52 protein-coding genes (1 of these 52 running past the window's edge) are annotated in these 57,671 nt (G+C 41.1%); 6 read left to right on the top strand and 46 right to left on the bottom strand.

Annotated features, from left to right (window positions below; all coding sequences use genetic code 11):
• From DBR02_RS23805 to trhI, 22 genes are all read right to left on the bottom strand, one after another.
• Positions 1-714: the 5' portion of a DNA replication terminus site-binding protein gene (locus DBR02_RS23805; RefSeq protein WP_000119428.1), read on the bottom strand. It extends 249 nt beyond the left edge of the window; the window shows 714 of its 963 coding nt (coding positions 1-714); it begins with the start codon at positions 712-714; the stop codon falls past the left edge of the window.
• A 90-nt stretch (positions 715-804) separates the two neighbouring features.
• A complete protein-coding gene (locus DBR02_RS23800) occupies positions 805-1,251 on the bottom strand; it encodes a hypothetical protein (RefSeq protein ID WP_000549069.1) in 447 nt (148 codons plus the stop codon).
• A gap of 16 nt (positions 1,252-1,267) precedes the next feature.
• Positions 1,268-1,804, bottom strand: a complete 537-nt coding sequence (locus DBR02_RS23795; RefSeq protein WP_000107167.1) for a hypothetical protein — start codon at positions 1,802-1,804, stop codon at positions 1,268-1,270.
• 73 nt (positions 1,805-1,877) lie between these two features.
• Complete coding sequence (locus DBR02_RS23790) at positions 1,878-2,135, bottom strand: hypothetical protein (protein ID WP_001371933.1); 258 nt, start codon at positions 2,133-2,135, stop codon at positions 1,878-1,880.
• A 7-nt stretch (positions 2,136-2,142) separates the two neighbouring features.
• The gene (locus DBR02_RS23785) at positions 2,143-2,733 is read right to left on the bottom strand and encodes a hypothetical protein (RefSeq protein WP_000578891.1); all 591 of its coding nucleotides are present in this window, start codon (positions 2,731-2,733) and stop codon (positions 2,143-2,145) included.
• A gap of 44 nt (positions 2,734-2,777) precedes the next feature.
• On the bottom strand, positions 2,778-3,053 hold the full coding sequence (locus DBR02_RS23780) for a hypothetical protein (protein ID WP_001004200.1): 276 nt from the start codon (positions 3,051-3,053) through the stop codon (positions 2,778-2,780).
• 263 nt (positions 3,054-3,316) lie between these two features.
• A complete protein-coding gene (locus DBR02_RS23775) occupies positions 3,317-4,273 on the bottom strand; it encodes a hypothetical protein (RefSeq protein ID WP_000149830.1) in 957 nt (318 codons plus the stop codon).
• Between the two features lie 171 nt (positions 4,274-4,444).
• Positions 4,445-5,383, bottom strand: coding sequence for a hypothetical protein (locus DBR02_RS23770; RefSeq protein ID WP_000472041.1), 939 nt, complete (start codon positions 5,381-5,383; stop codon positions 4,445-4,447).
• 66 nt (positions 5,384-5,449) lie between these two features.
• A complete protein-coding gene (locus DBR02_RS23765; protein ID WP_044704555.1) occupies positions 5,450-6,370 on the bottom strand; it encodes a hypothetical protein in 921 nt (306 codons plus the stop codon).
• Between the two features lie 68 nt (positions 6,371-6,438).
• Positions 6,439-7,374: a hypothetical protein gene (locus tag DBR02_RS23760; protein WP_000691119.1), complete on the bottom strand. Its 936-nt coding sequence runs from the start codon at positions 7,372-7,374 to the stop codon at positions 6,439-6,441.
• A 69-nt stretch (positions 7,375-7,443) separates the two neighbouring features.
• Positions 7,444-8,322 carry a hypothetical protein gene (locus DBR02_RS23755; RefSeq protein ID WP_000762003.1) on the bottom strand — a complete coding sequence of 293 codons (879 nt, stop codon included), beginning with the start codon at positions 8,320-8,322 and terminating at the stop codon, positions 7,444-7,446.
• A gap of 78 nt (positions 8,323-8,400) precedes the next feature.
• Positions 8,401-8,922: a hypothetical protein gene (locus DBR02_RS23750; RefSeq protein ID WP_001011130.1), complete on the bottom strand. Its 522-nt coding sequence runs from the start codon at positions 8,920-8,922 to the stop codon at positions 8,401-8,403.
• Between the two features lie 269 nt (positions 8,923-9,191).
• Positions 9,192-10,424, bottom strand: a complete 1,233-nt coding sequence (locus tag DBR02_RS23745) for a DUF7146 domain-containing protein (protein WP_000220379.1) — start codon at positions 10,422-10,424, stop codon at positions 9,192-9,194.
• Between the two features lie 113 nt (positions 10,425-10,537).
• Positions 10,538-10,759, bottom strand: coding sequence for a hypothetical protein (locus DBR02_RS23740; RefSeq protein ID WP_000192120.1), 222 nt, complete (start codon positions 10,757-10,759; stop codon positions 10,538-10,540).
• A gap of 72 nt (positions 10,760-10,831) precedes the next feature.
• Entirely contained in the window at positions 10,832-12,838 is a 2,007-nt protein-coding gene (locus DBR02_RS23735) for a VWA domain-containing protein (RefSeq protein WP_000762700.1), read from the bottom strand.
• Positions 12,839-12,914: 76 nt separating this feature from the next.
• Positions 12,915-14,042 (bottom strand): DUF3150 domain-containing protein, encoded by a 1,128-nt coding sequence (locus tag DBR02_RS23730; protein WP_000174396.1) that lies wholly within the window; start codon positions 14,040-14,042, stop codon positions 12,915-12,917.
• Between the two features lie 63 nt (positions 14,043-14,105).
• Positions 14,106-14,279 carry a hypothetical protein gene (locus tag DBR02_RS26810; RefSeq protein WP_001176645.1) on the bottom strand — a complete coding sequence of 58 codons (174 nt, stop codon included), beginning with the start codon at positions 14,277-14,279 and terminating at the stop codon, positions 14,106-14,108.
• Between the two features lie 131 nt (positions 14,280-14,410).
• Positions 14,411-15,469, bottom strand: a complete 1,059-nt coding sequence (locus DBR02_RS23725) for an ATP-binding protein (RefSeq protein ID WP_000063335.1) — start codon at positions 15,467-15,469, stop codon at positions 14,411-14,413.
• Between the two features lie 57 nt (positions 15,470-15,526).
• Positions 15,527-16,504 carry a hypothetical protein gene (locus DBR02_RS23720; protein WP_000810361.1) on the bottom strand — a complete coding sequence of 326 codons (978 nt, stop codon included), beginning with the start codon at positions 16,502-16,504 and terminating at the stop codon, positions 15,527-15,529.
• Between the two features lie 60 nt (positions 16,505-16,564).
• Entirely contained in the window at positions 16,565-16,942 is a 378-nt protein-coding gene (locus tag DBR02_RS23715; RefSeq protein WP_000120822.1) for a hypothetical protein, read from the bottom strand.
• A 57-nt stretch (positions 16,943-16,999) separates the two neighbouring features.
• A complete protein-coding gene (locus tag DBR02_RS23710; protein WP_000041927.1) occupies positions 17,000-17,872 on the bottom strand; it encodes a hypothetical protein in 873 nt (290 codons plus the stop codon).
• Positions 17,873-18,266: 394 nt separating this feature from the next.
• Positions 18,267-20,051, bottom strand: a complete 1,785-nt coding sequence (gene trhI, locus DBR02_RS23705) for an IncHI-type conjugal transfer helicase TrhI (protein WP_044704554.1) — start codon at positions 20,049-20,051, stop codon at positions 18,267-18,269.
• Between the two features lie 179 nt (positions 20,052-20,230).
• Here trhI and DBR02_RS23700 point away from each other — a divergent pair, with 179 nt between their 5' ends.
• A complete protein-coding gene (locus DBR02_RS23700) occupies positions 20,231-21,103 on the top strand; it encodes a hypothetical protein (protein ID WP_000771834.1) in 873 nt (290 codons plus the stop codon).
• 28 nt (positions 21,104-21,131) lie between these two features.
• Here DBR02_RS23700 and trhN read toward each other — a convergent pair whose 3' ends face one another.
• The 8 genes from trhN to hdtA all read right to left on the bottom strand — a co-directional run bounded on the left by trhN (position 21,132) and on the right by hdtA (position 33,681).
• Entirely contained in the window at positions 21,132-24,320 is a 3,189-nt protein-coding gene (gene trhN / locus DBR02_RS23695) for an IncHI-type conjugal transfer protein TrhN (RefSeq protein WP_000776701.1), read from the bottom strand.
• Positions 24,321-24,338: 18 nt separating this feature from the next.
• Complete coding sequence (trhU, locus tag DBR02_RS23690; RefSeq protein WP_181231580.1) at positions 24,339-25,394, bottom strand: IncHI-type conjugal transfer protein TrhU; 1,056 nt, start codon at positions 25,392-25,394, stop codon at positions 24,339-24,341.
• Positions 25,395-25,538: 144 nt separating this feature from the next.
• Complete coding sequence (locus DBR02_RS23685) at positions 25,539-27,050, bottom strand: TrbC family F-type conjugative pilus assembly protein (RefSeq protein WP_001256132.1); 1,512 nt, start codon at positions 27,048-27,050, stop codon at positions 25,539-25,541.
• Entirely contained in the window at positions 27,037-27,549 is a 513-nt protein-coding gene (gene trhF, locus DBR02_RS23680; RefSeq protein WP_001286760.1) for an IncHI-type conjugal transfer protein TrhF, read from the bottom strand. The genes DBR02_RS23685 and trhF overlap by 14 nt, the downstream gene beginning before the upstream one ends.
• A 277-nt stretch (positions 27,550-27,826) precedes the next feature.
• Complete coding sequence (rsp, locus tag DBR02_RS23675; protein ID WP_001232109.1) at positions 27,827-32,131, bottom strand: IncHI-type conjugal transfer protein RSP; 4,305 nt, start codon at positions 32,129-32,131, stop codon at positions 27,827-27,829.
• A 119-nt stretch (positions 32,132-32,250) separates the two neighbouring features.
• A complete protein-coding gene (locus tag DBR02_RS23670; protein WP_000235773.1) occupies positions 32,251-32,805 on the bottom strand; it encodes a plasmid transfer protein in 555 nt (184 codons plus the stop codon).
• Positions 32,806-32,813: 8 nt separating this feature from the next.
• Positions 32,814-33,239, bottom strand: a complete 426-nt coding sequence (locus DBR02_RS23665; RefSeq protein ID WP_000836981.1) for a hypothetical protein — start codon at positions 33,237-33,239, stop codon at positions 32,814-32,816.
• On the bottom strand, positions 33,229-33,681 hold the full coding sequence (hdtA, locus tag DBR02_RS23660) for a H transfer determinant A (protein ID WP_000952689.1): 453 nt from the start codon (positions 33,679-33,681) through the stop codon (positions 33,229-33,231). Before hdtA ends, DBR02_RS23665 begins: the two co-directional genes overlap by 11 nt.
• 443 nt (positions 33,682-34,124) lie before the next feature.
• On the opposite strand from hdtA, the gene DBR02_RS23650 reads away from it, so the two are divergent.
• Positions 34,125-35,093, top strand: a complete 969-nt coding sequence (locus tag DBR02_RS23650) for an IS5-like element IS903B family transposase (RefSeq protein ID WP_000654804.1) — start codon at positions 34,125-34,127, stop codon at positions 35,091-35,093.
• Between the two features lie 56 nt (positions 35,094-35,149).
• On the opposite strand, the gene DBR02_RS23645 is transcribed toward DBR02_RS23650, so the two are convergent.
• Both DBR02_RS23645 and parM read right to left on the bottom strand, forming a co-directional pair.
• Positions 35,150-35,788, bottom strand: a complete 639-nt coding sequence (locus DBR02_RS23645) for a hypothetical protein (protein WP_012695436.1) — start codon at positions 35,786-35,788, stop codon at positions 35,150-35,152.
• A gap of 11 nt (positions 35,789-35,799) precedes the next feature.
• A complete protein-coding gene (gene parM, locus DBR02_RS23640) occupies positions 35,800-36,837 on the bottom strand; it encodes a plasmid segregation protein ParM domain-containing protein (RefSeq protein WP_000818954.1) in 1,038 nt (345 codons plus the stop codon).
• A gap of 363 nt (positions 36,838-37,200) precedes the next feature.
• Between parM and DBR02_RS23635 the strand changes: the two genes are divergently transcribed.
• The 4 genes from DBR02_RS23635 to DBR02_RS23620 are packed head-to-tail and all read left to right on the top strand — an operon-like array spanning position 37,201 to position 39,881.
• Positions 37,201-38,148, top strand: a complete 948-nt coding sequence (locus DBR02_RS23635) for a metallophosphoesterase (RefSeq protein ID WP_000718595.1) — start codon at positions 37,201-37,203, stop codon at positions 38,146-38,148.
• Entirely contained in the window at positions 38,145-38,981 is an 837-nt protein-coding gene (locus tag DBR02_RS23630) for a hypothetical protein (RefSeq protein WP_000700976.1), read from the top strand. The genes DBR02_RS23635 and DBR02_RS23630 overlap by 4 nt, the downstream gene beginning before the upstream one ends.
• On the top strand, positions 38,974-39,495 hold the full coding sequence (locus DBR02_RS23625; protein WP_000598517.1) for a hypothetical protein: 522 nt from the start codon (positions 38,974-38,976) through the stop codon (positions 39,493-39,495). Before DBR02_RS23630 ends, DBR02_RS23625 begins: the two co-directional genes overlap by 8 nt.
• Complete coding sequence (locus DBR02_RS23620; RefSeq protein ID WP_000815011.1) at positions 39,492-39,881, top strand: hypothetical protein; 390 nt, start codon at positions 39,492-39,494, stop codon at positions 39,879-39,881. The genes DBR02_RS23625 and DBR02_RS23620 overlap by 4 nt, the downstream gene beginning before the upstream one ends.
• Before the next feature lie 61 nt (positions 39,882-39,942).
• On the opposite strand, the gene DBR02_RS23615 is transcribed toward DBR02_RS23620, so the two are convergent.
• The 14 genes from DBR02_RS23615 to DBR02_RS23550 all read right to left on the bottom strand — a co-directional run.
• Entirely contained in the window at positions 39,943-40,947 is a 1,005-nt protein-coding gene (locus DBR02_RS23615) for a ParB family protein (RefSeq protein ID WP_001278838.1), read from the bottom strand.
• Positions 40,944-42,197: a ParA family protein gene (locus DBR02_RS23610; protein WP_001050364.1), complete on the bottom strand. Its 1,254-nt coding sequence runs from the start codon at positions 42,195-42,197 to the stop codon at positions 40,944-40,946. The genes DBR02_RS23615 and DBR02_RS23610 overlap by 4 nt, the downstream gene beginning before the upstream one ends.
• Before the next feature lie 1,128 nt (positions 42,198-43,325).
• Positions 43,326-43,487, bottom strand: a complete 162-nt coding sequence (locus tag DBR02_RS26805) for a hypothetical protein (protein WP_001371949.1) — start codon at positions 43,485-43,487, stop codon at positions 43,326-43,328.
• A gap of 2,548 nt (positions 43,488-46,035) precedes the next feature.
• Positions 46,036-48,717, bottom strand: a complete 2,682-nt coding sequence (locus DBR02_RS23605) for a TraC family protein (protein ID WP_000387412.1) — start codon at positions 48,715-48,717, stop codon at positions 46,036-46,038.
• Between the two features lie 8 nt (positions 48,718-48,725).
• On the bottom strand, positions 48,726-49,676 hold the full coding sequence (trhV, locus tag DBR02_RS23600; protein WP_001022588.1) for an IncHI-type conjugal transfer lipoprotein TrhV: 951 nt from the start codon (positions 49,674-49,676) through the stop codon (positions 48,726-48,728).
• 9 nt (positions 49,677-49,685) lie between these two features.
• A complete protein-coding gene (htdT, locus tag DBR02_RS23595; RefSeq protein ID WP_182911723.1) occupies positions 49,686-50,438 on the bottom strand; it encodes a protein-disulfide isomerase HtdT in 753 nt (250 codons plus the stop codon).
• Positions 50,439-50,556: 118 nt separating this feature from the next.
• Complete coding sequence (locus DBR02_RS23590) at positions 50,557-51,039, bottom strand: hypothetical protein (RefSeq protein WP_000377632.1); 483 nt, start codon at positions 51,037-51,039, stop codon at positions 50,557-50,559.
• A gap of 7 nt (positions 51,040-51,046) precedes the next feature.
• Positions 51,047-52,402 (bottom strand): IncHI-type conjugal transfer protein TrhB, encoded by a 1,356-nt coding sequence (gene trhB, locus DBR02_RS23585; protein WP_000351841.1) that lies wholly within the window; start codon positions 52,400-52,402, stop codon positions 51,047-51,049.
• Positions 52,392-52,853 (bottom strand): plasmid transfer protein HtdO, encoded by a 462-nt coding sequence (gene htdO / locus DBR02_RS23580; RefSeq protein ID WP_000521242.1) that lies wholly within the window; start codon positions 52,851-52,853, stop codon positions 52,392-52,394. Before htdO ends, trhB begins: the two co-directional genes overlap by 11 nt.
• Before the next feature lies 1 nt (position 52,854).
• Positions 52,855-54,126 (bottom strand): TraK domain-containing protein, encoded by a 1,272-nt coding sequence (locus DBR02_RS23575; RefSeq protein ID WP_000592092.1) that lies wholly within the window; start codon positions 54,124-54,126, stop codon positions 52,855-52,857.
• On the bottom strand, positions 54,126-54,914 hold the full coding sequence (locus DBR02_RS23570) for a TraE/TraK family type IV conjugative transfer system protein (protein WP_000783153.1): 789 nt from the start codon (positions 54,912-54,914) through the stop codon (positions 54,126-54,128). The genes DBR02_RS23575 and DBR02_RS23570 overlap by 1 nt, the downstream gene beginning before the upstream one ends.
• Positions 54,915-54,925: 11 nt before the next feature.
• Positions 54,926-55,276, bottom strand: a complete 351-nt coding sequence (locus DBR02_RS23565) for a type IV conjugative transfer system protein TraL (RefSeq protein WP_001447770.1) — start codon at positions 55,274-55,276, stop codon at positions 54,926-54,928.
• Positions 55,277-55,293: 17 nt separating this feature from the next.
• Entirely contained in the window at positions 55,294-55,647 is a 354-nt protein-coding gene (locus DBR02_RS23560; RefSeq protein ID WP_000423602.1) for a hypothetical protein, read from the bottom strand.
• A gap of 1,148 nt (positions 55,648-56,795) precedes the next feature.
• A partial coding sequence (locus tag DBR02_RS23550; RefSeq protein WP_000594611.1) for a RepB family plasmid replication initiator protein occupies positions 56,796-57,671 on the bottom strand: 876 nt, incomplete at its 5' end.

Here is a 57,671-nt window from a genome sequence, read left to right as displayed (position 1 = left end):
AGCAATCGGAACAGGGAAAGAGTTAGTTCGACAAAGGCGATAAGATTCGCCCTGCTTCAGTGGGTGAAATTCAAGACGGTGTAAAGCCTTATCGATATTAGACACGACATTCAAATTGGTAGTTGCTACATTTTTTACTTCTGAGGCTCTCCTGCGCTCCAACAAACTCACAAGTTGCTCTGCTGTTTTAACTTCCTGGTTTCGGTTTAGCCGCCATGAAAAAGTAACTTTTTTAAGCTGGGACTTGATGAAAAGGATATTTCTTGTTGAGTGCATAGCGACAAGGCCCGGGAGCTTCTTGTGCACTTTATCAAAACGGACATTCTTTTTATTATCGATACGCCTCATTGCCGCAGCAAAATCATTTTTTGCTTCGTTTATAGAAGTGATCAAGCTTTCGAGAAGATCTGCTCTTTCGGGGACAATGATTAGACCCGGGTATTTAGTGGTTACTTTGGTGGAATCATGACTTAATGACTCTATGTCATCCACACAGATGTCAGTAAGTGCCTGAATAATTTCCTCAACCGAAGCATCGTCTTTAATACTAACCCTGATGGGTTTAACCTGCTTCAAGCGCTCTTCTGTTCTAGATACGGTGGAGACAGTCATCAGGTTTGCCATCATCGGGGGGGTGTTCGAAAGAAAACACTTGAGCGAGTCGATGCGTTCCAGAATCTGGTCACGAAAATAGGGCAAATCGTCATAACTCATACGTTTCTCCAGGCTCATGTTATTTCCAATCAATTTTGCTGCCCAGGCTGACCTTGCAGAACATAAATGTCATGTAAACCTCTAAAGAAGTCATTTTGAAACAGCTTTCACAGCATGCGATTTATGTTCGATAGGGCTCATGAACAAAGGATGATAATGGAGACGCCATGGATAGTGGATAGTCTTACCCACCTGGGTGATCCGATTGAGGCGAAAACGACCATTTATACAGTCAACTGACCAAAGCCCGGGAGAAACTAACCTCTTCCAGCGGTAAAAAGAGAAACCTGCAACACAGAGGTCATGCTCCAGGAAATGTTGAGTTTCGACGACGCGAACTTTTATCAAAAACCCCAGCATTGGCGAAAACCAGATCAACAACCATGTTGGCGGCAGGATGACTTTGTTCAGGAGATGATCTGTCATAAGCAAGGCAGATAACATCAGAAAACTGATAGTCAACCACAGGGCCATCCAACCGGCCCATACGCGGCTCTGACAGGGTTTCCATTCGAGAAGAAAAAGTTTTTTATGCATTCTGCCCCGCCTAATTTTAATGTATTGCCGAAGTATGCTGCATCATGATGGTGGTGCGGGGAAAGATTTCAAACTTCCACAATTCTGAAGCCGTGTTCCAACCATGAAAGATCCCGTCTCCACAGCGAGTGTTAAAAGCAAGAATTTCATCCCTGACCTGGTAAGCGAGCACTTCTGGCATATCAATAAACTCAGGTAAGGAAAGAAGAATTCCATGGATAACTTCTCCGGTTAACTTACTCATAACCTCTTCCTCAGACAGGGCAGCGTCCGGGAACAAACACAACGGAAGTGAAAAACAACATAGGTCAAGACCAATAGCAGCCCTTCCTGCGTCGTAGCCTTCTTCATTAACGACAAAACGAAAGAATTTTTCTGTCTCACCCCGTAATGATGACGGTCCTTCAGACGGAACTTCAATACCACTGAAGACTTTATCGGTCCAGTTGGTAAAAGGACTGGTGAAAACCCAACAAATTAAGGATAACGCCAGCTCTTCCTTAAACATACGTTCAGTGCCGGTAGTTCTGGAAAGTTGCTTTTGAGTACTCATGTTTTACCTGTTGCATGAAATTATTGATGTTATATAAACACAACCGGCATTTTATCTAATAGGTTTGAAAACACTAAAAATCGCAAATGCTGGTACCTTTCTGTTTTAAGAGATTTTCAAGGTAAAGTGAGGCTAGATCAATTGGCTGGTTCTCTTCAAGACAGGCTCGCACAAGATCTTCAATAGAGACCGAATCAACCCCCCTTCCCTGTAAAATTTCTTTAGCAGATGCCAGCGTTTTATGAACGCTTCGACTTAGTTGTAATCTGACTTGTGTGCGGGTATCAAAAAGACAATCTTCTGTGACACTTTGTGAAACGGTTCTACTCATTGAAAAATCACTCCATTTCTGGGATCGAATGAAAATTAACAGCTATAGATGTATCAGGTTTCCCATTTTCTACGATACTCAACCACGTACGCGCTGAGATTTGTTGTTCACAGACGAGTATGTAACCTGTTCCCTGTTGATGATGTAGCTCAAGAGCTTTTAGGATAGGCTCTGAATGAGGTCCGAGAGCATCACGCGTGTGAATAAGCGTTTGCTCTGGCAATACGTTGCTAAGCATAGACAGCAGAACATTACGCTCATCCTCATTATCCGACAAAACAAGAATTATACGAAAACCCGTTTTTATACGAAATCTGATTTCTGAAACTAACTTTCTTAATCTTAATTTATATATGACCAGGCGGAATCGAGTCATCAGTAAAGAGACCACTGTGAAGATAACGATTACTGCGCCATATTTTGACCTGTAGAACCACCAGTTAAGGCCTCCAGCAACTATCAGGATTAACATTAAAATTAAACTCCCATAGAAAAAAAGTGCTGGGTAGCGAGTTGTCTTTCCTTCAATTAGTGCTGAGGCAAATATCAAAATGGATATTCCGTAAATTACCCAGTCAAAAATACTTTCTCCAATCATTCTTTAGTGAACATCCTTAAAAGTGGAAATGTAGGTTTATGGGTTTATGCATTTTCCTGATGGCCTTGACAACCAAGGATTTCACAGAAATTGTCACAGTGTGAAGCTGTAACAAAGCGCTCTCCACGTTCGAATCGCTCAACCAAATCCTTTCTTACTTCACTTCCAGGTTTCTGGAAGATGTACTCAAACTGGAGATCCTCGGCCGTTGAAAGTAGTCGTTCTATGCTGAAATCAACATGGTAAAAGCAAAACTGATTATCAACCGGGGGAAAGTTGCTTTTGGTACTGTTCTCGTTTTTGGATTTTAGTTCATTCATGAGCTCTCCTTGGTTGAGAACAGTATACAAATCTCTTTAGGGATTTTTTTTCGTTAATAGCACTTTTTTGAGTTTAAAGAGTATGTTCATACCAGAGCATTAGAGGCTACGAAAAGGATAATGGAATTAGAAAGATAGATTTTAAGTGGTGATGTAAGGTGGGATAGGTAGAAGAGGAGTAGACGCTTGTAAGCGAGGCAAAAAAAAGGCACGGAAACCGTGCCATAAGAGTATGTGAGAAAAAATCAAAATCAGGGAAAGAATCAAGCAGCTTGTGAAACTGAATCTCCAACTGCAAGATTTAAATTTCTTAGGTTATCGAAAACTTCAGATACTAAGTCATTACGGTCGTGGATTTTAATCCGCCCACCGGTTAACTCTGAAACATAAACGGTATGGCAGAGGTCAGTAACCACTTCGCCGTATTCATCAACGACTTCCAAAGATGCAATCATCGGAATATAAGAAGCCGCAGCATAGCTCTCATAAATACTTATTATGGAGTCATTGTTGCGTCGAGAAATTACCCTACCAGAAGGTAAAGCCTCATCTTCCATATAGCAATCAGATAGGTCCTCACAGAAGTCATTTTCTTTAAGTGAAATATTAAGGGTCAATTCACTGTTGATAGAGCGTGAATAAGAATATTCACTCAGTTTATAGCAAGCCAAACTTATATCACTAAAAGTTTCATAAGCTTTATAGAGGCTCGATGTTATAGACTCAGATACAAATGTTATTAGTCCAATAAAATGAGTATCCCAGAACTGTTGCAAAGCAAAACGGGCAATCATAACCTGACCATCAACCTGCATCAGTCTGTTATATTCATCCCGGTCATAACCTTTCGACTGAGAAACATCATTAGACATGCTAAGAACTTCACTACAAACATCATCATATTCAAAACGGCTAGTTGCAAAGTGTTTTCCTGAAATCTCAAGGTACTGACCAGAGACTGCGTCAAACACCTCAAGAAAGTAACAGAGTCGAGATTTTAAAGATTCTCTGTTTAAAGCTTCTATTTCATTCTCAGAGATACTATCGACATATAAATCAACAGCATTCTTGAGTTCAATAGCTTTGATATTACAGGTAAAAGAAAGCTCGTCACTTTGACAATGGCAAACACTTAATACTATATCCGCCTCATCAAAATCTATGCCAAGATAGCTCAGAACTGCTCGGACATAGTTTTTATCATCAGATGAATGTGTCATATACACTACCTCAAATTTGAGAGGAAGTGCCCCAGAAGGGAAGCGACTTCCCCACTGGGTTAGATAAAAGTTTGGTTAAGCTAAAAGAAGATGCCAGCGACAGATTTTACATTGTCATAGACAAGTGTCTTCAGCCAACCAAAGTTACTTTTTTGGACTGAAGCAAAAGGATCATTGAGACGCGTTACGAAAATCGTCAAAAGCTTCAGTTATTAGTAATGTGCGATCAGTTACTCTGTATCGGTCATTACTTTCGAGAGATACGTAAGTTGAATGCGAAGAATCACAGACAACACGCCCTCTTTTATTGATCAATCTTACTTCCATCATCACCGGCACATTGATAATTGAAGCAACATCGGTATAGAGGGATATGAGGGCATCATTGTCACAATATAACGCCCCGTTCCCATCAAATGTATCGTTAAACTTAATATATATATCTGGCATATTTGCCGGATAATCATCAGTATTGAAATCAATGCATAACTTTAAGTCATCATTAATACGGCGATTAATCTTATGCTGCCCAACACGTACAAAGCCATGTTCAACAGCTTTGATAATCCTTAAAGTTTCATTAAGACAATCTGTAATTCTTTTCTCGACAAATGAGATAAAGTCACCAAAGTCGGAATGAAAAAACTGTTTAAGTGCAAATTTCGCAACTAACACTTTCCCATCCACCTTCATTTTATCGAGATAAAGATTTCTTATAGCATCAGTAGAAGAATTAGCTTTAGATAACTCTTCACAGTCATTAATAATCATTGAAACAATATCAATAACTTTAACTGGGCTTAAAGTATTACTATATCCGCGAATATCAAACGTAAAAAATCCGAAATTCTTAAATACTCCAAGAAAATAAATTATTTTTTGTTTCAAAAGAATAGAATCGGAGTAAGATGCGTTGTGCTTTATTAGTTCAGATATGTAGAGATCCAACATACAATTTAAATTATCGATATCTACATCGTAATCAAAGGTTACTTTGTCGAACGAAGTATCAGATAATTGAACGGTTATATCGTCAGCGGGAACATTAAGGCCTAAATTTTGATAAAGAAAGGCACTAACAAATTCCACGTGGTCAGATTCTTTAAACATTTACACTACCTCATGACTAAAAAGGAAGTGCTTCCCACCGGGAAGCAAGTTCCCGGATGGGTTAGATTAATTATAAAAGAGTTCTTCAGAAGGTAAATGCATTTCTGGTTTGAACTGTTTTAAGGAGTTGTTTATAGCTTTTCGATATAACCCTGAAGAGTGTGGCTTAAACATTTGATATTCCGTAACGAGCAGAGGAGACGTAAAGCATCCTAAGTTCACTAGTGAAATATTTGATGTTTCTTCACAAACATCTAATTCAGCGTATATCCGCCTCTTCATTACCCTGCCTGCTAAATAGCGACGAACATGATTTATAAACTTGTCCGCATCTGATATAGAATTAACTATATAATCAGATGTGACTATCTGATTAGATACAGTTTCAGGTATAGCTTCGGCTATTATTTTTACGTTCATTTCATAATCAACACTATGGAAGCAAGCAAGAATTTGTGGCTTCGCGCTTTCTAAAATCTTTTCAAGAACAGAAAAAATCAGAGAGAACTCGTTTAAAATTCGCTTTTGTATAAGTCCATGTAGATGTTTTATGAAAGGAGAACCGTGTTCAACAAGGCCTAGTATAAGATCCTTAGAGGCCAAATCTGAGCGGTAATAAACGTATTCTAGATTATCCCGGTTAAATCCTTTGATAAGCAAATCAGGCTGCTCTGAGACCAGTCGTAAATGAGTTGAAGCTATAGAAACTTCAAAACGAAAGTTCGCGAGATTTACAGGGCCTGCTTTTAATGTAGCCGCTTCGGAAAAATAAATGAAAAGAGGATGCAAATCATCGTTACCACAGTAAAGATGGTCTGCGCCCTTAAGATATTTCACCAAATGAGGTAGAAAAGATATTACTGGAATATCAGCCACAAATCGAATATGCCGAAATGGTTTTGAATCCAAATATATATTTTCCACTACAGCGCCAACAAAACCCATTTTAACAAGAATAGATTCAACTAACTTTTGTATCGCATTCATTTAAATACCCTCTTAATAGAGGGATTTCTCCCAAAGGGAGAAATCCCTATGGGAGAAAATAATTTTAATTAATAATTGTAGCGAAGCGCATGTTCTTTTTCACTAAGATGGTTTTCATATTCCGACTTACCAGAACTTAAACACTCTTTGAAAAAGACCTTTGAAAAATTCTTCAAGTCACTTCGGTTGTTAATTTCTTTGTCAGACATCAACTTAGCTGAGTGTGAGGTATCCACAGGCCCCAACCACCATTCATATTTAATATAAACACAATTGGTTTTTGTATGTCCATTTAGAAATCGTTTTGCATTTCTAAGTATTTTTCTACAACCGTTAAGGTCTGAAAGTAAGATATCTGGAGCAATGAGCTCTTCCAGAATATGACCAGGTAAGCCTTTCCTAAAAAGCTCAACATCGTAACTACAATACCAGTCACGATAATTAAAAGCTTTAATAAGTCTTTCAGGTGTATCCAAAGATATCTTATTCAGGATTTTTAATGCAAAGCATACAGCATCTTTTAACAACTCGTGCACCTCAACATTGATAAATGAGAAAAACGAGCTTAATTCTTTCTCTAAGGAATTATACAACTTACCGTAAATATCCTGAGAAAAAAGATACTGCAATCTTTCTTTATTATAAGTGCAATTCGAAATTGAATAGACTTCTCCTCTTTCGATTTTGCACCCTTCCCTTAAAACTATAGGAAACCTCAAATGGTTAACAATGAAAGAATGATTCTTTCTTTGCTTCAAAGCATCTAATTGAAATTTCGTAATTTCCTCCAGATTTGCATCTTCAAAACCTGGAAAGGGAATATCACAGAAACAAGAACTATATGCTTTTGCTGATTCATACATAAACTCCAGTGAAACATCAGCATCAAAAGACATACCAGAGAACATGCCCTGCCCATTGTCTAAAAATGTAATGTTTTTAACCTGTATTTTTTTATGTTGAACAACCAAAAAGGCATTAATGATTTTTTCGATAATTTTCATGTGATCCTCTCTCAATAAAAAAGGGATCACTCCCATATGGGGTGTGATCCCCACATGGGTATAATTTAATTAAAAATCTGTAAGACCTAAATCTTTATTTCTACCACAAACTGTAGAAGATATAAGACGTTTTACTCGCTTTCGAGCACTTCGGCCTGACGTATCTTTCAAGTACATCGGTAATGACAATGATGAGATTTGATTACTTCGCTTATGATGGCAGACTATATAGCCCTGCCTCCACCCCGAACGCACAAACTCACGGATGCGGTTAATATATGCCGAAGCTTGAGATTTTGTACTTATCGATTCAGAACACTTTAAGTTCTGTTCGATAGAGTAAAGCTCAGCCGCCATTAATTTCACCTCATACAGGTCATCCCCATAACTTATAGTTTTCAACAGCTCTTCCTTTTCCCGAATGAAAAATACTTGCTGCATTCCAAGGATCAGGTCATAGGCCTCTCGAAAGAGGTCGATAAGCTTATTACGAACATAAATCATAAACTCCTCAAAGTGCTGAAGCCAGAAATAAGCCGCATTACTTATTTGTGAATTGTGAGAACAAACAAGCCCTTTAGCAAGCTCGACCTCTTCCTCCCGAAAAGTAAAGTTACTTTTCTTAAACCGACTTTGTTCAAAAATGCTTTGATGCATTTCTATCCATACAGAAACAAAACCGAGGGATTCAAATTCTTCGTTTAACAAATGTAAACTTTCGAAGATTTTCTGAATTTCGATCCCGATGTCATATGACAGTGGACATTCTTTTATAGAATAAACATAACCGGGTAGGAAGTGAGATAAATGCTCAGTTCGCAAATATAAACTGAATTTAAGTTCTGTCAGTGGTTGTTTCAAAGATAATTTAGATGATTCGCTTATATTTACTGGTTCAACACCATTTCTAATCAAAATAGCTTTTACCAGGTCCGTAGCTAACTTCATACAGCCTCCAGTCGTTATTGAGGCCTCCCTGATGCAGGTTGGCCATCAGGGAAAATATGTAAATCAATTAGCAACCAATCAGACCGTTGCCATTACATTGTCAATGTATCTGACAAGGGATGGGCGGTCGTCCTGTAAGGCAAAACGGCGAAGGTCATCAAGATTATACGCAGGAAGATAATCAGCGTAACCTCGAATACGAAGGTCCTCAACCACAACTTTTATATACTCAAATCGTCCAAGATTTCCTTTTAATGGGGGTTTTCCTGGACTAGACAGCATATCGTCTGCTTGCTCCCATGTGATTTCTTTAGCTTCACCACTATGTAGATCAAGATGGACATATATGAATGACTTATAATCTCCACGGCAACGAAGATAATATTTCGGATAGAAATATTTGTCACAACGCAACAAACACGTTCCTGAAGGACGAACTACGTACAACAGGTTTCTGTCATTTTCTAATATGCCATGTTTCAAAATCGTTATATCTATCTCATTATCATGCAGCAAATAGCATGACGATGGTTCATTGACGATGCGCGATTTTATAACAGCAGCAAATTTATTAAAAACTTCGTTAGTTTGAAAATTCATTAAAATGCTCTCCGATGTAAAACGACGAGCATCACCATAACGGTAATACTCCCGTTATGGGTTTTAATAGTTTATGGAATAACCATGTCATACAACCGACCATAGCCAGTAGTACCGCACATTTATTTAACTGAGCAAGCATCTCAGCCGTGAAAAGACCTTAAAGGCAGGTAATTATCACGAAGGAAAGCGGTTATCTTATCAATACAATTTAAAAAATAATATTGATAAGATAACCCCCCCCGCAAAATGCGGGGGAGTTATCGTTGTTACAGCTGATTAAGACATTCAGGAGCCCAGTGAATCGGGAATCCATCCTGCCCTGTTAACTGGAGAACATCGTTCCAGTCGATACCCTTTTTCCCATCAGGAATATCTTGTGCTGGTTCGAAGACTTCAATTGTCAGCTTTGATGCGGGATATCGTTTAGCCAAAAACTCAACCATGCGGCTTTGAAGTCGCTGAGCAGCTTCGATACCGGCACGAGTGCCTTGTGAGTTAGCAATATCCTTATCCGCCCAGATATAAAAGTTTATATATTTTACATCCGGCGGAGGCAGTAAAAAATCAGGAACAGTAACGTTTTCAAGGCACCATGCGGAGCTGGCTGCCCAGCATGGTGTTGAAGTCGCTTCTACAACAGAAAGCGCATTCTCGATCCCTTCAGCCACTCCCAGTGTCCAGGTCGAACTACCTGAATCATAGTGAGGGTCAAACAACTGAATTGAGCCACCTGTCATATCGGCAGGAGGCTTCATCATCAGCTTTGGATTTTCTACAGGTGCCTTATCACCGTTTTTGTCTACGTATGTTCTATGGATAGTCAGAGGCCGACCTCGGGTGTCACGATAGATTGCAATCATTCCCGGATAGATAATCGATTTCTGCTTATCTTTATCCCAATAGTAGATCCGGTTATTAAAGCCTAAATCCTTTGGTAAGTGACTCAGTAAGCGGGAGATCCCACGATTACGGAGGTACAAAGCAACAGGAGTATTAGGCTTTATTTCACCGGTATAGTGATACATCACATCAAGTTTTCGCATTCGCTTTGCCACTTCCTCTCGGTCAAGAGTTTCTGTGGCACGAACTGCTGATTTATAGCGTCGTTCATTTTCAATGTCGGCGTCAGTTAACGGAGCATGCAGATCCATCCCGAAAAAATCTGAGAGAATCTTTTTGCAAGTCTGCGTTTTACTTAATTCATAATATTTCGCCAGAACATCAATTCCGTCGCAAAACTCATTTACCGGAAAGTCATTATGGATCGCACATCCGGTATAAAGGTCTTTTTGTCGGAAACGAAACTTCGATTTCCCTGCGCCAGTAAACGGGCAAGGAACCTGGCTCGGGGCTTTTGCACAAGCGTCTTTGAAAGCAGGTATTCTTTCGAATATATACTTCCAGCCAGACACTTCAGCAATTCGAGCATGAACGAGTTTAATAAAGTGTTCAGATACTTCCTGTGGTTTACGACGAAGAGCCGGGGATGCATAAGTCATGATGATCTCTCTTATCTGGCATTGTGAGTTTCTCAATGCCTTCTGCGGTGCAGAAGACAGGGAGAAACCCACAACGCAGAATTTAAGAAAGAGGGCCCGGGGGCCCTCAACATTTATGCTTCAGTCGTGAAGCCATTATTCTCAAGACGCTGTATGTAGTTATCTACAAGTAACGCAGCCTGCTGGCTATTACCCTCCGCTATAGTGACTTCGCGGAAGATTCTTTCCTGAGGGCTATCATTGCTTATAACTTCACCAACACGTCCGAAAATACGGACTTTATGCATCGCACCGACTTTTTCATGTTCTACACGGTAAGTTTTTATCTGAGTCATATTTTGCTCCTTATTCCTTCATGGAGCAAAAAGACCCACCGGGGCCTTTTTGCCCCGATTGGGTAGAGTTTATTAAGAAAGTATTTGATGAACTAGCTTACTGACTTCAATAGACAATAAAGAAGTATCATCAACTGTTACGAAAGTGTCCGTTTCAAAACCAATTATTTCATCAGTCTTAATACCAACACCAACGATTTCTATTCCATTACATTTAGCCTTTTCCATAACTTCGACGATAGTAAATTCCGATTTATTCGGATAACCATCAGTTATAAGAAAAATTATTTTCCTATCGAATTGGCTGTCAAGTAACAGATCAACAGCTGCCATTAAAGCAGATCCCGTAGGGGTATAATAACCCTTACATCCAAGAGTGAATTTCGATAGAGATTCCTCAACGCTTTGATCAAACGTTTTGATAATCTCAAATTCACTTTCCTTGAAGGGAAAAACTATATTGGAGACATGCATTTTTGACAAACTTTCAGCGGCCATCGATAAAGCAAGATCTGACTTAATGGCATGAATATATCTTTCATCATTAGCCATTGACGCTGAAATATCACGAACTAATACGAGGCCAACATGCCCTCTATTTTTAGATTCGCTTTGAGCTCTGAAGACATCACGAACTCCCATTTGTGACAGAATTAATCGATTTCCATCGAAGGTAATTCCACGCTCATGAGTTTTGTTTCGGCCACGCATTTTAACCTGCTGTAAAACAGACAAGTCGCTACCGATTGAATGACTCAGAGACAAAGCCTCATTGTAAACATTCAAATCGATAAGGAGATCAGGGATATCCCATTCAGAAGCACCGAATTCGGCTTTCACGTCATCGGATACTTTTGATGCAATACCTTCAATCTCTTTAGCCAAAGCATCGTGATAATCTTCGCTATCCTCATCACTGCTAAGAAAGGCATCCAACAAATCTGCCAGTATCTCCCATTGAGCCGATGAAAAGTTACTTTCATCTTCAACGTTAGTCGAACTGGCTTCATCTGATTCACTCTCGGAAGGGTTAATCGCATCAGTATCGTCTTCAATAATGTTATCACCCGTGGGATTGCCACCGGTGGGTTCATTATTTCCCTCGTTATCTTCAGCAAGTTCTGAAGGCTCAGAACATCCCTCTTGAGCAAGATCAGCGTTATCGGAAGTATCTGCCTGACCTTCACTATCGTCCTCAGAATCATCCTCACGACTATCAGTCGACGTAAGCGATTTATCTTCTGATTCGGTATCGGTATCGGTCTCGGATTCATCATATGCCTCCTGCTCCTCCTGCTCTGTCTGCTGCTGTTGTTCCTTTGCCTCATCCCGCAGTCTCTCTAAAAGAGCCAGGGTCTTACGAGCAAGGGATTCACAGCCCTGAGTATTTTCACAACCAAGAGCATCATGAAAAATTTCCTCAACATCAGAAATTACTGGAGAAAGTATCTTTTGGGCATAGTCAAAAAACGGATCGAGGGTTTCTTTGTGACCTACCTGCTGAAGGACTTTTACTCGCAATGAGTTAAGCAGATACCACTCAATAAATAGGACAGGATTTTCCGGACGAGAAGATATATCAGGAGTCATCCTTCCGGCTTTAACCATCAGTGCGTAAGTGGCTGCAAGCCGCCGCTTTGCATCCGGATAATCGTTACCAACCTTCTCTTCCATCTGTACATCATCGAACAGATTTATAAGCCCGGTAAGACGTTTTGCCCTGCTATAAGCTTTACGTTTCTCAGCGAGGCTCTCAAACTCTGCATTCATTCCGTCATCGAAGCGTGTAAACCCTTCAGATGACATGAGAACACTATTAAAGGCGTCACTGTAAACCTCACTGACGGTATAGCGACCATGACCAGCTTCATGACAGGTAAAACCTTCAATCAGACTGACAAAGTCATCATCGCTATAATCGCCGTTTGGTAAAACACAAACTTTATTGACAGGATCAAAATACGGTCCTTTGGTATTGTCGTCTATTACAACTCTTACATCGCCTAAGCCGCTAATGACTTTTGCTATATTCTGTAAACGCTTAATATGGCGCGGCGATGATTTAAGATCTAATTTCATAGAATACCTCTTTATAAAAAGGGGTACTCACCCAGATGGTGAAGTACCCATCTGGGGTTTTTAATAAAGCAAACAGTTACCAGCCTTTGAGCTCGATATCAAAACCATTTTCAGCATTGTCTTCCTGTTGCGAAACTGATTTCTCAGGTTCAGCTACAGAATCAGTGTTTGAAAACGTGCTGTTTTTTATATCGTTCTCTACGACAGGTTCAACCTGAAACACATTTGTTGAATCTAAAATAGCTTCAATACCTGTGTTCTGTAGCGCGTTCGGTTCTGTTTGTGAGCTTTGATTAAATGATCTGGTAATAGATTCCAACCAGTCAGTAACCTTTTGCTCTCCTGAAATAATACGCTTTAACATTGAAGCATCACTCATGAAATAAAACCACTGCTGTAACACCGCAACGTCGCGAGGTTCAGAAATGGCACCTTTAGGTAAATTATTCATTATGTGTTTTATAGCTTCTGCAAGTACTGCCGCCTCTTTATGTATAAACATGAAGCTAATGATCTTATTTTGCATTTGCTTCAGTCGGTCAATAGTACTTGAGCGCAAATTATTATTTTTACTAATTTTTTCATAAACCCTCATTGCTTCTTCTGCCAGATCTGTTATCAATTGTTCCTGATAGTAGTCCTGGGTTTCATCACCTTCAACGCTAATAGGCGTAAAAGGAATAAAGTGAGCAATATTAAATCTAAAGGATTTTATGAAATCATCTTTAGTTAATTTCAACTGATCAATCAAAGAAGACATTCTTGGGCTTCTATTTTTTTCAGCCTCAATATGCATCTCATAATTGTCTACAACGTTTTGAATACCTGCCTGAAACTCTCGTTCAATCTCTTGGGCCCCTTCCAGAAACTCTTCCATACTGGAAACTGGTAAAATCCACATATTGCTATAGCGGATGCACAAGCGTGAGCAAAGGGTTGATATTCTGCTGGTAATCGTACTTTTGAAGCTAAGGGCTTTTATGTCAATCCAACGTACTTCGCTTTTAGATACGCTTTTTTGATCCGTAATATCATCTCCATCATAAGACAAATCGATTTTATCGGTTCGACGCGATCCTTGACAGCCACTTATTTCAATTTTTGTTATAACTGCACCTTCCAGTAAATCTGGATATGATTTTGCAAAATTCTCAGAGATTTGTTTTGCAGATACTTTGTTAAGCATTGAAGTATTTAAAGTCATGGGTTTCTCCAAAAAAAAGGGGAAACCCTCCCCAACGGGAAAGATTTCCCGATAGGGTTGATATTAAAGCTTCTCTGGTGCAATTAAAAGAATACCGGGAAACTCAGCGGCAACATCATCATTGCCCATTGCTCCCTGATACATATAACCTTTTAATTCCATTTCTTTAATTAGACCTTCCATATTTATTTTACCATCATGATAAAACAATAAAGAATAGTCGTTATTCAGTTGCATAAGTCCAGTAAAATTAGTTCCGTTTTTTGCTATAGCAATGGTAGCAGCACCATCCGTACTTAAAAACGCACTAAATTCAAGATGGGATAACTCTGAGATACAAATATCAGAGGTTTCATAACAAATCCCATCTAACTCGACTTTTTTGCTGTGAAATACTCCAGCGATTTATCCTTGTCTTCGCCAAGAGAAAGATCTATAGCTTGAAGAACAAGATCGACCACATGTAAAGGTAAAGCAGAAGCAAAAGCTATTTTGAAAGTGTCAAGAAGACTAAAGGTTTTTAACGTCATCGACGTGCCAACCCAAGCTACTAATTGACGAATATCCATCACACTGTCTTCTGTACCAGAGTCATTTACTGCAATCGCTACTCTTACGAACTTCTCAATGACCTGAAAAGGCAAAGAGCTATATCGTTTAGTAAGCACATTGGTTAAAGCAACTTTGTCGGGCTTCTCCATTTCAACTATCAAGAACCGCTTTATAAAAGCTGCATCTTGACGTTGAGAAGAAACGAACCGGCGAGCGCCTCCACTCATGTTTGTGTTTGCAGTACCAATAAATCGCGTGTAGCCATTAGCAGTTATAACCTCACCACCATTAGCACTGAGTGACCAGGGCTTACGTTCAATGGGCATGTGAAGTTTTGCTGCCGTATCAGGATCGATTTTGTCCACTTCATCCAGAAGAATGAGGTGACCATTACGAAATCCCGTTACCAAATCGCTGTGTACAAAACCTGTATTACCACCATTAAGACTGCGCTCACCTTCAAGCTCATCAACTCGAATATTGCTGTTGATCTGCTTAATTGTCAGCGGCCAATTCATCATGTGGCTAATGTACATTACCATTTCAGTCTTGCCAGAACCGGACTCACCTTTAAGACACACACTTAAATCTATATCCGGACTGATAAGCAGTTTAACCACTTGTTCAAGTATTCGGGGATTTGGTATGTAGTCTTTGTTCAGCGGAGCTCGATACGAGGTTTTAGTTTTGAAAACAGGCACAGCCATCTTTGGATCCATTTCTGGAATACCAAAAAGGTCCTTTGCTAGAACTAAAAGATACTCACCTTTATCCACATAATGTTTTAACTTTATAACATCCGGGGAAAGAAGAGCTTCTAATTTTTCATAAGCATCAGAAGATGTTTCATTTAACTTCATAGCGGCATTAGACATTTTTAACTCCGGTAAAATGCAAACACCGCCCTCTGGCAGATGTTTGCCAGTGGCATTTTATTTGAGATTCATTTGGCAAATAGTTGCCATCAGTTTCCTGATTTGAGGCACATTATAACCAAGATGATTTCCCACTATTTCAAAAGCTTCAGACATGATCCATTCAAAATGATTTTCGAATATTGGATTTATTTCTAACTTGCCAAAAGCGTTTCGTTTAGTTAACAGATCACATGAAACAAGCTCGTCAAACAACTCTAATGTGGATTTAAAAGCTTTTATGTAAACATCCATAATTTCCCTGTCAGTCCATTTAACAGCCAGTTTTTTTTCTGACATTAAATAATCCTGATCAAAGAAGATGTCCCAGCCCATATCGTCATTGCAATCATGCAAAATGATTTCATCATCATTCCTGCATTCAGCTAATTTCGTGTTTTCACTAATCGAACGATGCGAATGATAATAGAGCCATGATTTTAATTCCGCTCTAAATTCACATGCATCAAGTCCATGAGATAAACAAGTGTATTCAAATGATTTTGACATATACCACCGTGTTTCAGCTTCTAAAAGTGGATTCACTGTGATATTACCATTGTCATCTTTGAAGAATAACTTTCTCCTCAACACTAGTTCTTTAATGATTTCCAAAGACTCTTCCATAGCGGATAGAAAAACAACATACACATCCTCAGGGGTCCATTCTATTACCAGACCACCCAAATCTGGGTTATATTCTTCAACCGAATATAGATAATCTGTTTCTGCTGCAAAATTAATTGTATGCAAAATCTGATTTTTAAGTAATTTGGATTTTTCATAAAGGTGATTTTCACGCCTTTCAGAATCATAATTTATCTCAGAAATGTTACTTTCATCTGATTTAAAGTTTAATCCGGACGTGTATGCATCATTTAAATGCTCTTTGGGTGAATCAACTATTTGCGTTATTTCATCTTCATCTATATCGAATATAGAAAAAAAACTAAGTTGATTACTACTTATTGCAGTAGCCCTAAATTTTTGTTTCATGGGGACTCCAAAAGGAGAAATCCCATGAAGGGATTTCTCCCCTTTAGGGTGGGTTTAATGTCAGATCTGATTAAAGCTACTTTGTCCAAAACCTTTTAGAGGTTTAGGTATGTGAGCCAACTTACTTGTTGCTACCACTCTCATGTAGTCAAGAGGATGTTCTCTCCCTTCAATCATAATAGTATCGACAACAATATAACCGGAGACCATCAACTCATCACCCTGATTTATACCAGTGAAACAGGTTGAATACATTTCAGGCGACACCTTGATTTGAACTGAAAATTCTCTCTCAGTGATTTCACCATCAACTTCTGTCTTCATCCTATTTTTGAGCTTTATTAACAAACCTATACTCTGGTCAGTCATTTTTTTCTCCACAGCACTGATAACTATCCCGGACACTTTTACTTCATTGATATATTCAAGATATGACATTTTCCGCTCCTCGATTTGTTCAAAGAGAAGCCCCGTTAGGGTTCCCCCTTAACAGGATTAAATAAATTTATTAGTTACATACATGAACGTGCAGACTACCAAACAGGCAATTCCGGCAATATGTAACCAATTTCTTGTTGGTTTAGTTGGTGCAATCGCTAAAGAGTTCTCCAACTTCTCTGTTACAAGACGTCGATTCTCTGCTTTAGCCGCATCATCTAAATATTGAGTTTCACGCTTAGCGAGAGTCTCAATTTTCGATTTTATTGCATGGTCCCATCCTTTAGTTTCAAAAACGCTTAACTCACTAAAGGTGTGCGTCATGAGATCTTCTGGGAAACCCAGTTTTTTCATTAACGGACGAATGGTATCATACATTTTTTCTACATTTTCGTAGTGGGCCTTTACTGCGACATCAAAACGCTTACGTAAAGTTAATTTTTCACGTTTGCAAATGATGTCCGAAACCCAATTTATTAACTGCTCATTTTTGAGTTCACTGGCTTTTTCAAGTGAGTAATCCAGATTATCCACGTCAAGAAATGAATTTAATCCGTATTTTTCAAACTCCTCAACAAGATATTTATCCAGTTCAGTTAAGCTTTTAAAAAGTGGTACATCTGGGGAAGCTTTAAGAAGCTTATAAGCTCCTTCGAAATCAATTTTCTTGACCACGAGCTCCACAACATCCACATGATAATAGCTTGAATAAGCAGAAAGCTTTTCGGCCAACAAAGACACAGGCTTAAGAGACTTAAGTTCAATGATATTTGGGCCGTCCTCATTCAAAATAACAATCAGTTCATTATCACGTTCTGTATATTTCATCAGAACTTCTAAGAGCTGTTTGTTTAGCGCCTTATCCATCTCTGGAATAATTTCACTAAAGGTTTGATGAAGGGCTTTACTGCGAGCTTTATTTTTAGACATTTGGGGTCACCTATATATAGTAAGAAGGAAGAAACAAATTTTTGTTTCAACACGAAGGCAAAGCCTGTCATTCATCTCCCGTAAGCTATGAACCGCCTGATTTATACTATCTGGCATTAGAAGTACGCAACAAAAATAGCCCCAGGAGGAGCTAAATTAGTTACGGTTTGGTAAATTCAGATTGCCTTTTGCAGGCATGGGAAGTGCACCAGCGACAAAGGTGACATTTTGCCGGTGGTGTCTTACAGCTTGTTTAAGCTGGCCGCTTTTCACGGCTAAATCAACGCTTAACGCGAAAGTAACTTTAAGCAAAGTTACTCAAATTTGGGAGCTGATATTTAAGCTCATTGTTTTTATACTATAGCTTTAAGCATAAGTAAATGCCCATATCGAATTATTCTGTATAAAGTGGAGAAATTCGAATATTAGCTGCTTCTTTCATCTTTTCTTCACTGCATTCTCTTAAAAAGAAAGAAGGATCACCATACCACATTACAAAAAGTTGCTTTTCTGCACGCGTAAATCCAACATAAAGCAAACGTCTTTCTTCTTCTATTGCCTCCTCCCCAACTGATCTTTTACTTGGTATCTGATCCGCATTACAACTCATTATTATTACTTTATTCCACTCAAGACCCTTTGAACCATGCAAGGTTGATAGGACTACTTTCTCTGGGCTGTATTCCTCGTCCTTCTTCCTAGGGCCTAATGACATTGCAGCAGCACGATTTATCATATTCATCCAACCAGTCTTTTCTGCCCACTGTTTACAAGTGTCTAAAGCAATTTTTGTTAAGGTTGCTGTACCTTTATTACTCCTCATCTTGATTGACGACGATTCCATCCATTTCGTAAGGTTGGCGAAACGTTTTGCTATCTCAACTTTATCAGAACTTTCCTGGGTAAAGCGCACGAAGTTTGAATGTAATGTTTTTGTTTCGAGAGAACTGTCCTCCGGGATGGCAAGGTCGCCAAAAGTAACTTTTCTTCCTCTCATACTCAATGCCACTTCATCCAAAACTGATTCCTGTTCTCCAAACAATGCCAATACTCTCTTCATTAAGCGAGGATCATTTGATTGTCGGAAAAAGGCCATAAGGCTTAACACATCGCTTGTTTCTTTTTCATCCCAGAATGATTTACCTCCGTAACGAATTACTGGCTGTTCGATCAAACTTTCTAGCTCATCCAAGTGAGCATTATTGCGGCTTAGAATTGCCCATCCATGTGGATCCTGATTTATAAGGCTTAAAATACCCTGTATCTGTTCCTCCATATCTACATATGAACGAAAAGTGACCTTTCCCCCTCCCTTTTTTGCCGAGCGTAACTCTTTGGCATAACGGTAAACATTCTTTCCTATCAGTGCTCCGGCCACCTCTAAAATTTCAGGTTCACACCTAAAGCATGTGTTTAAGTAAAATATGTTAGGTCTGAAGTGTTTTTCAAACTGTTGAAATATTTTGACTCCTCCTGAGGATCTGAAGGAGTAGATGGCCTGATCATCGTCTCCAACTATACTCGTATAGACTCCAGCTCTTGTATGCAATGCTATCCATGAGAATTGTATAGAGTCAGTATCCTGAACTTCGTCTACTATCAAATGTGTCAAATCTAACGTGCGCATTTTTCCCGAATGCATTTGACCGACAACAAATTTTGAAAGAGCATTGAGGTCCGCCACATGGTCTTTCTGGCATAACGCCTGATAGGTATTAAACAAATGGATCTGTTGTCTGTTATGCCGAACTGAAATCACATCCGTATCCATTTCTCTGCCGATAGCATCAATAACGAATTCAGCTTCAGCAAACTTCATCGTTACACCGGATTCTTTCAAAGCCCGGTGAATGACAGATCTCTGTGCTGGCCCTATCAACATCTTTCCCGGCCAGCGAATCATGTCCAGTTGCTTCTTAACGAGTCCGTGAAAAGTATCCACCAGCACCCGGTCAAGATCCTTCTTGCTCAATCGCTTTTGTAACTTTGCTGCAAGTGCGTTTGTTGCAGCGCGAGTAAAGGTCACCATCCCGATTCTTGCATATGGATACTTTTTGAGAATCGATATAACCGCTTCTATCATGGTGAACGATTTGCCTGATCCAGGCGCTGCTATCACCATATTGTTTGCGCTAGCATTCTCGATAACAGGTCTTTGCTCTTCTGTTGGCTTACCCATTTCAACCTCATTACTTCGTTTTAATAATTATACATTTTTATAAAAGCGCTTTTCTTGTGTACTGCTGGTTCTACTGGAAATCACTTTTTTTCCTTTTTTATGCAATCAGGTTGTTTGTGAAACGCGTGACTATGGAATAATGGTTCCATCTCCAAAAGACATTACAAAAAGGGCTTTAAATGAAACTTTTACGTTTAGTATCTCTGGTCTCTTCTGTCGTCATTGGTTTTTCCCTATCGGGTTGTGCCGGTGACACCGGCACTACGCCAGGCACCGCTCTGAATGCGTACAGTCACGGCCAGTACTGGCATGCTAATGCAAATGATTCTGTCGCCAAGAATGCCTATTCGTTTGCTGGTTTCGACGTTAATTTTAAGGAGCAAGAGGTTACTCCTGGAGGGGATGCCGACAACTTTCTTTCTAAGTATCTCATCAATAGTTCGATGGGCTACGTAACAGGCGGTCTAAAAGGTTTTGGGATCATGAGCCTCAGCTCTTTGTACAGTTCTTCTGACGCCGAATACATCCAGGTCAATCAATACCTAGTGTTCGTCCCCAATCCAAAAAAATTGCCTTACAATGATGAAAGTTTGGTACGTGAGGGAGCTAAGTATGTTTTTGAGCATACAAAAGCAACTCAGGCCTCATTTGGATACAACCCTGAAAAACAGAAAGCAGCTCTGGCCACATGTAAAATTGATATGGCAGTCGTCAATAAATGGAGTACCTGTGATCTGCCCTCTAAGCCTGATGCTGATGTTTTCCCTACAGATTCAATGTACAGCTTTCAGGCGATTCGCCCCGCAACAGGAACCGAAATTCCTGAGCTAAACCTTCCCGCTGGTGATTACGCTGTAATTCGTTATGTGTTCATCCCATTTAAAGGAAACGAAACAAGCGCTGATTTTTCGGGTATCATTTTCCGTTCTGATAGCCCAAATACAACAACTCCAGGGGGTGTTGCAGCCTCCATCAACGGAAAAGATTATTACCTCTTTACCGGTGAATACGGTAAAAAAGGCTTCCCAGAAAAAACATTGAAAGCCAAGTAATTAAAAAAGGGGCCTAACGGCCCCTTCTTCAATATTTCGGCAACTGCTTGCCCGTAACCGGATCCAGCGTAGTTGAACCTACCTCACATATGGCCGGTCGAGGTAAATAGCTACAATCTACATTTTCCTCTTTTATAGCCTGAGCATTTTCTTGTCTGGCCTTTATCATATTTTCTTCACCGCCCATTGCTTCCTTGGTACGTTCTGATGGAAGTTGATAGTTCTCATTCTGGAATGGTAAGTTTTCCACAATTGATTCTTCGGAGAATTTTGAATATTGATCAGGAACTTCTCCTACCTGAACTGCATCATTAATCCACTCCGTCAGATCAATTTTATCGAAATCCAGTTGCTGTATTTGCTTTATTGATAGCCCCACGCAATTAGAGGCGACAGGGTCTATTCCTAATTGCGGATAAGCTTGTTGCATAATAACGCGTGACAACATGGAATTATAACAGCACATGTCTGTTGCTTTTTTAACGCATTTCTTTGTGAAACCAACATTCAGATATTTGACGCATCGTTCCGTATCTAATGTAAAACAGGATTTTTGATTCTTATGAATAGAAGCTTCCATCTCTTTCTGGTCGCATGCTACCAACATTTCTAAAAGCATTTTAGTGACCTGATAGGCTGTATAAATCCAACCGATCACGTTTAATGCAAGCATAAAGTTTTGAACCGCAGCCGAGAAGACAACCTCTCCTCCGGTAGTAGCAACGTTCTTAAAGACAAAGTCACGAACTGTATCTGGTAGCAATTCGTAGGCTTTCTTCATTGCCATCTGCTTAAGCTGACCTATACCGAAGCTGGACATTGTTTCCTGTGCCAACTGGCCAGCACCTCCTGCCCCTCCAGAAGTTGCGGAAGACCCAACTGCCCTGCTTAGATTACCAGCGACGTTTTCATATACGCTCGTTAAGGAGCTCGTGACGTTGTTCCACATTTGCCCTACTGTTTTACCAGCTGATGCAGTCCACTCTCCGACCGCATTAGACATAGAAGCCCATGTACCTGTATCACCGCCGGTCCATTTTATTAGCTGAGCATTAACTCTGGTCCAGTTTGTGTTTCTGATCATAGATCCGGCAAGCATGATACCTTCAAGTGCTCCTGCGGTTCCCTGTGGTGCTTCGCAGCAGTCCGTCTTTGCCAGGCCATTTACAAAGCCTACTGAACGACCACACCATTCAGGTTTTCCTTCAAAGACGGAACATGAATTGGCATCGTTAGGGTCTTCGCATTTGGCTTCGCCCTGCATGTACTGAACCATGTTTGAATAAGCCGCAACTTTTCCAAAATCGTTGTTCTCTTCCTTTGGCCCAGTTTCGCATGTTCCACCTGAACATGGGATCATGCCAACACAGGCATTTGTAGAAGATTCAACCTCCCGAACTACATCCTTCCCTCTGTCACAGGTGTATTTCTGTTCATACATGTAGCAACTGTTAGTGCCCTCATCGAACCAACCCTCTGCACATGTTTGTTTATCGAGTACACATGCTGCATCATTTTTATAAGCACTACATGCATCAGGCATACTCTTTATTTCTTCATAGTTGTAACAGAGGTCCTTTCCATTAGCGTCTTTCATAATTTTTCCACTAGCGTCATAAGAGCAAATTTTGTCTTTGGCCAATGGATCACAAAAGTAGCCTTCAAGGTTTGTCTTCCAGGTAAGAAATCCTTTATCACCTTCATACAGAGGCTTTGCCAATGAAAGCACGCTTTCCGGAAGCCGTTTTGTGCCAACATCCATATCTTTAAACCGATCGAAACGGCAGAATGTATTCGGAGCTTGTACAGCATCGTAACAACCAGCTGGTTCCTGGACGTGCTTATCTTCGAGCTTCATATTTTCAAAAGTCAGCTCAACCTCAAAATACCCTTCACCCTTCCCACCAACCCATACTCTGGATGCCATTGTCACTTCTCGATCAGGCTCCTCATACACCGATTTTCTGACCTTATCAGTCACATCGTAAACCTTGTCGAGTTTCCACGATTTTTTTAACTCCCAAGATCCCTTAGGAGCCGGATAGTCACTTTCTCGATATGCACCATCTATGTGAGCAAAAATCTGCGTGCCATCAAGTGTTACCCGCATGTGGTCATCCCACTCCGCGTTAACAATCTTTGCTGAGGCCAATTTTGCATCCGGATGGAATTTTAATGTCAGTTCGTTATCATATACCCCGTCACTCCAGTAGTTGTCATCACGGCGACCAAACCATATACGCACACAATTATCGCCGCACATCGACATGTCTCCGTTTCCGCCTGAAATGTAAACAGGGACTGAAAAATCACGGGTTATCGTGCAGCTGCTGAAGTTATCTTGCTTAGGCGAGTTACAGTAGAACTCTTTGTAATCAGGATAGTGTGTGGTTACTGTTTTTTTAGAGGTCTCAACATTACAGTTCTGAAGCCAGTTTCCAGTACCAGCAACAGCATTTGTTATCTCATTTCTCCCCGCAGTAAACATGGGATCGTTAGGCTTTATAGATGATGCCGGGTTGTCCTTGTTAGCATTTACGAGGGTGCGGTAGGCAACGCCATCATAACTTTGAGCATCAAATAACTGGCTTTTCCGATTCTTTATATCGTTTACAAAGCCATCCTCATCCCCATAACGATCTGCGGCATTGAACTTAATATCGCTGTGCTTTTGCTCTGAGCTGAAAATCTCTCCGGTATTTGTTTTGGTTCCAGGAGTAGTATTGGGATTACTGCTTATACCAATGTTGCCATTAGCATCCCGAGAGAGCAGCTTTGCCCCTTCCTTGGTATAGTTTGAATTGATTGTCCCTCCAGACATACTCGGCAGTTGTACGGCGCTACCAATGGACTTTCCATCGGATGCGGCATTTTTCATGACACTTTCATTTGAGTTCCCTGCCCCATACTTTCCGAGATTAAGATTAGCGGATTCGGCTTTACCCACGTATTTCTCGGTGATCTTCCCACTGACATTCTCGCCTGAATCCGCATTCTTGTACTTCTCAACAATGTCCTGAGCACTGGTTGTCGCATTGCGATTTGCGTTAGGATTAGCAAGATTAAAGTTACTTTCGAGCTGGTCAAATATAGCGTCTGCCGCATAAATACGAGGAGTCATTACCATATTTATGAGAGAGATATAAAAAGCCCAACTCATAGTATTGGCAATCATTGATGCAATAATAGTTGAAGCTATCGTTTTTCTAAGTTTCATTATTTTTACCCTTAGAAATCAAGCGCCTGGTATATATCTGACGCAACAGTCATTGTAACGCCACAACATATAGACATAATTATCATTGCCTATTTTTTTGCGCCCACCTTTAAGGGTTGACCAGTCATGTACCGAATCACCAAGACGATGACAGCAATCCGGCCCTTTCGCCTCAGGAGTTGGGAAAAGCATTGAAAGCCGATACTGGGAACGAGGTGTAAAGTATTCCCACGTTTTCTCACACATTGCGTCTGCTCCCATCGTTCGCATCAGCATTCCCTGGCGATGTAGTTTAGTCAGAAGACGCTGGGTTATCAGTGAACTCGTCCTTACAGCGTCATCATTTGCGTAAATGTGGCCGGTTAATGGATAAAGGTTGCCATCGCATCCGGCACAAAAGTATGCAGCGAGATTATCCTTTCCTGCTGTTACTGCTACACAGTCAGCAGCGCACACCATTGAGGCAATTGGGTTTGCAAAAACTACTGCCTCTGGATTCAGGACGAGTGTAAGCAGATCACTTTCCCACATAGGGTCCACTTCGCTTATATAGGTCAGGCTGGCATCTATATAGGGTTCAGCAGTGCACTCGCCAATAATCAGTAATTTGAGCATTGTCATGATTGGGAACTCCCAAAGATGAACATCGTAAAATCCGGCTTCAGTTGCTGTCATTGGCTGATTTGTGTTGCTTTTACCAATATCAAACTGCGATTTTTGAAGCATCGTGCCTTCAAGAAAGGGGCTGCACCAGGGGCTCTTTACAACTTCTACAATCTTCACCGGCTGAAAGAAGCTCAATTGCCAACCTATTTCCGGTACGCCGTTCTGATCTGTGCAGTAGCAACCCGGACGTGAAGGAGCAGCGCCTTCTGGAGCTGCCCCTATGCCCATTATCCTCATGGGAAAAATGCAGCTCCAACAGATATTCTTAATCAAGCCCTGCCACACTCCAGCTGACTGACACATAGCCCCAGGGACTCCAGCATCTGCTGCCATAGCCATACCCGGTATAGAAAGCGAAAGCATAACTGCTACAATGAACTCTAAAAGTAACTTTTTGAATTTTTTCACCATCATGCTCACTTGGATGTAATAAATGTTGCAACACTTTCGATATAGTCGACGGCTTTGGTAAAATAACTTCTCATCTGGTCCGGATAATTTAGCGTCAGCCATGTTGCAAAGAGAGCGCCTATAATAAATCCGAGTTTCATCTTATTTTTCCTCTGAAAGATTTGGGGCTCCGATACCACGGACTTCTGCCTCGCTAAACAGGGTGATCCGGAATTTATCTTGGTCAGTAGTTATAAGCGCAGGTGTGTTTTTAATCTGAAAGCGTGAGATGATCTGTTCGTTAACTTTAAACACCTTACCGTTAAATTTTTCACGTAAATCATTTAGGTGATCCCATCCATTATCTTTTTGGATACGGGTAAACATTGGCATTACTTTTCCACTACCCAGACGTTGTCGATACTGCTGCTCAGCCCATACCAGCTGGCCCGGATTGAGTGGATCGAAAATTATCATCGTCAGGTTTTGAGGAAATCTCGAAAGTGGATTAATCAACTCACCGGCGGAAGCTATTACACGGCCCTGCTTATCTTTTACGTCCTGAGTGACCCTCACTGTAGGGTCAATTAAAAATTCTTTGTGTTCCTGGGCAGGAGGGAGGTCGACCATCCATTGATTTTTCCATGTGTCAGAAACGGCCCTTTTTTTTGCACCTTCCCAGTCATATTTTTGTGCACGTTCTTCCAGTTCTTTAATGATGCTCTTTTCTTCAACGGGATAAGTGGTACCAGCAACCGGGAAAATATCCTGATCGGGTTTTTTAGCAAGTTCTCGCTGAAAAAACTCAACGTTGAAGGAGCCTACCATTTTTGCAAAACGAGCTTGCTCCCTAGAAATAATTGTCGGTACTTGAGTTACTTGATACTGACTGAAGCTATCAGGATCAATTGTAATCAAAGGAGATTCAAATTTTCCTTTGACAATCATTTGGTTTATTGCTGCCTGTGTCTCTGGTAGCCGAGTAGTTCCTTTCTTTAGACCATTGAAAACTACACGAGCTTTATGCTCTGAGGCCGTACGTAGAAGGTCTTCCAGTACATAATCCGGCAAGCTAAATGAAGCAAAGATCGTTATTCCATTTTCAGTTGATAGTGCTTCTTCACGTGTGCTATCCATTTTTCTTTCGAAGTCAGCAGCTGTGATGCCCGAGGAACCAAACAATTTTTCGATATTTTTAGATTGTCCTCGCATGACTTCCGGCTTATTTTCCACAGCTTTCAGAGCCGCTTCATTAAGGCTGGCGTTTTCTTGAATTTCATCACGTCTTCTAATTATATCGTTGACAGCTTCAGAGTTATTACTTTGGGCCCTGATAGCCTGGGTATGGTCTATAACTGCTTGAACACTATCCGCATTCATACCGGGGACGTAACCACGGTTTATTTGCTTGCTCAGGTCCTGGTTTTTTTGGAGTGCTTCAGCTTGCGCTATGTACTTCTGCACATCTGGTGATTTTAGCGTAGCATCAAGGCTAAGAGCCCCATCTGGCTGCTGTGCACCTTTAGCCTGTGCCCCAAGCCCTTTTGCTTGCTGAGCGATTAGGTCAGCATCATGTTGATACTCAGTGCTTGCATTTGTATTACTTAAAACTGCACATAACGCAAGTCCAGGAAGTATTGGTAAATATTTTTTATTTACATTAAAAGATCGCATATGTTTTCCCAATTACTGAATTCAGCTTTACTGTTCCCCAAAAACGGGAATCCCATGAGTGATCGGTTTGCCCAATTAGGAAAACTTCGCCTTCAGGAATTATCAATTCTTTTTCAATCAAAATGGACGGAATATTGTATTTCTTCGAAATACGACGTGCATTAGCTTCAAAAAATTTGTCCCCGTTATAAACCCCATCCATTGTTACTTTAAGTTTGTCACCGCCCACACCGGCAACAATTTTTATGACTCGTTCATTTTCTGGGATAAAACGTACCGATTTCGGCATGTTAAATGCTATGAGTTCACCAGTTTTAATACTTTTATCCGAATGATCAATCATATAAAAATCAGCAGGCAGGCACCCATTCAATAAACCGTATCCAAATGTATAACGGGTGAAAAAGACACACATAACGAGAATCAGCAATAAAATATTAAGGGGGACATACCAATCCAGTATAAGCAGCCCTCTCTTTTTAGGTATGTAGTCGCTCATATTTTTCTCACTGGCACTGAAGAATATTTTTACTAGGCAGATGCACCTCTATCCAAGTAATTATTATCCATGTTTTTCAACGCTCGGAAGTCTGCAAACCAACCTAATATTCACCTATAAGAATGTTAATTCCTCAGCATGTATACGCAGCTTTGTTAGCGGCCATGAAAGATGCCTTTGGAGCAAAGTTACTTTCCGACATTAATTTTTCAAAGGTCCAATTATTGGGTATAAAAAAGCCGGGACATAATGTCCCGGCTTTATATTTAAAAATTAACTACTCACTGCTTGGTATTGATACAGTGTTTTCAGACTTACTTGCCTCTTCAGCCGGTCCGAAAACTGTCACGTGCTGTGTTGCAAAGTCTCCACTATCATCATAAGCAATTACTTTTATGTCCTGCTTACCACGGTTAAGGTTTTTAGAAAGTGTAGCCGTACTACCGAAAACGTTCCTTAATTCGCCGTTGATGAACCATTCATATCTAACCATTTTTCCATCAGTATCATCACATTTATTGGTAAAGCTCCAGCTTAGGTTGGTTTCCGTGTAGCTCAATGTACAATTAGGCACTGCGTTTTTAACGACATCAAACTCAACAGATGCTGAACCTCTCTGTCCAAGTTTACTAACAACATCAATTGTAATCTCGTATTTCTTTTCTTTTAAACCCGAGATCAGTTGAGCCCAATAATTTTTGCCGCTGGGTATTACTTCACCGTTCACCTTGTATGTGACCGTATCTATCGAGTCCGCCGAATGAGATAGCTTGATGTTTGACCTTAAGGTTACATCGAGTGGAGCTCTCATATATTTGTTAGAGAACTTGGGTGTCATCTCAACGTTCATTGGCGTTTGTTCATCGACAACAAAGGTATTTTCGATACGCTGTTCATTGTTTCGGTTATCTTTGAAAACAACCATCAATGTATATTTGCCAGGATTTTCAATTGTAAATTCTTTGGTGTCACCTTCATCTTTAGTGATTACCAGATTCTCTTTGTCGTAGATCCATTCACGGGAATAAGTAACACCAGGATAGTCTCCATCCTTAATACCGCTCAACGCAACGCGTAGGGTGGTCGGTGCCATGTCGTATTTAAGTTTGGAGCTTATTTTCATCTCGGGAAATTTATAAACCCACGATTTGACAGAAACTCTACGGGTAGAAACCGTATTCTCCTTATTGTCCGCTAACCATGCACTGTATTCAAAAGCAGCATATCCCTGTTTATCCAACATTTGCTCAGTAAGGGTAACAGACAGTGAAGAGCCCTTAAATGTCTGGCCATCCGGTGTTTTCCATTCTTCAACTACGTTATTACCATTCTGGTACTTACTGTTAGGGTTCGTGAACTTACCTTCCAAAGTAACTTTTTGACCAACCTCTACCTTTGAAACCCCCGTTACCGAGACAGAAAGGCGCTTGGGTTTTGCGGCTGCCAACCGAGCAGACGTTTCCTTCCATGAAGACTCCTCTGCCAGTTCATCGGAATCAAGGTAACGCATCCGGGCATAAATCGTAGACGGTAGGGTATCAGCTGAAGCCACAGTGTAAGTTGTATCTCCCTGCACCCAGTTGACTTTATCCTCTGACCAGAGAACCTCAGCGGTGCCTGCTGGTATAGGTTCATCGTTATCAAGCAGGGTTACAGGTATATCTGAGCCCTGAAGAATGTCTGTAACATCTATACTGAGCTTAGGCTGCTTGTAGGTAACTACCGTTAAGGCATCTGTGTAGGAAATCTTGGATGTGAATTTATTAGTCATTTTTGCCCTATAAAGCCACTTTCCTACTTCTGTCTTTTTGATACTTACACTTCTCTTTCCGGTCATGTCGGAAAGCATGGTCCAGGTTTGACCATTATCAGAGGACTGCTGCCATTCGGTGGGGGCGAGTGCATCAGAGTTAGCCGTACTGGCAGATTTGAAGCTTACCAGAGTACTAAGTGGGATCCTTCCGATAATAAGGCTTTTCGACAGGTTACCCTCCAGTTCCTCACCTTTATAGATTCGAATGCCTACAGCACTGGTCTCACGTTTCATTTCAAAATCAGAGAATGGCGATCTGACCTTAGCCACACCAACCAGACGCATATTACCCAGATCCATATTTTCAATTTTAATCTTGGTTTCGACAATGCCCGCATCATTGACCGGCAATGCTTCAGTCAGCGCAGTTCTTTCGTATGTAGTTTTATAACGGCCTGTTTCTGGATCTTTGCCGTATACACTTTTTTGAGAGTATATCGTGACGTCCCATTCTCCCATTGTTTTACGGTCAAATGCACTTTTACGTGTGGAGTTGTTATAACGCCCCACTGTTACCTTTAAGGGCACTTCAAGAGATGTGGCTGTTTTTTTGTCATCCACTTCCATCGATGCTCGAATATTGAAATCAGGCACCGTATATACGTTGAGGGTGTCTGTAGTTCTTAATTCTGGATCCTTTGAGTATTCTACAGCTATGTCAAAGACGTTCTTTGTCCACAATGGTGCAGCAGCAACCTTGACCCTTTGTACAAAGGTCGTTGCATCGTTGTTTGAGGAACGATTTTTAAATGACGTTTTGACAGCCTCAGAGCCGTTTTGAGAGACGATCATCGTAACGTCAGCTGGTACCACCTTCGCTAATATTCGAGCGGCCTCCCCCCCGGTCGTATAAGCCAGAGCAGTGTTCGGATTGATGCCTGCTATGACTTTATTCTTTTTGTAAGAGATGATCGGGTTGTATGGTAATTGTGTGGTCAGAGTACGGCGATTCCTTGCGGAAACCGCTTTAGAGCCCTTCCCGTTAATCATATAGACTTGATAGTCGAGCAGATTCTCACCTGTTTTATTAAAGAATCCAGTTAGACCCGGGGTACGTCCTTTAAAATAGAACTCCAACCCATCAGGGACATTGTTCCACTGAGGGTAGCATGCTGTAACATCTGATTTTTCCCCATACCAGGCGAGGTAAGCATTCGCATTTTCCTCTGTGGTAAACAGAGTGCATTTATCACCAGCTGTTTGACTAAGCAGGTCCGTATACTGACGTACGCGCGAGTAAAGAGTTACGTTTTTTTCCAGATTCTTAAGAGTGAATCCAGTAGGTTGATAAGTGAACACGGTACTGAAATTTACGTTTTTTCCATAAAGGTTTTCAGCCACCACAGTAATCTCGTGATCCGAATTAACTGCTAAATCGTCTCCAACCGGCAGGTAGTAAATACCTTTATAATTTGTAGGTGTTAACGAAACTACTTTGTTGTCTATTGTTACTGATTTTATGTCAGCAACCCCAGCCTGCCCCTGGAAAGCTGCAACGATAATCTCGTTCAGGAAGTATACGGGTGCTCGTTTAGTTAATACCTGCCCATCTTTGAGAACCATAAGCGTTGGGTTATCAGACAGCATCAGTTTGCTTTCAGGCTCAGTGTACGTAGAAGAGTTTTTGCTCGTATTTTCTACTGTAAAAGTCGCTGCGTAGGACCCGTTTATAAGATCCGTTAAGTCAAAGATATAGAGGTACTCATCACCGACTTTTTGAGGTCCACTTACCGGCTGTAAAGTTCTACGTAAAGGGGTTGCCCAGGACTGTTTGAAATCAATCTCAGTGCCATCATCTAAAGTCACTTTAGTCGTCGGCTTAAACACGCCATCCGGAGTCATAGTGAGCGACATAGCTGTTGGGAGCCACCATTCACCTTCTGTTTCTTGCTGGGGTACCTTAACGGCCACAGCAACGGTTTTGGCTCCGGTATAGATGTCCTGGCCACCTACTTTGATTGTTTTAGCCTCATCGGTAAAATTCCAAAGTGTATGGTCTACTACAGGAGGCCGATAATCCCAGTTAACAACAAGCTTTTTGGATTCAGGAGGTGCGAAATAATTATTCTTAGAGTTTGCTGTAATTGTGATATCACGTGAACCCAAAAGTTCATCTGTATCACTGGCCTTAATGCTTCCAACTTCAATGGTACAGGAAGTTCCGCCAATAGGTACTTCACAGGCGGAGCCTGAACCTATTGAGATGTATTGAATATAATTGCGGGGTTCAACAGAAACAGCGATATCTTTGATCGCTTCATCCTTTAAATACGATTTGAAAGAAAAGCCGTCATAGACTAATCCGTTCAGGGATGATTTAAGACCGGTGATAGTTGGTTTTACCGGTGCCACACTTTTGATTGAATATTCACCTTTTACTATTTCAACTTTTTTCCGTTCAGAACCAGAGAAGTAAGAAATCTTGTAAGGTAGTTTTAAATCACCGGTGGTGTTGGGAACGCCTGAAAGAGTGAAGCCGTTAGAAGTTAATCCCAAGGTATTGGGTAACCACTCAAAAAAACAAACGAGGTTATCAACAGAGGAAGTCGCTCGATCATCAACCGTTACATTACAGGCTGTGCCTGCACCTGAGGCAGTGATAGTGTTAGAATTAACGTATGCAACAAAGTCGCCCGGCCCCGGGTCAAAGGATACGGCTGGCAAATCAGCCTGTAGCTTTCCTGAAATCATAATCGCTTCAGCATAGACCGCTTTAATCGGAGCAATTAAAGAAAACAACAGGGCTAAACCTAAACCTGATTTTCTCATGACGAATACCTGTTTTTCTGAGCAAAATTAAACTCACTTTACGATGAAAAACAGAAATATCCGTTCGTATAACATTTAAAAAAACCTGTATTTTTCCGTATATTCCGTATGTTAATGCGCTATTTTGAATTCTTGGCTTCAGATAAGCGAAGCGCGGTAATTATAGACTCGGAGCTTACCCAGGGCGTTTTTTGAGCAAGATATCCAAGTATGTAGAGGCCAATTTTAACGCAATCCATTTGTGAGACGGGGACCATGTGCATGAAGGGTTTTAAGCCATCTTTATCGACTGGAACTATCCCTGCGGATAACAACAAACCGCCCCTCTCGTTTGGGGTAACGCTTATATTTTTGTATACGACGTGGCCATGATGTGAGGTTTTCCTCTTATCAATCTTTAAAGTATGCATGATTCTAAGAAATACAGATGCCATCTGCATAACTTCATTCGTCGACAATTTTAGAAGTACAGAACGGTTTGAGCCCCAGTCATAATCTTTTTTTGCGTTCCTTGGAGCGACGTGCAATGTAAGATAATAATTATCAATCTCATTTGAAAAAGGTGAAGGTTTTGATGAGCTAACATCTTCATTGTTCATCTCAATGACAAGGGCTGCATCCTGACCAAATGCTTTAACATTATGGTTTTTAAGAGCGAAGTCTGAAGTTGCCATATAAAAAGTCACTTTTGATAAAACCACATACCGCCTAATGATTCATCATCGGCAAGATGCTTGAAATTTGATAGTGTAAATCCTGTTTTGGTTTCAGAAATCACCAGGCTGTAAGATGCCGTATGTACAAGGCGAGAATTGTTTAGATCAAGATCATCACAAAAACCAGGGCTTTTGACGGGGTCAGCCTTTTCAACAAAAGTTACTTTTGAAGCGATGCCGTTGATCACGATTTTCTCGTTATCAGCAATTTTAATGTTTAAAGAAGGCGAGCTTTTATCACATGGCAGGAAGAGTGATGTCTTTTTAAATGTGTTTCCAGTGAAGTCCAAAAGGTCAGGTTTAACCGGAACATTGTTTAGGATTTTATAAACTCCAGCAAATGCACATAACACAACAAAACCAGATAAAACATATCTAATCTTAGACTTCATCCCCCAGTTCCTCTCCTAAAAGTTTTAACGCGCTTACGCACATAAGCCTCAACTGATACAGTAAGTTATCAGCGGTTATTCCACCAACGAAGGTAACTGTACGTCGTATTGATGCTCCGCCAGGCTCGCACTGGATATGGCCAATACCAGAATCACGGAGGAAGTCATTTTCTGCACTTACAAGGTCTGACTCTACAGGTGGAATGATAACTTCAATGAGTATTGTATCAACTGGGGCCCACTCCCAATCGAACTTAAGAGAGGAAATTGGGGATATAGAAACAAGAAGCTCATCAATATTAAAAATTACGGGTTTTATTCCCATAACCTCAGACTGAATGAAGTGGCTTTCTACCATAACTACCGGAAACTCTGAAATAGTCAGAACTCCGATTAACTGGTCTCGGCGTAAACCATGTATTAGTGAGTTGCGAGATAGCATTCGATCAGCCTTTATTATAATAATCAATCATTTGGGACAAGGACAAAAGGGATTACAGAAACGAAGATTCTACATGAACATCGTTGTCAGTGACCTTAGGTCCATCGGGTATAAGGGTATCAAAAAATCCTTACATAACCATTAAACCACAAAGACTTTTTACGTAAAATAATAATTAAGTACCAGATTTATTAAGATAATTCTTAGGTTTTTTACAAATTTAGGAAAAATCCGCACTTCCTGTAACAGCATCCAAATTAACCTAAAATACCGTTTCATTAACAGTAATTTTACAGATTCAGCTGAAGCCTGAGTTTATTATAACAAAAAAAAGGCCAGCAAGTATGCTGGCTTTCCTGGTAAGACAAGTTGAACTCAGAAGTCGATTGTACTGTCTCTCACCTATCTTGCGGCTTTGTTGAATAAATCGAACTTTTGCTGAGTTGAAGGATCAGATCACGCATCTTCCCGACAACGCAGACCGTTCCGTGGCAAAGCAAAAGTTCAAAATCACCAACTGGCCCACCTACAATAAAGCCCTCATCAACCGTGGCTCCATAACTTTCTGGCTGGATGATGAAGCTATTCAGGCCTGGTATGAGTCAGCAACACCTTCTTCACGAGGCAGACCTCAGCGCTATTCTGACCTTGCCATCACGACTGTGCTGGTCATTAAACGCGTATTCAGGCTGACCCTGCGCGCTGCGCAGGGCTTTATTGATTCCATTTTTTCTCTGATGAACGTTCCGCTACGCTGCCCGGATTACAGCTGTGTCAGCAGGCGGGCAAAGTCGGTTAATGTCAGTTTCAAAACGCCCACCCGGGGTGAAATCGCACACCTGGTAATTGATTCCACCGGGCTGAAGGTCTTCGGTGAAGGCGAGTGGAAAGTCAAAAAGCATGGCCAGGAACGCCGCCGTATCTGGCGTAAGCTGCATCTCGCCGTTGACAGTAAAACACATGAAATCATCTGCGCTGACCTGTCGCTGAACAACGTTACGGACTCAGAGGCCTTCCCCGGGTTAATCCGGCAAACCCACCGGAAAATCAGGTCAGCCGCCGCCGATGGCGCTTACGATACCCGGCTATGTCACGATGAACTGCGGCGTAAGAAAATCAGCGCGCTTATCCCTCCCCGAAAAGGTGCGGGTTACTGGCCCGGTGAATATGCAGACCGTAACCGTGCAGTGGCTAATCAGCGAATGACCGGGAGTAATGCGCGGTGGAAATGGACAACAGATTACAATCGTCGCTCGATAGCGGAAACGGCGATGTACCGGGTAAAACAGCTGTTCGGGGGTTCACTGACGCTGCGTGACTACGATGGTCAGGTTGCGGAGGCTATGGCCCTGGTACGAGCGCTGAACAAAATGACGAAAGCAGGTATGCCTGAAAGCGTGCGTATTGCCTGAAAACACAACCCGCTACGGGGGAGACTTACCCGAAATCTGATTTATTCAACAAAGCCCTATCTTGCCAAAGTCGCTAGTCGCTTGTTTGCCTTAGCTTTAGATTTTATGCTTATGGAGGCGGTTTGATTTTCATCCGATACTTTTTCTAGCACTGGCACCACAGAGGAAATGGACTTTTCTTTTGAAATTTTGGATGCACCTGAAGAAAGTGGGCTTTCAGATGGTATAGAGGTATCGCTTCCCTCATTTTCAATCTTCACACCAAAGCAGGCATGTTCCTTTTGTACAAGGAAGGTTTCTTTTACAGAAACAGAATCCTGCTTTGAATTATCTAATTGTAGAGGTGTTAAATACTCCTTAAACTTTTGATCTAAGACATTCTCTAGCAATACATTAATAGGAGGCTTAGGTTCAGTATCTATAGTATTTCCATCATTCAGAAACCTATTAAGATCTGCAAGTGTTAATCTTTCGTTTAAACCATTTATAAAATTTGCCAAGTCAGGAAATAAATTATTTAATACCAACCCGGTACTAATAGCCGACCTAATTAAATCCAGTTGGTCACCCCTATGACAAAGTTCTGTTTTTTTCAAGAAACTATAAACATAGGGTGCTTTTCTTTCGGATATCCAGAAAGACCGGATCTGAATCCGGTCGTTATCTGCCTTATTTGAGATAGGGTATTTAGCCATGTTCTAGCTCATTATTCTGAATAAATAGTATCAGCAATTGCCAAAGATAATGCGAACTGCGGATTGTCTACCATGATAACTTTAGCCGTTTCAAAATGTTTACGAATAGCTGTTTCGATGAGATATGAACCTCCCCCAACAAGGAAAACATTATGAGGCCTCTCTTCGACTTGTGTAACCGCTCTGATTACTTTACTTTGCAACTTCTGTACCGCAGAGTTTACCGCATCAAAAACACCGTCACGCTTGTCCTCTGCAACCTTCAAAGCTGATTTATCATGACGATTATCAACAAGATGATGAATGTAAGCATTACTCGTATTCAGTTTCTCAGATTCAAGATACCTGCTGATCTCATCGTAAACAATAGAACAACCAATACGGTCAAAACCTTTTACTTTCGAAATCTGTTCTAATTGCCCAGTAATACTTGCAACATCAAGAGTAGTACCACCAAGATCAATTACCAAACTTGATTCAAATGAAGCAATATCCTCAATTTCATCTGCCCGGGTCACAGCTGGTAAAGATTCAGGGAAAACAGTCACAGACAAAACGTTAAAAGAATAGCGTTTACCGTCAAGATAACGCTCTACTGGTTTCATCAGATTATCTTTTTTTCTCTGAATATTTTCAATATTCGTTTCCCCTAAAGCAGTATAGAACTGGCTAAGTGGTAAAGTAACAAAGAGGTGAACATCCTGAGGAACTAAACCAGAAGCATGAAGTGCATGGTGAACATTTAACCGGCTAATTTCATCGTATTGGTGAGATACATCAGTCGATTCCAGTGAGTTACTAGATTCGCTGTGATGCGAAAACCTTTCCAGCCCATCAATAAGATAGTTAAAAGGATTGAGACCCTCATGGCGAACACGGAAATCTGGAACAAAACTATTTTGTGTAAGCAAGGGAACTAATTCGTTTCTTTCATTAAGACAAACCAGTTTTGCAGCTTTACTTCCATCATCGACAACGATTTTTAAAGCTTCAGTGATATCCTGCACTGATGGTGAAACAGGACTTTCAGATTTTAATAGTTCAGCCATAAAAACTCTCTTTTATTAATAGGACCATATTAGATATTAACTTTATACATTAATGGTGACCTATTATCAACATTAACACTATTAAAAAAATACGTAAGTCTATGTTATTTCAGCATCCTTCCATTTTAAATACCTTACCGTTAAATTTCCTGTATTCATGTATTAACCATGTTTATAAAGGAGCCAATTATAATCAGAAAGTTACTTTGCATCCTAAGTATGAACTGTTTGAGAGCCAGGACTGGGGCCTTTACCTGTAAGTAACAAAGGTCCTTAGGCTTAGAATCCAAAATGACGCCTTTTTGTAAAAAAATCATAGTTCGAAATACCGTATCATCGATGTAAACATACGTAGAGGAATTTATGGCAGCTGAGCACGTCCAAACTATAGACCTTACAAACTTCTCCGGAAGGATTTTCTTTCTGGCAGATCCTCATGGACATTACTCTGCGCTGTGCAACTTGATCCAATCAGTTACAAAGCCAGAAGAAGAGATAGTAATTTTCTCTACTGGAAATTTGTTTGACTATGGGCCGGAACCCATAGAATTGATGAAGGCGATAAACAGTGGCTTTTTCGATGGACGTTTTGTGAGGCATTTCTCAGCTGCCGGAGCCGGAGAAGAAATGTTAAAAAAATTGTTACCATTAAACAAAGACCGGAGAACATTTTACCCCAGCACATACCTCAATGAGAGATGGTGTGTAATGGGCGGAAAGTGGCATAAAGCTGTGAATCGTTACTATTTAGAGGAAGAGGTAAAAAAACTTCTTAATACCCAGCTTGGTACGATGATGCAGATTTTACTAAAAGGCGATATAAAAATTGGGGTTTGCCCTTCTGATTACGCCCCTATCCGCACATCATTCACTGATACTTATAATGCGCTTCAAGCATTCAACTATGCCAATGTGAATATTTTTCAGAGCCAGTTTCTATTCGGTATGGACCATGCCGTAATACCAATGATGATAAATGACGTCAACCTTATGGTCCTAGGTAGGAATCCTGTAAACAGCATTCGAAAAGCCCATGGTCGTACTCAAAACAATCTTCCAGTACTGATCGGTAATTGTTTGCATATAAATACTGGATCACTCTATATGTCAAAATTAGAAGACCAGGTAATAGTTGCTCCGGGTATACCGCAAACTGACTCACCAGCACTTACATTAGTAGAAATAATCATGAAGAACAATCCAGTTTTATTGTGTCATCAGCTAATACAAACAACAAACAAGTTTTATTCACTTAAAACCTATCCTTTAGAACTCGATTCGATTGAAAACAACATTGAGGTAACAAGATGAAGATAAATTGGAAGATTATCTCAATTTCAACATTACTTTTGCATCTTCACGCAGCAGCTGCACCACATCAAGAGAAAGAGCATAGAAAAGATGCTTTTTCTTCTGCCGCACAGAAAAGTGATTCACTTATATCTGCTAAAGCGGAGCTTATAAACGGAAGGTGGTTTATAAATGGTAAATATAGGCCTGTTCTAAAGACCAGCATGACCAAAACCAATTTCTTAGAAATCATGAATGTTTCAAATAAAGAATCACTTTTTATTGTGATACCAAAACTTGAGTATAATATCATTGCCAAAAATAAAATCTTACTAAATGAAAAAATTGCATTAAGCGAAGGCACATCCGGAAAAAGCATTGTTTGGGTCGAGCCAAAATCAAGTCTAACTATATCGTTTATAAATGACCTTGCTAATACGCCCCTTCAGGCTATCGTTTCGATCACAAGAAACAACAAAGATATAATTGCCATCTTTGGACCGGATCAGGGTAAAGGGTTTACTCTTCCCGGAAATACGTCTAATGATCAAGTGTCCGTTCCTGACTATTCTGACCTAAATATAAAAAAACTTAACATACCTCAAAGTGTTGGTAATCCAGTAACCATCAATCCTAAAGAGAAGAATTACCTCTTAGTTGGACAAGGAAAATATGAAATCTTATCTCTTCCTAAATATCAACATTTAGTATTTTCTGAACCCGTTTATATTGAGAAAAGAAAAAATATCCTCGGTGGTTATGGTTATTGGACGAAAGAAACAATTCTCTACCCCGGTGAATCATTATCTTTTATAACGAGCGCCAAAAACAATCTAAGGAAGCGGGATGATTAAAGTTATCACACTTTTATTGTTTGCATTACTGACTGGTTGTCAGTCAGTAGAAAGTAAAATCGAAGAACTCCCGACAGTTGGTTTTGACCCTATTCTATACAATAAAAGTGAGGCCTTTACTGACGGAAAAGTTACTTTACGTGTCGAAAGTTCAGGAACTGATGTTTGGCTTGTCGCCAAGAATGGAACCAGAAGTTTTATTGAGCTTTCAGGCCTAACGCTAGGTGGTAGTCGTTGTGCTTACAATGCCCGTAGTAAGCAACTTTTGCCCCCAGGCAGCGTAAGCACATTCGTAGTTCCTACGGTTGGAATGCTTGGACTTTGCTTCAACAATGAAGATCAACTTATGTTTATTAACCGTGCTTTTAGCAGAATCTCTCCCAAAGCAAAAGGAAAAGATTCGCTTTCGCTTTTATTTTCTGTTAGTTACGATTTTCCCGGAAAAGCGGACCTAATTACTAACCACGATTTTCAAGAGTTATATCTTTTATTTTTGAATGAGGATAATCTATGAAACAAACATTAATTGTTATTTTAATATGTTTTTGTCACACGGCTTTAGCATATCCATACCGTATCTATACTGTCCCGGAAGGGGCATTAGTAAAAAACATACTAACTAATGAATATCTAGGAAAAACCCCTGTGGTTGTGGACGTGAGCAATACCGAAGCTGGTTCTACTTTTGGGATTTCATTATTTAGACATGAAAATGTTGCTATAAAGATTTTTACAGTAATGCCTTCAGCAGAAAATAATTTTGCTGTTTCTGGACCTGACGTTGCAACTATGTCATTGCCGGGAAAAGCACCTTTAAACGTAGTAAATGATGGGAATGGCGCTTCTGTTCATATAGAACTAAGACCTTATATGTCTGAACCTGCGCACACCCCATATTAATATAACAAGAAATTAAAAATATAAATCATATGAACTGCATCATAAAGATGCAGTTCAATATTTATTCTGATACTTTTAATTTTTCTTTTATGAACTCCTCTAGTTCCTTAATAAAACCCGCATTTATCCTATTGAATTCAAAGCGAATTTTTCTACCAGTATTGTTTTTACTGATTCTTGCATACTTATCTTTGTTATCAAAAGTAATAAGATCACTTGTTTCCCATTTTGTGGAATAAGTTTTTTCACAAACACTTTCCACAGATTGTGTGATTTTTTCCATTACAACTTTTTGAGCAACCTGGAGATCTCCAATGTCTAAATCTTTTGTTTCCTCTTTAACATTATCTATTACTTCATCTAAAGGAAATAGATTTTTTTGCACATATTTCTGTAAACGAGACAAGCGACTATAATAGGAGTTCGGGATTCCTTCATAATCCGGGAATAAAGAGATCAATGTTTCGTCAATACGGGCCGCCTGGATTCTTTTGGCTACCGATACATGACTAATCCCAAGATATGCTGCGAGTTCTTCATTAGTAGAAAATCCTTTTTCTTCCATTTTTTTGATAAATTGAAACCCAACTTCTCTATATGAAAATTTTCGAGATGTTTGTGCTGCGGATATAATTGAATTTATATCATCTTCGGTTAGTTCATCCGGAAGAACCCACAGGGGGAGATCCTTTTCTGCCTTTATACAGCAGAAACGTCTGCGACTTCCTTCTATTAATAAATAAACCCCATCTCTTTTTACAGCGATCCCTTCGGTATCGACCCCTCTTTCTTCAATCTGCTTAAGAATATCTCTAACAGAATAATCTGTAAGGGCTTCTTGATTTCGTGGGTTCGCTGGATGGACTAAGGTCTCCTTCTCCACTCTCTGGGCTGGAACAATCACATGTTCCGCTTCAAGTCTCCGGCCCTTATGAAGAGTGAATAACTTTTTTATGCGAGGTGCTGTTTTCAAACCCGCAAGACCTGAACGGTGACCGACTTCTGTCCGCTTTGGTGCGTTTAAATATCGAGATTTATCATTCCCGATATGTTGCTCATCGCTCATGCGTTAACTCCTTGCTTAGCTGAAAAACTTTTTATTTCATTTATAAATTGCTGATATACCTGTAATACAGATTCTTCTGCGACATCAAGCTGCTTTGCGGAACAAAGTTCCTCTGATTTTTTGATATCAAGCACTGTACGCCCTTTGGAAGCAGCTGCCTTAAATGCTTCAGAATTTTTTATGTTAGCGGACATCAAAAGGTCCTGAACAGTTCTGATTAATTTATCCAAAACTATTCTTTCATATGGACTTTTGTCATCTACATTGACAGCAAGAACTTTGAACCATTTTAAATTGTCGCCCTTACTTGGTGATTGTTTAAACCTTTCACTTATTGTAAGCATGAAGTCTGTAGTAGAGGCGTAATCATATTCACGTGGTGACACTGCGACAAGAATCCCATCGGCCGCTTCGTCAGCAGCCCAGATCAAAGGTGAATCTTCAGGTGGAGTGTCTATAATAATCAAATCATAGTTCTGCTTCAGTACCGGTAAGATAACTTCCTTGAAACGTAGTAACAAAGACGTACGTTCTTCTCTAGAACATTGCCAGTATTTATCTTTAAAACGAGCATCTGTCGGAAAAGCCGTTATTACGTCCAAGTTTGGCAGATGCGTTGAAAAAGGCATATTAGTGATGATTTCTTCTTCAGAGAATCCTGAATCTAAATATTTTTTATACTCAGAATTTTCTTCATAAATTCCAAGGATTGCATCAATTGCTGTAAGGAAGACATCATCTTCTGAGACACTTTGAATCATGCTGCTTCCAATCGAACCTTGTGGGTCCCATTCGATCATTAATACACGTGCATTGAGTTGTAGATCTAAAGCAGCTGCTACTGCTAAAGCTACAGATGTAGTGCTTTTCCCTGTACCGCCTTTATGATTCTGAGTAACAATAGCTCTGCTAAAGTAATGATCGCGGTACTTGGGATAACCCAGGGCATCCATTATTTTTTGAACATCCCAGCGGGTGTAAAGATGATTTTTGTTTTGATAAATAGGTGCACCAACAAGTTCTTTTTCTTCTAAGTCCGAAAGTATTTTATTGAACGTTACTCGTGACTTCCCAAAAAAATCAGAGAGATTTTTTTTATTCAAACAGTGGTTATAGATCAGTCTATCAACACCATCAACACTATCATCAGAAACAGATACTCTTGATGAAGCCATCAGAGATTCCTTTAGAGAAATCTGCTCGCTTTTCATGCGCTGACCAACGAGGGCGATCTTTTCAAGTAAATTCATGGTTATGACCTTTTTGCACTGAAAACCGACTTTTACGCATATATGTAAACTTTACGTATAATGCGTCCATTTCCTTGTTATGCGTACAATTCTATCCTTAGTTTCAATCTTAAGCTAATGTTTGTTTACTTTTTTATGATTTTTTGTGAGCTTAACTTGCAGATGTGAGCTCAGACTCTCTAGTCCATACCTAATGCACAACCTGTTTAAACCACGATTCTTGTCTCCTTCTCTACGCTTTGAAGTTAAGAGCTCCATTAATGAATCTTCACGCCTACCCTATTTCTTGCTTAGACCCTAAAATCTATCTCACCGGTGTGCTGATATACGTTTCCTAACTGTGAACCGTTGTCGTCAGTCCAGTCTAAAGATATGAGGTGTTAATCTCTTGAGGAGGCACACTACGAATTATGGGAGCAGAGTTAGCAACCTCACCCCGAAATGAAACCCAACTTAAGGAGGCAACCCCAGTGTGGAGATTAAGGGGGTTAAATCTGCCAGCGGCTGACAGTGTCCCAGCTGCTGCTCAGTCACACCACGCCCTGATTTAATCCCCTGCCCGGTATTGTAATGACCGAAAAAAACCCGTGCACTGGTGTCGGCAGACCGGCATGCATGAATATGACGTTAATCTGTATCAGCAGGCACTTTTCGCATAATGGGAGCAAGTGATAGCAACGCCGCCCAGAACGGAATGCCAACATCAGGACTGAACCCAAGTTTGGCGATTAAGGGGGTTAAATTTGCAAGCGGATGACAGTGCCCCCAGCTGCTGCTCAGTCACACCACGCTTGATTAAATCTCTCGCCAGGTCTTGTTTTGACCGAAAATAGCCCAAGCACTGATGTCGGCAGACTGGCATATAGGAATATGACGTTAATCTGTATCAGCAGGTACATTTCGCATTATGTGAGCAAGTGATAGCAACCCAGCCCGGAACTGAAGGCCAGCATGAGGACAGAACCCCAGTTTGGCGATTAAGGGGGTTAAATCTCACAGCGGCTGACAGTGCCTTCAGATGCTGCTCAGGCATACTACTCTCCCTGATATAATCTCCCATATGTTCTTGAGATCGTCGGAAATCGCCCATGCACCGGTGTCGGCAGACCGGTATGCAGTAATGTGAATTTAATCTGCATCATCAAGCACATTTCGTATTATGGAAGTAAGTGTTAGTAAACCAAAGCCCGCCCAGAACGGAAGGTCAACATCAGAACAGAATCCCAGTTTGGCGATTAAGGGTGTTAAATCTGCAAGCTGCTGACAGTGCCCCAGTTGCTGCTCAGTCACACCACGCCCTGATAGAATCTCCTGCCCGGAAATGTGATGACCGAAAAAAGCCCGTGCACTGGTGTCGGCAGACCGGCACGCAGGAATATGACGTTAATCTGTATCAGGAGGCACATTTCGCATTATGGGAGCAAGCGATAGCAACCCAAGCCCAGAACTGAAGGCCAGCATCAGGACAGAACCCCAGTATGGCGATTAAGGGGGTTAAATCCGCCAGTGGCAATAAGATCCCGAGCGGTGTTTAAGAAATATTTCCCGAAGGACAATCTTCCGCTCGTACGATGAATATAGTGTTCAACCCGGGAGAGGGATCACTTAACCTGCTTAGCCTAAATCTTACGTCATTCTCTAAACGGAGTTTAAGCTTAATGGTCCTGAGAAAGTTAAAAGGACTACCCATAATGACGGTTTGAGATGGCGAATAAGGGTTTTTTCTGCCAGCGGCTGACATTGCCCCAGCTTCTGCTCAGTCACACCACGCCTGATTAAATCTTCCGCCAGGTCTTGTTATGACCGAAAATTGTCCGTGCACTAGAGTCGTAAGACCTGCATACAGGAATGAGGCGTAAATCTTTATCAGGTGGCAAGGTTCGCATCATGGGAGCAAGGGTCTTGAACTGGAGGTTAACATCATAAAATCCCAGATTGGCGATTAAGGGTGTTAAATCTGACAGCGACTGAAAGTGCCTTCAGATGCTGCTCAGGTATATTACACCCTGAAAAAATCAAGCATCTGTGCTTGCGAATATCGGAAAAGGCCATGCACCGGTGTCGGCAGACCGGCATGGGCAATGAGACGTTAATCTGTATCAGCTGGCGCATTTCGTATCATGGGAACAAGTGTTAGCAACCCTCTCCAGGACGGAAGGACACTATCAGGACTGATCCCAGTTTGGCGATTAAGGGGGTTAAATCTGCCAGCGGCTGACAGTGCCTTCTGATGCTGCTCAGACATACTATGCACAGATATAATCACCCGTCCGTCCTTGTGATTATCGGAAAAGGCCATGCACCGGAGTCGGCAGACCGGTATGCAGTGATGTGACTTTAATCTTTATCAGCAGGCGCATTTCGTATTAAGGGAGCAAGTGTTAGCAACCCTGCCCAGGACGGAAGGACACTATCAGGACTGAACGCCAGTTTGGCGATTAAGGGGGTTAAATCTGCCAGTGGCTGACAGTGCCTTCTGATGCTGCTCAGACATACTATGCACAGATATAATCACCCGTCCGTCCTTGTGATTATCGGAAAAGGCCATGCACCGGAGTCGGCAAACCGGTATGCAGTGATGTGACTTTAATCTTTATCAGCAGGCGCATTTCGTATTAAGGGAGCCAGTGTTAGCAACCCTGCCCAGGACGGAAGGACACTATCAGGACTGAACGCCAGTTTGGCGATTAAGGGGGTTAAATCTGCAAGCGGATGACAGTGCCCCAGCTGCTGCTCAGTCACACCACGTCCTGATAAAATCTCCTGCCCGGTAATGTGATGACCGAAAAAAGCCCGTGCACTGGTGTCGGCAGACCGGCACGCAGGAATATGACGTTAATCTGTATCAGCAGGTACATCTCGCATTAGGGAGCAAGTGATAGCAACCCCGCCCAGAACTGAAGGCCAGCATGAGGACAGAACCCCAGTTTGGCGATTAAGGGGGTTAAATCCGGCAGCGTGAGTAAGTGCCCGTGCTGTGTTAAAGAAATATTCCCTAAGGACAATCTTCCGCTCGGCCTTTTGTATAAAGTTGTCACCCCGGGAGCGGGGATCACTTTACCTGCTTAGCCTAAATCTTACGTCAATCGCTATCCGGAATTTTAGCTTAATGGTCCTGAGTAAGTTAAAAGGGCTACCCATAATGACGTCCCCAGATGGTGATAAAGGAGTTAATTCCGCCTTCGGCTTACAGTGCCGCAGCTGCTGCTCAGCAACACCACGCCCTGATTAAATCTCCCGCCTGTCCTTGTGATGACCAAAAATAGTCCGTGCACTGGCGTCGTAAGACCGGCATACAGGAATGAGGCGTTAATCTTTATTAGGTGGCAGGATTCGCATCATGGGAGCAAGGGCCCTAGAACTGTAGACTAACATTAGAAAATCACAGTTTGGCGATAAAGGGGGTTAAATAAGTTAAAAGTCTTCGGTGAGCAAATTGGATAAATTTTCAGAAACCAAACCGTTAATAATAAACTTTTAGAAGAATGATTAAAGGATATTAAGTTTTGTATGCAAAATGACACCAGTGATCTGTTTTCACTAATAATGCCGCGCTACTTTGATTACCTTTGGTAAACAAAAATGTAATTTACGTGATTTTCATCTTATAATGTCAGTATTGAAGTTATAAATTTTGTTTACTTAATGCGTACACAACCTAACTGCGATTTGTATTTATGTCACTGTTTTTACACCACATTAATTATAAAACCAAAATTTGCAGCACAGTGATGAACTCATTAAGTCACAACCTCATTTGTTTACTTAAGGCATACAATAAAAAACCAGATTCTTATGAGACATCTGGTTTAATTATTTTTGCTTGAAGATATTTACTCTACGCGGCCAAACCCGCTGCTACTTCTTGAGCATAGAGAATTTCTATTGCCTCGCCATAGCTACAATTCTCGCGGCTTTGAATTTCCCATAATTTACTCCTGTCAGCACTATCCGTAGTAAAACAAAGCTCCATTTTCCGGTCTACGTATAACCGACAGATCTCTTGGAAGTTTTCGAACCTGACTAACATCTCTGAAAACACCTTTTTGACTGTACGAATATTTTTCATACGTTCATATTCTGCATCTGAAGTAGAAAAATATTTATTAGCCTTCATTGCTTCAATGCTTTCTTTTTCTTGTTTCATGATTATCTTCCAAGGCGAGTTAGCAGTCAGGGCCCGGCCAACAGAAGAAGTAAAATAATCTTCAAACGACTGTGTGATACAGATGCCAGCGCAGTTTGTTTTCCTGAACCTACGCCATGCCGCTTCGAGGAAGGAAGAGAAGAATTGGTTTGATTGATTTCCGGCACCTGATGAATTATCAGGACGAATGTACTCCCATGCTTCATCAAGGATGAACAAGCGACGACGCCCATCTTTTTTGATGAACATTGCATGCTGAGCAGCCTGAATGATAGACATTAATACAACTGTCTGAAGGTGGGGGGTGCCTTTTAGCTCCTCCAGTTCCAAAACAATAAATCTGCTGTCGAAGTTGATTGGAGGCAACGTATCGGTAAACCGGTGCCCATAAATTCCACCTTCGCACCATGCTCCGAGTTGCTCCCCAATATCCTTTATACGTTTGTCTTCATGCTTCTTGCAACGCAGAGCAAAGCCGGTTATTGAACCGGTCCGACCTGATTTTCTGGATTCTTGGTACTCTTCTGCAATAAGCTGAAGCATCACTGATTGTTGATAATCATCGATAAGGCCTTTCTCTGAAGCCATAATTTTTAGCTGATTCAAAACCATTATGGTCTGAGCAACTTTGTCTTTTTCTGCATCGTTTGAAGTTGATTCACCGGTAAATTCAGGTGCTTCGTTAAATACATCGTCGTTAACAGTGATGTCAGTTAGGAAGGCAAAGGGATTTAGGGTGAAGTCAGGGGTTTTACCGAAATCAATAAATTGACTGTTTGTATATTGTTCCGCAATCCCCTGGTAAGAACGGCCCACGTCCACAACAAATACTTGAGCACCGTCAGGATCATCATCTGGGTATTCGTTTTCTAAAAAATGCTTAAATGTTGAGCGATAATGAACGAGGTTATTAGATCGCGGTCCAGCTCCAAGATAGTTATTGATTAGATATGCTGTCCAGAATGACTTCCCTGCACCTGACGTTGCACCAATAACCATGTTATAGCTTGCAGAAGTCTTGAAAATATCAAGTCCCATGAGTTGACCTTCACGAGAAACTAAACTCAGTACTGGTCTATCTGTATTACCTTTCCAGGGCCCAAAGATCGGTGTCATATGAGCCGCTCCGGTGTTGCTCACTACTTCGGAACGGTCAAGGTCGAAAATTGTCTTTGGGTCATTGCACATTGGCAGACATGACATAAATGACGGGAAAACGATAAAGGAATCATCTGCTACTTTGACCCGGCTTTCGAGGTAAAAGGATTTGAGATCGTTAGCTGCTGTCTGCACAGAATTGGCATTACTACCCATAACAGTGAAAGTAAGATACCCTCTTAAAAGCTTTGCGCCATCCTCAAGCTCGCGAGTTACGGCCATGTAGTCATTATCCATATCCCGCAGGCGAGGGCAGAATGTGACAACTGAAGGTATACTTGCCTGTTTATTAGTGATTGCTTTGTAGCGGACGTTTTCTTTTGACAACTTGAGCGGATCGGCAAACTGAACAGTCTGAGTGATCATAAATGGGCTGAAAATTGTCTTACGTCCATGCATCCAGTTAACTACTAACTCATACATACAACCGAAATTGACGTATTCAGGAAACTTTACAACGGAAAGTTGTTTGAAGTAACGATGCTCAGATTCGTCGTCACTTTGTGTGACTGATGAGAAATGATTTTCTGTGACTGTATACTTACGGCCGGGAACGTTAACTTGTTCATTAAGCCTTTTCATAGTGTTAACGTCTATGAAACCTTCAGCCCACCGGGAGTTCTTTCCGGGGTTTACGACCTTATCTATACAATAGAGCCAGTTTTCTGCATCGACCTTAAACGGATGCAATCCAATCGTAATTAACTTACTTACAAGTTCAGAGTAAAGTGAATCGATACGCGAATGTTCCAGCTCGGTAGGAAGGGCAGACTGTAAAGGAATCGATAGCGAGATCCATACCTGAAAATCCCTCAACATAAGGTTATCATGATCAGGTTTTAAAGGCTTATGCATACTTCTGTCGTAGTAGTCCAACTGATAACCATTAAGCAGATCTGCTTTAAGCTTATCGTTCCCAGTCATACGCCCACCTCGCACAGCTGACCAAGCACTAAGCTGTAAAGTCAGGTCTGGCAATGCAGTCAGAGATATTTGACAGACAGTATCTGTAGGGAAATCCATTTTGAACATTTCAGCAAGAACATCTTGCTGATTATCAAAAACTCCAGGGGATGGATTACAGATAAACATAAACCCTAATCTGTTGCCATCAATCAAAAAATAGTGAGTCCCTGCTAATTGATCGTAAACAGGGATAAACCCACCTAATTGATGGCGATTTAAACCGCTATTGTAATTATTGATAGCTTCCATATTTGACCTTACAGTTGTCTAACAATGCCGTTCGAAGAGACAGCTTTAGTTGCTTTTTGTTGCTGCTGCATATTTTCCCGGGCCGCATCCTGTACTTCTAAAGGAACTATGCGAGCTGGGTTTGAGGTCGAATTCTTGCCAGCAATCCATGTTTGCGGTTTTACGTTGACATAAACGTAGCCGGGAAGATTAAGCGCATCGTTATCATCGGTATAAGGTGCAAAAGTAATTCTCATTACTTTCCCCTGTTGCAGAACAGCAAGTGGTTCAGGAGCCACTACAGCTTGTTTATAACCTTGCGAACGGTATTGCTGGATCTGCCCAGGGTTGAGAGTCGGGTTAACGGGCTGGCCATTGTAAAGAGAGTACATATCCTTACCAGGGCTGATATCAGAATTAGGTGCAACGTAGCGTGGGGCATTTCCAGCAGAAACCGGATAGCTTGTTTGTTTAACGACTTCCGCAGCCGGATGAACGAAAGGGTTACCAGTTGAAGAGGCAGTGCTATAACTGCTAGTCATCCTTACGTTTGAATTAACCGGTACACCAGAAATAGGCCGTGGTCCAATGGATGAAGTAGGGGCACCCATTTTTAAAGTTTTATCGTACATGACAGGTAACTGACCAACTGGCTTAATTTCGGTTTTTGAATAAGCCACAGGCTGATTTTTAAGGGTAGTAGACTGTGGATATTTGACTTCCCCTGGAGGGCTAATTTCAGTTGGATAACGGCTGTCATTGACAGCCGATTTCTCCTTTCCCGATTCCGACTCTTCCCCCGCCAGTGCAGACAGATCATCTCGATTATTAGTTAACTCCATAACTTCGCGAGGACCTTTACAGATAACGCCCTTTTCAATGCCTGGACATTCGGATTCGGAACTACCGATGGAGCACCCCGTAAGATATGAGGATGTACCTACAACCAGAGCACTGAGTACCAATCTTTTGATGTTCATAAACTAGCCTTAATTTGTCTCAAATGGATTTTTTAAGAGAGGTTCAACGCTTTGGTTCAACCAGTAGTCGAAATCTTTTGGAATGCCATTACCAGCCAAACCATCCTGTCTGACAACTGAAGGTACACCCTGCAATTTATAAATTCCTGCGAGCATCAATGACGCTACCAAAGGTTCCGCCGGACATTCTTCTGCTTCTTTTTGAGAGAGCAATCTTTTTTCAATGTCGGATTTGCTTCCCATTAGCCAACGAAGAATATCGAGGTTGTTTATTTTTCCTTTTTCTTTACTACACCAGAGCCTTCTAAGCTCTTCTTTTGGCTCACCGGGTGAGGGAACTAAAACAATATCTATCCGATACTTGTCCCGATCTGCATAGAATTTCTTAACAAGTTCCATGCAACCGTCACAATCAAGTGTTATGAAAATGGCTGCTTGTCTTTTAAGCTTTGAATTTCCCAGAGGAATGGACGCTACAGTTTCCAGAGGGAAGGGGGCCTCATCAAGACTAATAAAATAGGAATTCCTGATTTCTTCTACAGTCAGAACAGGTTTACGTTTAATTACATCAACAAGGCTTCCCCCAGTAAGGGAGTATCGGCCATCGGTCGTTACTGCCATTAGCTGCGAACGTTCGTCCTGAAAGAGGTATAGCCCACCAGAAGGAATGTATATGGCATCCTTAGGTTTATATCCTTTCATTTTTGATAACACACCCGAGATCTGACTGGGTGAAACGCCACCTTCCTTTGCCTTTGCCATTAACGCAGCAGCATCACTATTAGTTAGGACCTGCTCTGAAGCATAAGTGACCGTATTCGCCATAATGGCGAAAGCCGCCATTAAAGGGAAAAGTAACTTTTTCACTATTGGGTGCCCTCTACTTCTTTGCATTATAAGAACTTGATTGTACCGCTTCAGAGCTATCTTCAAGTTCCATATAAGTGACGATTTCAACACTATCCGGTACAGTAACGGCAAGCGTTGCATCAATAATTAAATAGCCACGGTCACGGTAGATCTTCATTAATGTTCTGAAATATTCTTCGAATTGAGATCTATCATTGTCAGCAGTACGGCCTCCGTGATGCTTGAAAAATTCCTTACGTAATTCAGGCATGTCAAGCACTGCAATCTTGTACGAAGGCTGGGATTGTTTATTGAAGTAATCGTAAACATTCATAAAGCCTTTATAACCATAAATAATGACCAATACGGCAAAGGCGAAGAAAAATAAATACTTCAATATTTTTTCAATATCAATTTCGAAGGTAATTTTTTTTGTTGTCCTTTCTCGCACCATTTTTTTAGTGATTTCAGGTCCAGCTGATTCAGGCGATTCTTTTTTTTCTAAACTATCCATTTAAACCTCAGCGACTGGTCAGATTCGTTGGAATTGTAGTTCCGGTCTGAACGACAAATGTAATAGCTCGGCCAGGGCTAATTTCTACGATTGGCCACTGTTGTTCTGCAATTGCGGTGTAGTAATCGACGAGTCGATTAAGACCACCTTGAGCTGCACCAGCCCCGGCTAATGCCCCAAGTGCACCAAAATTAGGGGACTGATACTGAGCCTGTGAATTAGGGTCGATGTTAAGTGAAGATACCTTACTGGGACTTAAGCTACCGGCAAGTGAAGAAAGTCCACCGGCAAATGCAGCTCCTGCAATTGCGTTACCATTTCGGCTGATAAGCGTGCCTCGGATCCCATTTTTTCCGTCATTTTCACTTACAGCATATGCTTCCAGTTTTACGTCAAAAGCTTTCCCTTTTGAATTAACACAAGAGATAGAAGTGGCACGTATGTAAGCACGCTGTGACGCCAGATCACCAACAGCTGAACCCAGAAGGTTACAGTCACGCAAATCCATGGTGAAATTATTGGGCATGATGACATCTTTTTTAATACGCATCGTTACTGGCATTGGTTCTGATTTGGAAGAAAGGCTTGTAGGCGCTTCAAGCCCGGTAATCAGAACACCAGTGATAATAGATGTTGCCGGAAGAAACATTTCATCTTTTCGGGCAGCATGCCGCGCTTTGCTATCAACTGGCGCAGTACCATCACCTCGTACAGTCCGAGTTGGCGCTTTATCTCCTGCAATGACCTCTCTGCCTTCCTTGATTCTGTTTTCAGACACGGGCATAACCTGAATGACACCATCGGTACCATTAGTCTTAATGGAACTTTGTGTGATTGTTCTCATTGGGCTATTACGCGTAGGTGTGATAGAAGCGTAATTAGGGTTTACGCCATTAATCGGCGCATTAGCATTAAGCTGATAAGGAGCTGCCGGTGCCTGCTCATTAATCGTTTTACGCGAACTACCAGCATCCAAGTTACGATTGCCGTTTCGATTTGTCTGCATATCATTAATTTGCTGAGACAGCTGCTGAAGTTGAGAAGTTAAACTTGCAACTTGGGCTTTAGTTTCCTGTTGGGCTTTTTCTGCTTTTTCGCGGTCCTCTTTCGCCGCATTTTGGTCAAGTCGGTTTTGCTTAACCATTTCTTTATATACTTTCTGGCTTTCTTCATTACTCAATTTGTTCATTTGCGAATCATCTAACAACAAATTGGTCTGCATGTCTTTTTTCTGTGTTTTCTTTTCTTTCTTAACTGGTGTGGAAAAAATAGACTGGCTAATAATATAAACAATCACTACCAGCAGAGCGCCAATAACAGAAAGTCTGACGGTCTTATTTTCCCAGGCCTTTTTAATGTCCATGATTAGCTCCACTTGTAGGTTTCTGGAATCGTTTAATTTTTAGATTTCGTTCGCTGTCAGACATCTGAGGAACGATATAGGGTTCACCTGCTCTGGCCCAGTTTTCACGAACAGATGGATGATTCATTTCAGCTTTATCTATCTGGCTCGTTCTAGATATTTCATGTTTGTAATTAGGTTCCAAAACGTTACTTTTGTGATAGTCAAAAGCATTCTCCTCATTAATATTGCCCTCTCCTACAAATTTATCAATAAGAGTTGGATCGTTCATTATTACTGTCTGAACGGGAAAAGCGTTACTGCCATCTTCGATACTAATGGGTGCGTCCGGAACGATTAATACACTCCTTTTTGGTATATATTCTGACCTGTAGTAAAAGCTGGTTAAAGCAAATACGACAAAACCAATCACGGTGGCCCCAAGCAGAGCAGGCAAAGTAACTTTTCCCATATTATTTTCTGATTAGACTTGGTCTGGTTGTAACCCGGGCCTCGCGTTCCTTGAACAATTTATCCCGGACTATGTAAAGCTCTGTTTCTTCTCCCGGTTGCAGGTATGCTTTATCAAATAAAGCACTTGCAATAACGCCTTCTGCCATACACTGCTGATCAGCAACGATTTGACCGTATGGTTTATCGTTTTTCACAAGAATTACATCAATAAGTTCACGTGAGCCAACCAGTCTCTGACCGAGCTTTGCATACATATTAAAGTTACATGGTGACTGCTCTGGCGCAGGAATACGAGAAAGTCGGTCCTGTTGTAAACTGAATCCTGAAGGGACCTCACCAAGAGCCACAGGAGTCAATAAATCAATGATTCTTTGTTTATGATCGTCTTGTTTTGGATCCGTTGGAGCCAGTTCTTCTGACTGGGAGCGGGCCAACATTTCCTCATAGTTTTGCTTATCCAATGAGGTTTCACGTTTGGCTTGCATAGATGGGCTTAAAGATGTAGTAACTGAAATCATCGCACCGGGAACATCAAGCGGTACCAGGGTCAGGTTATAGGTCGATTCAGGTACCTGATCTTCAGACAACATAATCCCGATTGGTTTATCGGTATTAGTTGAAATAAAGACATCGCCACCATTAACAAATATGCTTGCCTCTTCAGCAGGGGTAGAAGTACTGACAGAAGCATTCTTGAAGCTGGTCGATATTCTGTTTTGAAGTCCTCGTGAAACTGGCAGTACCACATTCCCACCAGGCGGCACATTTACACGCTGAACTTCTTTATATCGGTTACGAGCTTCGACATAAAGTTCATCGGCTTTTGACGTGGCGGTCGCATTGGTTGCATTCTGCTGGGAAGAGGTACCTGTTGGTCTCCCATAGCTATCAATTGCACCAGATCGGGTCTGTGCGTCAAATCCGGGGAGACTAGGATTATTTGATAATGCTCCAGTAATAGCGCTTACCGCAGGCGAAGCATTGCTGGCTGGGGAAAGTTGCACGGTAGGGAGATCAGTTGTAGGTTTTTGTCCCTGCGCATTACCGGCTTCACTAAGGTTTGTTTGTGCACCTGACTGTTCAGAACCAGCTTGACCCGGAATAATGGCTTTTGCAGCTCCATTCTGAAATCCGTCAGCACCAACTGGCATTACAACCGGGTTATTAATTGTTGCTGGCAATTGGTATTCTTCAGCGATTACGCAGTTCGAAGTCGTGAGCATGATCAATGCTGTAATTGCGTTGAAGCCTAAGCCCTTTTTTTTAATCATCACTTGTTACCTGTAGACGGTGGCGGATTATCCAGCGTTGCCAGTTGCTCTTTGCCGTTTATCGTAATTTTTTTAATATTCGGTGTTCCGGAATATTGATTTACATATGCAATTCTTGGGCGACCATTTTTCATCCCGAGAACCCATTCATAAGTCCATTTCGATGATTCAGTTTTGTCCGGAACATTTACAAGTCGAGTCGTTTTGGTACCCCAGACATAGACCATGTCATTTTTTGGATCAAAGTAAATATCATTAGGCTTAAAGGTCTGCTCAACACCACGAGCCTGCATGATATTTATCTGCTCCTGTAAAGACTCACTCGTTTTAGCCTGTAGTTCAGGTGAAAGGGCATCGAGGACATAGGCCGTCACAAAGGAAATATTAGTTGGATTAATATTCCCTAAAAGGGTACTAAAAAAGAGAGCCCATTGTGTTTTATAAGATTCCGATGCTTTGTTACCAACAACCGTGATCTCTTCATTCATGTTTGGAGGGGTAACAATCGTCACTGGGTCAGTGAAAAAAAGAATCTTTGCAACCAATAACCCAATGACGGCTATTGAAACAGTATTAATGCGGATAAGTTTTGTATCACGATTAATCAGGGCGCTGTATGTAATTCCAGCACCTGACGCTTCAGCTTGTGGGCTAAATCGTTTTTTAATGTCCAAAAAACGTCCCTTAGCACTTTCATCTTTCTTTACGTATGACTGTTCAAGATCACCGTTTTCATCCTTTTTAGATTTTTTGAAAAAAGGGATGTTAATGCCACTTAGCATTTTCATTCATAGCTCCATCAAGAATACAAATCTCTGATAAATGGATCGTTGAAATAACGGCTACTAAAAACTGCTTTACCTGGCAAAAAACCGAGCCACCAGAGTTTGTGTTTTAGCAATCCTCTTATTCCTGACTCAGCTGCTTTGTTATACGCAATCCAATACACAACCGCTGCTACAACAGAAAACCCGAAGCATTCGAAGATATTCCCAAATGCAACCAGAATGAATGCAAGCCCTAATTTTTTGGCATCCCAAAACAAAATCAGTAGAGGCATGTTGATCCTGAAAGGGAATCTATAGGTATGCTGAGGAACGTCGTTCTGCTTACTCATTAAAAATCCAGAGAGGGGGATGAACCCCCTCATGCATGATTAACAATAAATTACAGCGGTACGCCAGCATCCATAAAGGTGCTGATAATTTTCTCGCCGTTGGCCATTACCAGCATCATGAATAATGAAACCAGTGCCAGGCCCGGGTTAGGCTTAAGGACAGAGAAATATACGCTTGAGATCAACATCGCGGCTGCCAGAATTTTGCCCGGAGCTCCAGTCATACTTTCACTCATGTATGACCAAATATCTCCCAGTGCCCCATCATCTGAACCCGCATATGCCAGACCGCAAAAAAGCACGGTCAGCAGAACAAACAAAATCACTTTTGCGCTTTTTGTTTTAAAAAGTGCAGCCGTGTTAGATTTCTTTTCACTAAGGCCAATATTTAAAGAAAGTTCCATAATTACTCCGTGTAGATTTGAGTTCACGTAAACGCGAATGAATAATACTTTTTTATTCCGATCCTTCCGTTCGCATAAACCCCCTTTTTTTAACGTTTAGCGATTGGTGAATTTTTAAGCAAAGGGCCTAAAGCATAATCTTTGAAAGGTACCAGTGAACGCTTAGTAAAAGTTTGAAAGAGGGGAGGGGGTAAGATTACGTTAAGCTCAATCCTGAAGCTGATGAGACTCCTCAAGCATAAAAGTCACTTTTGATGGTTTGAAAAGCTCTAACTAGATATCGGGCAGGTAACTAAGCTTCATATCTAATCTTTTTTGTTCCCTTATTATCTATCTCTTGATTCTGAGAAGGCCGCATATCACTGTGCTCCCTGGTTCGGCAACTATCAGTTGGAGAAACTACATACAATCCTCGGGCCGGTGCGTCATTCATCTAAATGCCTTTTACACCTCTGGGCGTGAGTGGGACTTTGTCTTGTCCATACGAACATCATTCATTCGAATGCTTTTGGCCAATGCTATTTAAGCAAATGCTTTCTGGCTGAGTCCTTTTGCGAATGAGTCTTTGATATAACTGCATGAATTTTGGGTTGTTTGGTGTACTAACAAAACAAAGGCATTTCTTTGAATGCCATTGGAGTTGTGATGCTTCTGATATTTTTTTGATCTCATATCAAGCACATAGTCCTTCTGATGCCCAATGTCATAGATGTCTTGGACCATTCTCGCTCTTAACAAAGCTGAACTGTGTGTCATTCGACCTAATGCCATTCACCAAAATGCCTTTTTATACCACTGCATAGCTATGCTCGGGATACAGTGGCAAACAAAAGCATTTCAATGAATGAATTTTTGGGATACCGACATCAAAAGCATTTGTATGAATGTAAGAGGCGTAATCCACAAAAGGCATTCACGTGAATAGAGTGCGCACGAAACCATCTTGCTCAACGGCATTTAATGAATGGGCTAGCATGTACGCTTGAGTCAGAAAGGCATACAGATGAATAGTCAGGAGTTCGTTTGAAAAGTTACTTTTTTGCACATTAAGCCGAGATGTAAGACCAGTAGTAAAAGAAGCACTAAGCATAGCACTGATAAATAACTTATTTTTCAGCAGGTTATAACCAGTGCATACCAGATAGCTTTCAACCTTGTTTGGCAAGGGCCAGCTTAGGGCTTCTTTTGAAGATCTGAAATTGTATGTCGCGACCTTTCTTAACTTCTTGATAATCGAGATATCCGATAGATTCAAGTTCCCGCATTGCTTTACGAATTATCTGGTTTTGCGTACGAATAGGGGTTGTAAGAAGCAACCTTTCCCTCAACCGTTTCATATTAACGAACAACGTACCAGCTGGCATTGCTTCAAAATAAATATAGAGAGATTGCGCAGCTTCTTTTTTAGCCAAAATGTATAGAACCTGAAGGCTTAACAATGTCTTATGGTCGTAACGATACAGTTCCCACATAGAAGGATCCCCAACCAGCTCAACAGTATCGCTTTTTGGATCAATCATAGCCTTCTGCACCAGATGCGTTACTGTGAACCGACCACTACGAGAGTCTGAGAAGGCAAGCACTACCGATGCAAGGTTCATTAATGACTCTTTAAAGCGCGCACGAGTTCGTTTGTTGATGTTTGTTGAACTGATACCACACATCTTCGCAAACTCGTTAAAAGTCAGGCTAATCTTCTCGGAAGTAAAACCATATTTACTGAAAGCCATGATGATCCCGAGCCAGCACTTAAAGTCGGTAGACATAGATAGTTTGACACCAGTTATCTTGATGTCGTCATAACCCTCCGATCTTGCAATTTCCATACACGAAAGCTCATCAGAGGCATCAACTTCAAAGTTTCGGTCGCGGTTTTCTTTTGTGCCGACAGGGGTAAATACACTCAATCTCAGCAGGGCCACGGGCTGAACCGACTTGGACGAGTTAGGCGTCAGTTGATAAGTCTTACCTGATTCATTACTGGTTACGTCAAAAGGATGGATTAACTCGTTGTTTTTAATCAT

Source organism: Enterobacter cloacae complex sp. (assembly GCF_900322725.1).
Lineage (GTDB): Bacteria > Pseudomonadota > Gammaproteobacteria > Enterobacterales > Enterobacteriaceae > Enterobacter > Enterobacter quasihormaechei.
This window is presented reverse-complemented; position numbering and strand designations above follow the sequence as displayed.

Bases quoted from the DNA above. Each gene is read 5' to 3' on its own strand.
- DBR02_RS23800 (WP_000549069.1), bottom strand. From the start codon at position 1,251: ATGCATAAAAAACTTTTTCTTCTCGAATGGAAACCCTGTCAGAGCCGC.
- DBR02_RS23795 (WP_000107167.1), bottom strand. From the start codon at position 1,804: ATGAGTACTCAAAAGCAACTTTCCAGAACTACCGGCACTGAACGTATG.
- DBR02_RS23790 (WP_001371933.1), bottom strand. From the start codon at position 2,135: ATGAGTAGAACCGTTTCACAAAGTGTCACAGAAGATTGTCTTTTTGAT.
- DBR02_RS23785 (WP_000578891.1), bottom strand. From the start codon at position 2,733: ATGATTGGAGAAAGTATTTTTGACTGGGTAATTTACGGAATATCCATT.
- DBR02_RS23780 (WP_001004200.1), bottom strand. From the start codon at position 3,053: ATGAATGAACTAAAATCCAAAAACGAGAACAGTACCAAAAGCAACTTT.
- DBR02_RS23775 (WP_000149830.1), bottom strand. From the start codon at position 4,273: ATGACACATTCATCTGATGATAAAAACTATGTCCGAGCAGTTCTGAGC.
- DBR02_RS23770 (WP_000472041.1), bottom strand. From the start codon at position 5,383: ATGTTTAAAGAATCTGACCACGTGGAATTTGTTAGTGCCTTTCTTTAT.
- DBR02_RS23765 (WP_044704555.1), bottom strand. From the start codon at position 6,370: ATGAATGCGATACAAAAGTTAGTTGAATCTATTCTTGTTAAAATGGGT.
- DBR02_RS23760 (WP_000691119.1), bottom strand. From the start codon at position 7,374: ATGAAAATTATCGAAAAAATCATTAATGCCTTTTTGGTTGTTCAACAT.
- DBR02_RS23755 (WP_000762003.1), bottom strand. From the start codon at position 8,322: ATGAAGTTAGCTACGGACCTGGTAAAAGCTATTTTGATTAGAAATGGT.
- DBR02_RS23750 (WP_001011130.1), bottom strand. From the start codon at position 8,922: ATGAATTTTCAAACTAACGAAGTTTTTAATAAATTTGCTGCTGTTATA.
- DBR02_RS23745 (WP_000220379.1), bottom strand. From the start codon at position 10,424: ATGACTTATGCATCCCCGGCTCTTCGTCGTAAACCACAGGAAGTATCT.
- DBR02_RS23740 (WP_000192120.1), bottom strand. From the start codon at position 10,759: ATGACTCAGATAAAAACTTACCGTGTAGAACATGAAAAAGTCGGTGCG.
- DBR02_RS23735 (WP_000762700.1), bottom strand. From the start codon at position 12,838: ATGAAATTAGATCTTAAATCATCGCCGCGCCATATTAAGCGTTTACAG.
- DBR02_RS23730 (WP_000174396.1), bottom strand. From the start codon at position 14,042: ATGACTTTAAATACTTCAATGCTTAACAAAGTATCTGCAAAACAAATC.
- DBR02_RS26810 (WP_001176645.1), bottom strand. From the start codon at position 14,279: ATGCAACTGAATAACGACTATTCTTTATTGTTTTATCATGATGGTAAA.
- DBR02_RS23725 (WP_000063335.1), bottom strand. From the start codon at position 15,469: ATGTCTAATGCCGCTATGAAGTTAAATGAAACATCTTCTGATGCTTAT.
- DBR02_RS23720 (WP_000810361.1), bottom strand. From the start codon at position 16,504: ATGAAACAAAAATTTAGGGCTACTGCAATAAGTAGTAATCAACTTAGT.
- DBR02_RS23715 (WP_000120822.1), bottom strand. From the start codon at position 16,942: ATGTCATATCTTGAATATATCAATGAAGTAAAAGTGTCCGGGATAGTT.
- DBR02_RS23710 (WP_000041927.1), bottom strand. From the start codon at position 17,872: ATGTCTAAAAATAAAGCTCGCAGTAAAGCCCTTCATCAAACCTTTAGT.
- trhI (WP_044704554.1), bottom strand. From the start codon at position 20,051: ATGGGTAAGCCAACAGAAGAGCAAAGACCTGTTATCGAGAATGCTAGC.
- DBR02_RS23700 (WP_000771834.1), top strand. From the start codon at position 20,231: ATGAAACTTTTACGTTTAGTATCTCTGGTCTCTTCTGTCGTCATTGGT.
- trhN (WP_000776701.1), bottom strand. From the start codon at position 24,320: ATGAAACTTAGAAAAACGATAGCTTCAACTATTATTGCATCAATGATT.
- DBR02_RS23685 (WP_001256132.1), bottom strand. From the start codon at position 27,050: ATGCGATCTTTTAATGTAAATAAAAAATATTTACCAATACTTCCTGGA.
- trhF (WP_001286760.1), bottom strand. From the start codon at position 27,549: ATGAGCGACTACATACCTAAAAAGAGAGGGCTGCTTATACTGGATTGG.
- rsp (WP_001232109.1), bottom strand. From the start codon at position 32,131: ATGAGAAAATCAGGTTTAGGTTTAGCCCTGTTGTTTTCTTTAATTGCT.
- DBR02_RS23670 (WP_000235773.1), bottom strand. From the start codon at position 32,805: ATGGCAACTTCAGACTTCGCTCTTAAAAACCATAATGTTAAAGCATTT.
- DBR02_RS23665 (WP_000836981.1), bottom strand. From the start codon at position 33,239: ATGAAGTCTAAGATTAGATATGTTTTATCTGGTTTTGTTGTGTTATGT.
- hdtA (WP_000952689.1), bottom strand. From the start codon at position 33,681: ATGCTATCTCGCAACTCACTAATACATGGTTTACGCCGAGACCAGTTA.
- DBR02_RS23645 (WP_012695436.1), bottom strand. From the start codon at position 35,788: ATGGCTAAATACCCTATCTCAAATAAGGCAGATAACGACCGGATTCAG.
- parM (WP_000818954.1), bottom strand. From the start codon at position 36,837: ATGGCTGAACTATTAAAATCTGAAAGTCCTGTTTCACCATCAGTGCAG.
- DBR02_RS23635 (WP_000718595.1), top strand. From the start codon at position 37,201: ATGGCAGCTGAGCACGTCCAAACTATAGACCTTACAAACTTCTCCGGA.
- DBR02_RS23630 (WP_000700976.1), top strand. From the start codon at position 38,145: ATGAAGATAAATTGGAAGATTATCTCAATTTCAACATTACTTTTGCAT.
- DBR02_RS23625 (WP_000598517.1), top strand. From the start codon at position 38,974: ATGATTAAAGTTATCACACTTTTATTGTTTGCATTACTGACTGGTTGT.
- DBR02_RS23620 (WP_000815011.1), top strand. From the start codon at position 39,492: ATGAAACAAACATTAATTGTTATTTTAATATGTTTTTGTCACACGGCT.
- DBR02_RS23615 (WP_001278838.1), bottom strand. From the start codon at position 40,947: ATGAGCGATGAGCAACATATCGGGAATGATAAATCTCGATATTTAAAC.
- DBR02_RS23610 (WP_001050364.1), bottom strand. From the start codon at position 42,197: ATGAATTTACTTGAAAAGATCGCCCTCGTTGGTCAGCGCATGAAAAGC.
- DBR02_RS23605 (WP_000387412.1), bottom strand. From the start codon at position 48,717: ATGGAAGCTATCAATAATTACAATAGCGGTTTAAATCGCCATCAATTA.
- trhV (WP_001022588.1), bottom strand. From the start codon at position 49,676: ATGAACATCAAAAGATTGGTACTCAGTGCTCTGGTTGTAGGTACATCC.
- htdT (WP_182911723.1), bottom strand. From the start codon at position 50,438: ATGGCAAAGGCAAAGGAAGGTGGCGTTTCACCCAGTCAGATCTCGGGT.
- DBR02_RS23590 (WP_000377632.1), bottom strand. From the start codon at position 51,039: ATGGATAGTTTAGAAAAAAAAGAATCGCCTGAATCAGCTGGACCTGAA.
- trhB (WP_000351841.1), bottom strand. From the start codon at position 52,402: ATGGACATTAAAAAGGCCTGGGAAAATAAGACCGTCAGACTTTCTGTT.
- htdO (WP_000521242.1), bottom strand. From the start codon at position 52,853: ATGGGAAAAGTTACTTTGCCTGCTCTGCTTGGGGCCACCGTGATTGGT.
- DBR02_RS23575 (WP_000592092.1), bottom strand. From the start codon at position 54,126: ATGATTAAAAAAAAGGGCTTAGGCTTCAACGCAATTACAGCATTGATC.
- DBR02_RS23570 (WP_000783153.1), bottom strand. From the start codon at position 54,914: ATGAAAATGCTAAGTGGCATTAACATCCCTTTTTTCAAAAAATCTAAA.
- DBR02_RS23565 (WP_001447770.1), bottom strand. From the start codon at position 55,276: ATGAGGGGGTTCATCCCCCTCTCTGGATTTTTAATGAGTAAGCAGAAC.
- DBR02_RS23560 (WP_000423602.1), bottom strand. From the start codon at position 55,647: ATGGAACTTTCTTTAAATATTGGCCTTAGTGAAAAGAAATCTAACACG.